Source organism: Microbacterium kunmingense (genome assembly GCF_023155745.1).
In the GTDB taxonomy this organism is placed as follows: Bacteria; Actinomycetota; Actinomycetes; order Actinomycetales; family Microbacteriaceae; genus Microbacterium; species Microbacterium kunmingense.
In genome coordinates, this window is the sequence record NZ_JAKNUS010000007.1 from 56971 (window position 1) to 113853 (window position 56883).

The 56883-nt window shown below is 70.5% G+C and carries 52 protein-coding genes, 1 tRNA gene and 2 pseudogenes (2 of these 55 cut by a window edge); 29 read left to right on the forward strand and 26 right to left on the reverse strand.

What is annotated here, in order from left to right; translation table 11 throughout:
- On the forward strand, positions 1-1155 hold the 3' portion of the coding sequence (locus MA875_RS11420) for an APC family permease (protein WP_248242413.1). The gene continues 933 nt to the left of window position 1, outside the view; the window shows 1155 of its 2088 coding nt (coding positions 934-2088); its start codon lies off the left edge, out of view; its stop codon occupies positions 1153-1155.
- 442 nt (positions 1156-1597) lie between these two features.
- Here the strand turns inward: MA875_RS11420 and MA875_RS11425 are convergent, their stop codons facing one another.
- Positions 1598-3010 carry an FAD-binding oxidoreductase gene (locus tag MA875_RS11425; protein ID WP_248242414.1) on the reverse strand — a complete coding sequence of 471 codons (1413 nt, stop codon included), beginning with the start codon at positions 3008-3010 and terminating at the stop codon, positions 1598-1600.
- Positions 3011-3158: 148 nt separating this feature from the next.
- On the opposite strand from MA875_RS11425, the gene MA875_RS11430 reads away from it, so the two are divergent.
- Positions 3159-4292, forward strand: a complete 1134-nt coding sequence (locus tag MA875_RS11430; RefSeq protein ID WP_248242415.1) for a helix-turn-helix transcriptional regulator — start codon at positions 3159-3161, stop codon at positions 4290-4292.
- Positions 4293-4320: 28 nt separating this feature from the next.
- Here the strand turns inward: MA875_RS11430 and MA875_RS11435 are convergent, their stop codons facing one another.
- The 7 genes from MA875_RS11435 to MA875_RS11465 form a co-directional block, all read right to left on the reverse strand.
- Positions 4321-5223: a TerC family protein gene (locus MA875_RS11435; protein ID WP_248242416.1), complete on the reverse strand. Its 903-nt coding sequence runs from the start codon at positions 5221-5223 to the stop codon at positions 4321-4323.
- A gap of 65 nt (positions 5224-5288) precedes the next feature.
- Positions 5289-6269, reverse strand: a complete 981-nt coding sequence (locus MA875_RS11440) for an SRPBCC family protein (protein WP_248242417.1) — start codon at positions 6267-6269, stop codon at positions 5289-5291.
- A 1-nt stretch (position 6270) separates the two neighbouring features.
- Positions 6271-6645 carry an ArsR/SmtB family transcription factor gene (locus MA875_RS11445; protein WP_248242418.1) on the reverse strand — a complete coding sequence of 125 codons (375 nt, stop codon included), beginning with the start codon at positions 6643-6645 and terminating at the stop codon, positions 6271-6273.
- A gap of 153 nt (positions 6646-6798) precedes the next feature.
- Positions 6799-7533, reverse strand: coding sequence for a hypothetical protein (locus MA875_RS11450; RefSeq protein ID WP_248242419.1), 735 nt, complete (start codon positions 7531-7533; stop codon positions 6799-6801).
- 56 nt (positions 7534-7589) lie between these two features.
- Entirely contained in the window at positions 7590-8924 is a 1335-nt protein-coding gene (locus MA875_RS11455) for a sensor histidine kinase (protein WP_248242420.1), read from the reverse strand.
- The gene (locus MA875_RS11460) at positions 8887-9564 is read right to left on the reverse strand and encodes a response regulator transcription factor (RefSeq protein WP_248242421.1); all 678 of its coding nucleotides are present in this window, start codon (positions 9562-9564) and stop codon (positions 8887-8889) included. The genes MA875_RS11455 and MA875_RS11460 overlap by 38 nt, the downstream gene beginning before the upstream one ends.
- 76 nt (positions 9565-9640) lie before the next feature.
- Positions 9641-10555: a DUF808 domain-containing protein gene (locus MA875_RS11465; RefSeq protein ID WP_248242422.1), complete on the reverse strand. Its 915-nt coding sequence runs from the start codon at positions 10553-10555 to the stop codon at positions 9641-9643.
- Positions 10556-10679: 124 nt separating this feature from the next.
- Here MA875_RS11465 and MA875_RS11470 point away from each other — a divergent pair, with 124 nt between their 5' ends.
- The gene (locus MA875_RS11470) at positions 10680-11294 is read left to right on the forward strand and encodes an Atu4866 domain-containing protein (protein WP_248242423.1); all 615 of its coding nucleotides are present in this window, start codon (positions 10680-10682) and stop codon (positions 11292-11294) included.
- On the opposite strand, the gene MA875_RS11475 is transcribed toward MA875_RS11470, so the two are convergent.
- On the reverse strand, positions 11267-11647 hold the full coding sequence (locus MA875_RS11475; protein WP_248242424.1) for a VOC family protein: 381 nt from the start codon (positions 11645-11647) through the stop codon (positions 11267-11269). The genes MA875_RS11470 and MA875_RS11475 overlap by 28 nt on opposite strands.
- Positions 11648-11749: 102 nt before the next feature.
- On the opposite strand from MA875_RS11475, the gene purL reads away from it, so the two are divergent.
- Complete coding sequence (gene purL, locus MA875_RS11480; RefSeq protein WP_248242425.1) at positions 11750-14080, forward strand: phosphoribosylformylglycinamidine synthase subunit PurL; 2331 nt, start codon at positions 11750-11752, stop codon at positions 14078-14080.
- A gap of 71 nt (positions 14081-14151) precedes the next feature.
- Here the strand turns inward: purL and MA875_RS11485 are convergent, their stop codons facing one another.
- Positions 14152-14604, reverse strand: coding sequence for an SRPBCC family protein (locus MA875_RS11485; RefSeq protein ID WP_248242426.1), 453 nt, complete (start codon positions 14602-14604; stop codon positions 14152-14154).
- Between the two features lie 225 nt (positions 14605-14829).
- On the opposite strand from MA875_RS11485, the gene MA875_RS17560 reads away from it, so the two are divergent.
- From MA875_RS17560 to MA875_RS11510, 6 genes are all read left to right on the forward strand, one after another.
- A complete protein-coding gene (locus tag MA875_RS17560; RefSeq protein WP_282448959.1) occupies positions 14830-14964 on the forward strand; it encodes a hypothetical protein in 135 nt (44 codons plus the stop codon).
- Positions 14965-15176: 212 nt separating this feature from the next.
- A complete protein-coding gene (locus tag MA875_RS11490) occupies positions 15177-16142 on the forward strand; it encodes an HlyD family secretion protein (protein ID WP_248242427.1) in 966 nt (321 codons plus the stop codon).
- Between the two features lie 46 nt (positions 16143-16188).
- On the forward strand, positions 16189-16950 hold the full coding sequence (locus MA875_RS11495; RefSeq protein WP_248242428.1) for a hypothetical protein: 762 nt from the start codon (positions 16189-16191) through the stop codon (positions 16948-16950).
- Between the two features lie 311 nt (positions 16951-17261).
- Positions 17262-17630 (forward strand): GntR family transcriptional regulator, encoded by a 369-nt coding sequence (locus tag MA875_RS11500; RefSeq protein WP_248242429.1) that lies wholly within the window; start codon positions 17262-17264, stop codon positions 17628-17630.
- A 29-nt stretch (positions 17631-17659) separates the two neighbouring features.
- Positions 17660-18580: an ABC transporter ATP-binding protein gene (locus MA875_RS11505; protein ID WP_248242430.1), complete on the forward strand. Its 921-nt coding sequence runs from the start codon at positions 17660-17662 to the stop codon at positions 18578-18580.
- On the forward strand, positions 18577-19272 hold the full coding sequence (locus MA875_RS11510; RefSeq protein WP_248242431.1) for a hypothetical protein: 696 nt from the start codon (positions 18577-18579) through the stop codon (positions 19270-19272). Before MA875_RS11505 ends, MA875_RS11510 begins: the two co-directional genes overlap by 4 nt.
- 139 nt (positions 19273-19411) lie before the next feature.
- On the opposite strand, the gene MA875_RS11515 is transcribed toward MA875_RS11510, so the two are convergent.
- From MA875_RS11515 to MA875_RS11525, 3 genes are all read right to left on the reverse strand, one after another.
- Positions 19412-19657 carry a DUF3072 domain-containing protein gene (locus MA875_RS11515; protein ID WP_248242432.1) on the reverse strand — a complete coding sequence of 82 codons (246 nt, stop codon included), beginning with the start codon at positions 19655-19657 and terminating at the stop codon, positions 19412-19414.
- A 63-nt stretch (positions 19658-19720) separates the two neighbouring features.
- Positions 19721-20809 (reverse strand): ATP-binding protein, encoded by a 1089-nt coding sequence (locus MA875_RS11520; protein WP_248242433.1) that lies wholly within the window; start codon positions 20807-20809, stop codon positions 19721-19723.
- 1 nt (position 20810) lies between these two features.
- Positions 20811-21134 carry a chorismate mutase gene (locus MA875_RS11525; RefSeq protein WP_248242434.1) on the reverse strand — a complete coding sequence of 108 codons (324 nt, stop codon included), beginning with the start codon at positions 21132-21134 and terminating at the stop codon, positions 20811-20813.
- An 84-nt stretch (positions 21135-21218) separates the two neighbouring features.
- Between MA875_RS11525 and MA875_RS11530 the strand changes: the two genes are divergently transcribed.
- Complete coding sequence (locus MA875_RS11530; protein WP_248242435.1) at positions 21219-22367, forward strand: AI-2E family transporter; 1149 nt, start codon at positions 21219-21221, stop codon at positions 22365-22367.
- A 486-nt stretch (positions 22368-22853) separates the two neighbouring features.
- Here MA875_RS11530 and MA875_RS11535 read toward each other — a convergent pair whose 3' ends face one another.
- Both MA875_RS11535 and MA875_RS11540 read right to left on the reverse strand, forming a co-directional pair.
- Complete coding sequence (locus tag MA875_RS11535) at positions 22854-24122, reverse strand: lactonase family protein (RefSeq protein WP_248242436.1); 1269 nt, start codon at positions 24120-24122, stop codon at positions 22854-22856.
- On the reverse strand, positions 24122-25408 hold the full coding sequence (locus MA875_RS11540; protein WP_248242437.1) for an adenylosuccinate synthase: 1287 nt from the start codon (positions 25406-25408) through the stop codon (positions 24122-24124). Before MA875_RS11540 ends, MA875_RS11535 begins: the two co-directional genes overlap by 1 nt.
- A gap of 85 nt (positions 25409-25493) precedes the next feature.
- Here MA875_RS11540 and MA875_RS11545 point away from each other — a divergent pair, with 85 nt between their 5' ends.
- Positions 25494-26285, forward strand: coding sequence for a Pr6Pr family membrane protein (locus tag MA875_RS11545; protein ID WP_248242438.1), 792 nt, complete (start codon positions 25494-25496; stop codon positions 26283-26285).
- Here the strand turns inward: MA875_RS11545 and MA875_RS11550 are convergent.
- Positions 26204-27166: a DUF1254 domain-containing protein gene (locus MA875_RS11550; protein WP_248242439.1), complete on the reverse strand. Its 963-nt coding sequence runs from the start codon at positions 27164-27166 to the stop codon at positions 26204-26206. The genes MA875_RS11545 and MA875_RS11550 overlap by 82 nt on opposite strands.
- 61 nt (positions 27167-27227) lie before the next feature.
- Between MA875_RS11550 and argG the strand changes: the two genes are divergently transcribed.
- Positions 27228-28664, forward strand: coding sequence for an argininosuccinate synthase (gene argG, locus MA875_RS11555; RefSeq protein ID WP_248242440.1), 1437 nt, complete (start codon positions 27228-27230; stop codon positions 28662-28664).
- Between the two features lie 109 nt (positions 28665-28773).
- Entirely contained in the window at positions 28774-31401 is a 2628-nt protein-coding gene (locus MA875_RS11560) for a penicillin acylase family protein (RefSeq protein WP_248242441.1), read from the forward strand.
- A gap of 20 nt (positions 31402-31421) precedes the next feature.
- Here MA875_RS11560 and mnhG read toward each other — a convergent pair whose 3' ends face one another.
- The 7 genes from mnhG to MA875_RS11595 all read right to left on the reverse strand — a co-directional run bounded on the left by mnhG (position 31422) and on the right by MA875_RS11595 (position 38828).
- Entirely contained in the window at positions 31422-31778 is a 357-nt protein-coding gene (gene mnhG, locus MA875_RS11565; RefSeq protein WP_248242442.1) for a monovalent cation/H(+) antiporter subunit G, read from the reverse strand.
- Positions 31775-32047 carry an MrpF/PhaF family protein gene (locus MA875_RS11570; RefSeq protein WP_248242443.1) on the reverse strand — a complete coding sequence of 91 codons (273 nt, stop codon included), beginning with the start codon at positions 32045-32047 and terminating at the stop codon, positions 31775-31777. Before MA875_RS11570 ends, mnhG begins: the two co-directional genes overlap by 4 nt.
- The gene (locus MA875_RS11575) at positions 32044-32652 is read right to left on the reverse strand and encodes a Na+/H+ antiporter subunit E (protein WP_248242444.1); all 609 of its coding nucleotides are present in this window, start codon (positions 32650-32652) and stop codon (positions 32044-32046) included. Before MA875_RS11575 ends, MA875_RS11570 begins: the two co-directional genes overlap by 4 nt.
- Positions 32649-34205, reverse strand: a complete 1557-nt coding sequence (locus tag MA875_RS11580; protein ID WP_248242445.1) for a Na+/H+ antiporter subunit D — start codon at positions 34203-34205, stop codon at positions 32649-32651. The genes MA875_RS11575 and MA875_RS11580 overlap by 4 nt, the downstream gene beginning before the upstream one ends.
- Positions 34202-34771 carry a Na(+)/H(+) antiporter subunit C gene (locus MA875_RS11585; protein WP_248242446.1) on the reverse strand — a complete coding sequence of 190 codons (570 nt, stop codon included), beginning with the start codon at positions 34769-34771 and terminating at the stop codon, positions 34202-34204. The genes MA875_RS11580 and MA875_RS11585 overlap by 4 nt, the downstream gene beginning before the upstream one ends.
- Positions 34768-37701: a Na+/H+ antiporter subunit A gene (locus tag MA875_RS11590; RefSeq protein WP_248242447.1), complete on the reverse strand. Its 2934-nt coding sequence runs from the start codon at positions 37699-37701 to the stop codon at positions 34768-34770. Before MA875_RS11590 ends, MA875_RS11585 begins: the two co-directional genes overlap by 4 nt.
- Positions 37702-37766: 65 nt before the next feature.
- Positions 37767-38828 (reverse strand): LacI family DNA-binding transcriptional regulator, encoded by a 1062-nt coding sequence (locus MA875_RS11595; RefSeq protein WP_248242448.1) that lies wholly within the window; start codon positions 38826-38828, stop codon positions 37767-37769.
- Positions 38829-38884: 56 nt separating this feature from the next.
- On the opposite strand from MA875_RS11595, the gene MA875_RS11600 reads away from it, so the two are divergent.
- Genes MA875_RS11600 through MA875_RS11620 form a run of 5 tightly spaced genes read left to right on the forward strand, consistent with a single transcriptional unit; the run spans position 38885 to position 45087 of the window.
- Complete coding sequence (locus tag MA875_RS11600; protein WP_248242449.1) at positions 38885-40117, forward strand: MFS transporter; 1233 nt, start codon at positions 38885-38887, stop codon at positions 40115-40117.
- A 57-nt stretch (positions 40118-40174) separates the two neighbouring features.
- Positions 40175-40870 (forward strand): endonuclease NucS, encoded by a 696-nt coding sequence (gene nucS / locus MA875_RS11605; protein ID WP_248242450.1) that lies wholly within the window; start codon positions 40175-40177, stop codon positions 40868-40870.
- Between the two features lie 43 nt (positions 40871-40913).
- Positions 40914-41642 (forward strand): HAD hydrolase-like protein, encoded by a 729-nt coding sequence (locus tag MA875_RS11610; protein WP_248242451.1) that lies wholly within the window; start codon positions 40914-40916, stop codon positions 41640-41642.
- An 11-nt stretch (positions 41643-41653) separates the two neighbouring features.
- Positions 41654-42940, forward strand: a complete 1287-nt coding sequence (locus tag MA875_RS11615) for a hypothetical protein (protein WP_248242452.1) — start codon at positions 41654-41656, stop codon at positions 42938-42940.
- A 29-nt stretch (positions 42941-42969) separates the two neighbouring features.
- Entirely contained in the window at positions 42970-45087 is a 2118-nt protein-coding gene (locus MA875_RS11620) for a bifunctional lysylphosphatidylglycerol flippase/synthetase MprF (protein WP_248242453.1), read from the forward strand.
- Between the two features lie 174 nt (positions 45088-45261).
- Here the strand turns inward: MA875_RS11620 and MA875_RS11625 are convergent, their stop codons facing one another.
- Positions 45262-45468 (reverse strand): cold-shock protein, encoded by a 207-nt coding sequence (locus MA875_RS11625; RefSeq protein ID WP_179561133.1) that lies wholly within the window; start codon positions 45466-45468, stop codon positions 45262-45264.
- Positions 45469-45784: 316 nt separating this feature from the next.
- Here MA875_RS11625 and MA875_RS11630 point away from each other — a divergent pair, with 316 nt between their 5' ends.
- The 4 genes and pseudogenes from MA875_RS11630 (at position 45785) to MA875_RS11645 (ending at position 48012) form a co-directional block, all read left to right on the forward strand.
- Positions 45785-46453, forward strand: coding sequence for a GntR family transcriptional regulator (locus MA875_RS11630; RefSeq protein WP_248242454.1), 669 nt, complete (start codon positions 45785-45787; stop codon positions 46451-46453).
- 9 nt (positions 46454-46462) lie between these two features.
- Positions 46463-46954, forward strand: a complete 492-nt coding sequence (locus tag MA875_RS11635; protein ID WP_248242455.1) for a GNAT family N-acetyltransferase — start codon at positions 46463-46465, stop codon at positions 46952-46954.
- Between the two features lie 111 nt (positions 46955-47065).
- A pseudogene (locus tag MA875_RS11640) lies at positions 47066-47283 on the forward strand (ABC transporter ATP-binding protein); the annotation flags it as partial.
- A pseudogene (locus tag MA875_RS11645) lies at positions 47269-48012 on the forward strand (ABC transporter permease). The pseudogenes MA875_RS11640 and MA875_RS11645, both read left to right, overlap by 15 nt.
- Before the next feature lie 58 nt (positions 48013-48070).
- Here MA875_RS11645 and fdhA read toward each other — a convergent pair.
- Together fdhA and MA875_RS11655 are read right to left on the reverse strand one after the other, a co-directional pair.
- The gene (gene fdhA, locus MA875_RS11650; protein ID WP_248242456.1) at positions 48071-49291 is read right to left on the reverse strand and encodes a formaldehyde dehydrogenase, glutathione-independent; all 1221 of its coding nucleotides are present in this window, start codon (positions 49289-49291) and stop codon (positions 48071-48073) included.
- Positions 49292-49479: 188 nt separating this feature from the next.
- Positions 49480-49563 (reverse strand) — tRNA-Leu (locus MA875_RS11655).
- Between the two features lie 492 nt (positions 49564-50055).
- On the opposite strand from MA875_RS11655, the gene MA875_RS11660 reads away from it, so the two are divergent.
- The 6 genes in view from MA875_RS11660 to MA875_RS11685 are tightly spaced (at most 18 nt apart) and all read left to right on the forward strand, a layout consistent with a single transcriptional unit that may run on beyond the window.
- The gene (locus MA875_RS11660; protein WP_248242457.1) at positions 50056-50796 is read left to right on the forward strand and encodes an FHA domain-containing protein; all 741 of its coding nucleotides are present in this window, start codon (positions 50056-50058) and stop codon (positions 50794-50796) included.
- Positions 50793-51353, forward strand: a complete 561-nt coding sequence (locus MA875_RS11665) for an FHA domain-containing protein FhaB/FipA (RefSeq protein WP_248242458.1) — start codon at positions 50793-50795, stop codon at positions 51351-51353. The genes MA875_RS11660 and MA875_RS11665 overlap by 4 nt, the downstream gene beginning before the upstream one ends.
- A gap of 18 nt (positions 51354-51371) precedes the next feature.
- Complete coding sequence (locus MA875_RS11670) at positions 51372-52610, forward strand: PP2C family protein-serine/threonine phosphatase (protein WP_248242459.1); 1239 nt, start codon at positions 51372-51374, stop codon at positions 52608-52610.
- On the forward strand, positions 52607-54013 hold the full coding sequence (locus tag MA875_RS11675) for an FtsW/RodA/SpoVE family cell cycle protein (protein WP_248242460.1): 1407 nt from the start codon (positions 52607-52609) through the stop codon (positions 54011-54013). Before MA875_RS11670 ends, MA875_RS11675 begins: the two co-directional genes overlap by 4 nt.
- Positions 54010-55467: a peptidoglycan D,D-transpeptidase FtsI family protein gene (locus MA875_RS11680; protein WP_248242461.1), complete on the forward strand. Its 1458-nt coding sequence runs from the start codon at positions 54010-54012 to the stop codon at positions 55465-55467. Before MA875_RS11675 ends, MA875_RS11680 begins: the two co-directional genes overlap by 4 nt.
- Positions 55464-56883, forward strand: the 5' portion of a protein-coding gene (locus MA875_RS11685; RefSeq protein ID WP_248242462.1) for a serine/threonine-protein kinase. Its footprint extends 347 nt past the window's final position; only the first 1420 of its 1767 coding nucleotides appear in the window; it begins with the start codon at positions 55464-55466; the stop codon falls past the right edge of the window. Before MA875_RS11680 ends, MA875_RS11685 begins: the two co-directional genes overlap by 4 nt.

Sequence of the window (56883 nt, forward strand, 5' to 3'; positions counted from 1 at the left end):
CTCATGGCGCAGATCGCCGCCGCCACGTTCGGGATGGGCTCCATCCCGTTCTTCATCGTGCAGGCCGCGACCGCGTGCGTGCTGCTCCTCGCCGCCAACACCGCGTTCAACGGCTTCCCGCTCCTCGGATCGGTGCTCGCCCGCGACGGCTACGCGCCGAAGGCGCTGAACACCCGCGGCGACCGGCTGGTCTTCTCCAACGGCATGATCATCCTGGGCCTCGCTGCCATCGTGGTGCTCGTCGTCTACCAGGCGAACTTGACCACCCTCATCCAGCTGTACATCATCGGCGTGTTCGTGTCGTTCTCGCTCGGCCAGATCGGCATGGTGCGGCACTGGCGTCGAGAGCTTCGGCAGACGAGCCGCGTCGAAGCGCGGCGCGACCCGCGCGCCGCCGCCGAGCGCCGCGCGGCCCTGACGGGCCTGGCGATCAACTCCACCGGCGCCGCGATGACCGTCGCCGTGCTCGTCATCGTCACCGCGACGAAGTTCATCTACGGGGCGTGGCTGGTCTTCCTCGCGATCCCGGTCCTTGCGATCCTCATGATCGGCGTGAACCGCTACTACCGAGACGTCGAGCACGAGATCCGCATCGACGAGCCGGTGCAGTACGGCTCATCGGGCGACATCGCCCTCATCCTCGTCAGCCGCCTGCAGAAGCCGGTCGCCAAGGCCGTCGACTACGCCCTCGCCGCCAAGCACGACAAGACGATCGCCCTGCACGTGGCGGTCGCCGGCGACGACGCCGAGGCCCTGCAGCAGGAATGGCAGGACCAGCGGATGCCGGTGCCGCTCGTCATCCTCGAGTCGCCCTATCGCTACTACGCCGGGCCCGTCGCGGAGTTCATCCGGCAGTACCGCGAGAAGCACGGGTCGGCCGTCGTCACGGTCTACCTGCCGCAGTACATCGTGGGGCACTGGTGGGAGACGCTGCTCCACAACCGCCGCGCGCGGCGCATCGCCCAGCAGCTCATGCTCATCCACGGCGTGACGATCACCCTCGTGCCGTGGCTGCTGGACTCCTCCGAGCTCATCTACGGGCGCCGCTCGCGTCCGCTCCCCGGTCAGGACCGCGCGGGCCGGCCGTTCGAACCCGACCTCGAGGCGCCCCCGATCGCCGAGCGCTCGAGCCTGGAGGCCCGGCCCGACGAGTGACGCCGCGCCGCGGCATCCGCTCTTCTCTCTCATCGCGCCCTCTACTGACTCGAGGACGATCGGCCGAGACGCGGACGTTTCGCGGCGAAACCTACGCGCCCGGACCGATCGTCCTCCCCTGGGGAGGGTGGAGTGACCCGCGAGGAGGGCATCGCGGGCCTAGAGATCCCGTGAGGATGCCGCATGGACACCACGATCGCCGCCCCCACCCTGATCACGAGCGCCGTGGCGCTGTCCACGATCTGCAACCCGATCGGCACGCTGCCGGTGGTCCTGTAGGTCACCGCCGGCCGCACCCCCGCCCAGCAGCGCCGGATCGGACTGCTCGTCGGGCTCGCAGTGATCGTCATCGTCGCCGTCTCGCTCATCGCCGGCACCTGGGCGCTGCAGATCTTCGGCATCCACATCACCGCACGCGTCCTGACCGCCGCGGCGCACCAGGTCAGTGCACCGGCTGGGCCGCCGAGAACACCGCGCCGGGATCGAACCGGCGCTTGAGCTCACTGAGCCGACCGGCGGCCTTGCCGTAACCGAGCCGGCGGTCCGCCCCGCCGCCGTCCACGAACGTCAGGGCCAAGACGTCGATGTGCCACGGCTCGAAGTGTGCCACCGCTGCACGAACGGACGCGTCCGCGCCGGCCGCGGCCTCGGGGACCGGAACCATCGTGACCGCGTGGCAGACGAACTGCCCCCGCAGAGCCGACACCGCGCCACCGGCGGCGGCCGGGCGCGCGACAGCTCCGCCGATGTGGCGGAGCTCCGTCATGAAGAGTGCGCGGTCGGATCCGGCGCGAAGGAACGCCTCCACCGCGGCATCCGGAAGCTCGTCCAGCACTGCATGCGCCGTGACCGCGGGAGTCGGCTGCGGCGGGTCCATGTGCACAGCGACCAAGCCCGCGGCGGGAATGCGGGCAAACGTGTCGATCTCCGGCGCGAGCTCCCGCAGCGGGGCGAGAGCCGCCATTGCCGTCTCATCCGTCTCGAGCACCGCGCCGTCGATGACGACGACCGACCGACCGGAGAGGAAGGGCGGCAGCTCGGGCAGCGGCGGGAGATTCAAGATGCGAAGGGTCGTCGTCGCGCTCTCGGGAGCGGTCGCGGTCCACGCCGCCCAGGCGCGAGCGACCTCGGGGGCGTGCGCGGCATCCCACAGCAGCATTCCGGCGTAGACATCCGCGTAAGGAAGCAGGTCGATCTCGAGCGAGACGACGACCCCGAACGCGCCCGAGCCCCCGCGAACCGCCCAGAACAGGTCAGCGTTCTCTTCAGCACTGGCGCGGACGAGGACACCGTCGGCCGTGACGATCTGAACGGCGCGGACGAAGTTCACGGCCAGACCGTGCGTCCGCGCGTAGAACGACAGACCGCCGCTCAAGCTGTACCCGGCAACGCTCACATCTCCGGCGCTTCCGTGGGGAGCGGTCAGCCCGTGCGGCGCCGTCGCCTCGAGCACGTCGTTCCAGTGCGACCCGCCGAGGACGCGCGCGGTGCGCGAGACGGGGTCGACCGTGACACCGCGCAGGCGCGCCAGGCTGACGACGACGGTGTCGGCGAGACCGGTGTCGGCGAGAGCGGCGGCGGCATGTCCGGTGGACTGCGGCGCGACCCGGAGTCCCGCCGCCGTGGCCGCGCGCACGATCTCCACGACGTCTTCGGCGGTCGGGGGACGCGCGACCGCGACCGGCCGCTGGTCGACGGCGAGGTTCCACGGCATGCGGGCGAGATCCCACTCGGCATCGCCGGGGAGCACGATCAGATCTTCGAGGGCGGACCGCAGGCGCGGGCCCCGCGGGTCTGCATCCGGACGGGCGGCGGCAGTCGTGGTGTCGGACAGGGTCATGATGAGCTCCAGCATTCTGATGTCGATCGGGCAGGCACCAGAGAGGCGCCGCCGGAGAGTCTGACGGTGTTCGGATTCGTGCACCATCCCAGGGGAGAGGGGTCTTGGGGCATCCCAGATACCTGGGATGGTGCATCCGCTTCGGCAGGAGCACACTGTTCGCATGGCCACCGCACTGGCGCTGGGGCGCGCGCGGAGCGACATCGACGTGATGTCGCGCGCCGGCCTCCCCTTGCACCGGTTCATGGACGAAGCCGCGGCTGCACTGGGCGTGGTCGTCCCGTTCGTCGCCGCCTGCGTGTCGACGCTCGACCCCGCGACCGCGATGGTCTCGAGTGCGCGCAAGCTCGGAGCACTCGACGGTCGGAACGAGCAGGACGTCTCGTGGTCTCAGCTCGAGTACGGCGGGGAGGAGCCGACAGCGATCCGCGGGATGCTGCAGGCCGGCCGGACCGCGGTGGGCATGCAGCGCGAGACCAGAGGTGATCTGGATCGGTCCGCCCGTATGGCCGAGCTTCTCGTGCCCTACTTCGACTTCCACGACGAGGCGCGCGTCGTCTTCGCCGACCGCAGCGGGGGATGGGGACACGTGTCACTCTTCCGCGGGAGCGACGACGACGGGTTCGCAGCGGACGAGCTGGCGTTCCTCGCCGCGGTCGCGCCCTCATTCACCCGCGGCATCCGCACCGGGCTTCTCGCGCAGATCGCTCTGACGCAACCCGTCCGCGAGACCGGCCCCGCCGTGGTCATCGTGGACGTGCAGAACCGCATCATCCAGTCCACGCCCGCGGCGGAGCAGCACCTGGCGCAGATGTCGGTGCTGCCGGGCATGGGCGACCCGCTCGTCTACGTCTACGCGCTCGTCGACGCCGCGCGTCGACTCGCTCGAGGCGAGACCGACCGTGTCCCCCGCGTGCGGGCGCGCGCGGCGGACGGGCTCTGGCTGGTGCTGCACGCCGCGCCGCTCGGCGGGCTCGGGGATCGCGGCGGCGACGTCGTGGTCACGATCGAGGAAGCGAGGCCGCAGGAGGTGATGGATCTCGTCGCGGCCGCCTTCGGCCTCACCGCGAGGGAGCGCGATGTCGTCTCCATCGTGCTGCGGGGCGCCGACACGAAGGAGATCGCTGCGTCGATGCACGTCTCGCCGTACACGGTGCAGGACCACCTGAAATCGATCTTCGACAAGGCGGGGGTCACCAGCCGTCGCGAACTCGTCGCCCGGGTCTACTTCGACCAGTACCTCTCCCGTGCCGGGTCCGAACTCGCCCCCTCCGGGTGGTACGCGGCCACGCCCTGACGGTTCTGCACGGACGCCTGGACGAGAGTCAGCCCAGACCCGCTCGTTCCGTGTCGGCCGGGCCCTCCCCGGCGACCGGCTTGCGCGACAGGCCGACGGCGCCGGCGGACGGGTCCTTCGCGCGCGAGAGCGCCGCGGCGACGGCGACCGACTCGTCGACGTCGCGGTAGCGGGGGCGCAGCTGCACCGGGTGCTCGGGCTTCTTCTCGCGCTTCGCGCGCCGCGCGGCGTAGGTGAGGTTCAGCGCCTCGACGAAGATCGCGAACGCCATCGGTCCGTAGATGAAGGCCTTGTCGATGTAGAACCCGAAGCCCTCGGCGATGAGGAACACGCCGATGAGGAGGAGGAACGACAGCGCCAGCATCTTCACCGTGGGGTGCTTGTTGACGAACTCGAAGATGAACCGGGCGGCGAAGAGCATGATGGCGAACGAGAGCACCACCACGGTGATGATGACGACGAGGTTCGTCGTCATGCCGACGGCGGTGATGACCGAGTCGAGCGAGAAGACGATGTCGAGAAGGAGGATCTGACCGATCACCGATCCGAACGAGATCGCCTTCGATCCGCCCGCCCCGTGCTGCTCCTCCGCACCCTCGAGCTTGTGATGGATCTCGGTGACCGCCTTGTAGACCAGGAACAGTCCGCCGAGGATGAGGATGACGTCCTTCCACGAGAACCCGAGGTCGCCGATGGCGAAGACCTCCTCGGTCAGGGTGATGAGCCATCCGGCGAAGAAGACCAGGATCACGCGCATCGCCATCGCGAGCGTGAGCCCGAGGTTCCGGGCCTTCGCCTGCTGCTCTTTGGGGAGCTTGGAGGCGAGGATCGAGATGAAGATGACGTTGTCGACGCCGAGGACGATCTCAAGCACGAACAGTGTGATGAAGACCGCGATCAGGTCGGGCGTGAAAGCGAAGCTGAAGTCCACGGTCACATCGTAGGGGGGTGACCGGACCGGTCACCCCCCGTGATCTCGCGACCCGCCGCCGGTCGTCAGACCGTCGCGAGCACGCCCTCGAGCCGCGCGTAGCTGGCTTCCATGCCGTCGACCATTCCCGTGCCGAGGATCATGTCGCGGGTCTCGGCGTCGGGGTACTCGATGACGAGGGTCAAGAGCGTCATCCCGTCCTCCTCGTAGAACGAGAGGTCGTTGATCGTGCTGGGGCCGTCCGTCCCGATCATCCGCTCGGTCGTGACCGCGCGACGCGGCGGGTCGCTGAGGAGGAGTTCGCCTTCGAAGCCGAACTCCTCCCCTTCCACACCCGGGTCGGGCACCCAGACGTTTCGGTAGGTGTCGCCGACGGCCTCGGCCTGTTCGGCCACGGGCATGCTCCACCCGTCGGGTCCGAGCATCCACTTCTTCGTCAGCTCCGGGTCGTGGTGGGCCTTCCAGACCAGCTCGCGCGGACCGCGGATGACGCGGGTGATGCGCACGTGCTGGTCGCCGAGGATCTCCAGTTCGGTGCCGCGGCCCGCGGCGTATTCGCGAAGGTCGTGCAGCACCAGGTCGAGCTGGTTGATCGCGAGCGTCGACCCCTCGACGGCGCCGAAGGCGACGACCTGCTCGAGCGCTTCGGACGAGGCGAAGTAGGTGGTGTTGACCAGGCGCGACCCGGTCGCGGTCGCCTCGAAGGCGAAGACGACCCGCATCACCGGCATCCCCTCGAGCGGCGCACCCTCGTCGTTGGCGAAGGCGTCGAGCACCGTGAAGCCGCGGGGGGCGTCGATGGAGAGGAACTCCCACGAACCCCACGACTCCTCGCCCTTCGGGCTGGTCATGACGTAGCGAGCACGGCCCCCGGGCGTGAAGTCGAACTGCGGGAAGCGCGCCGGCCAGCCGGGAGGTCCCCAGAAGCGCTCGAGCTGCTGCGGATCGGTGAAGGCACTCCAGAGGCGGTCGACGGATGCGTCGAACTCGGCCTCGAGCGTCATGGTGAGCGCTTCGGGATCGGTGGTGACATCGGTGACGGGCATGTCATTCTCCTTCGTTGGATGCTGCGGATGTCGGTGTCTGCGGATCTTCGGCGAGCAGCTGGTCGAGGCGCGAGATGCGCGAGCGCCACAGCGCCTCGTAGGCGGCGAGCAACGCGCGGGCGCGGGCGATCATGGTCGGGTCGGCCCGGACCAGACGCTCCCGGCCCTCGGCGCGCTTGACGATGAGGCCGGCCGCTTCGAGCACCGCGACGTGCTTCTGCACCGCGGCGAACGACATGTCGTATTCGCGGGCCAGACCTGAGACGGAATGCTCGCCCTCGATCGCGCGGCGCAGGATGTCGCGACGCGTCGCTGCGGCGAGCGCGTGGAACACGCGGTCGATCTCGTCATCGGTCAACTCCGTTTGTACAACCATTTGGTTGTACGTTAGACGTGCGAGTGCGGCCTGTCAAGGGTCGCCCGCCCGGGGCGGACCACGACGTTTCCGGGGAGCGAGATCTTCCGTCGGTGCGACGCCGAACGGCCCGGGCTTCCGCCCGGGCCGTTCGGTAAGGCGACGTCGCGTTCGTCAGTCGTCGACGTCGGCCGTGAGCACGGCGAAGTCGGCGTCGAGGTTCAGATCGATGAAGCGGGCGTCGTCGGTGAGGACGGTCACGTCGTAGGGAGAGGTGGCGTCGTCATCCACCTCCAGGTCGGTGATCCGTCCCTCGGTCTCGCCGAGCGCCGCTGCGACGAGGGCGTCGACGGTCGCGGGGTCGAGAACGCCCTGCGGCGCCTTGTCGTCGTCGTCCGCCGTGTCGGTCGAGATGACCGTCGCCTGACCGTCCGGGCTCACGCGCACCTCGGTCTCGTCGCCGGCGCTGGTGCGGAACTCGACATCCCAGCTGCCGTCACGCTCGGCGTCGATGGCGACCGGGTCGCCATCGGCGACCTCGGCAGCAGCCGCGATGAGGTCGCTGAGCTCCGCCGCGGAGTCGGTGCCCATGTCGGGGGCGGCCGTTCCGGCCGATCCACCGGTGCGGTCATCGTCGCTCGTCGTCGCGCCGACGACGGCCCGGTCGTCGTCGTCATCCTCGAACGCGTCGGCGATCGCCGCACCGGCGGCGACGCCCCCTCCGGCGAGGAGGAGCCCGCCCAGAACGGCCCCCCCGGCGATCAGCAGCGTGCGCGTGCGCGGGCGCTTCCGGTCGGGGGCGGTCGCGGAGGCGGGCGCGGAGGCGGCGGAGTCGGCGGGGAGGGCGGGCTCGGTGGGGACGGCAGTGCCGGCGGCGGGGATCTGGGGGTCACGGGTCGATTCGCTCATGCCCTCAGCGTGCCCGTCGGGTGCTGAAGCGAGGCTGAAGGATTCTGAATCGCTCTTCAGGATGCCGCGGGCAGGGTCACGGTGAAGCGGGCGCCACCCCAGCGCGACTCACCGAGCGTCACGTCGCCGCGCGACGACGTCGCGATGCCGCGGACGATCGCAAGGCCCAGGCCCGCCCCGCCGTCGTCGCGGGCGCGCGCCTCGTCGAGACGCACGAACCGTTCGAAGACGCGGTCGCGATCGGCGACGGGAACCCCGTCACCGTCGTCCTCGACCGTCAGGGTGGCGTGAGAACCGCGCTGCTCGACCGAGATCGCGATCCGGCCGCGCGCGTGCCGGGCCGCGTTGTCGGCGAGATTGCGCACGAGCTGCGCCAGGAGCTGAGGGTCACCCTGCACCCGCGCGGCACCCACACCCGCGGCATCCACCTCATGTCCCGCCGCTCGCAACCGCACCGCCTCCGCCAGAGCGAGGTCGTCGAGATCGACCGGTTGCCCGGAGGAGGCGGGAGCCTCGTCGAGCCGCGCGAGCAGCAGCAGTGCATCGACGAGACCCTGCAGCCGCAGCCCCTCGTCGCGCACCACCTCGGCAAGCTCCGCCATCGACATCGCCTGGGGGTGGGTCTGCGCGAGCTCGGCGTGCTGGCGGATCGTCGACAGCGGCGACCGGAGCTCGTGAGAGGCGTCGGAGATGAAACGGCGCTGCGCCTGCGCCGACGCGTCGAGCCGGTCGAGCATGCCGTTCATCGTCACCGCCAGCGCGGCGATCTCGTCGCCGGAATCCGGGACGGGCACGCGCTGCTCGAGACGGTCGGCCGTGATGCCGGCCACCTGCGCCTGTATCCGCGCGACCGGGCGAAGGGCCCGGGCCACCACGAACCACGTCGTCGCCGCCACCAATCCGACGATCAGCGGCACCGCGATCCCCAGCAGCAGCCCGACCGTGCCGAGCGTCTCGGTGTCGTCGTCGATCGGCACGCCGACCACCAGCACGAGATCGTCGTCGAGATCCTCCGAGACGAACAGCACCGGGTCGTCGTCGATCGGCGCCACCCGGGGGTCGTCGGAGAGAGGCAGGATCTCCCCCTCGGCTTCCTCACTGGCGGCCACCACCCGTCCGTCGGCAGCGACGATCTGGACGATTTCGTCGTCCAGGCCCGTCACGGTGCCGTAGCCCTCCGACTCGATCCGGTCGGCGAGCTCTTCGGCCCGGGTGGTGGCGGCGCGCTCCGACGCGGCCGAGACGCTCGTGCGAAGCACCTGGAAGAACGCCACCGCCCCCACGATGAGTACGACGGCCACGACCACCGTTGCGGCCAGGGTGGTCCGGGCGCGCACCGAGCGCCAGGCCGGCCTAGCCACCGTCCGCCGCCAGTCGGTAGCCGGCGCCACGGACGGTTTCGATGGTCTCGCGGCCGAACGGCCGGTCGAGTTTGCGCCGCAGGTGCCCGACGTACACCTCGACGATGTTCGGGTCGCCGTCGAAATCGTCGTCCCAGACGCCTGCGATGAGGTCGCGCTTGGACACCACCTGGCCGCGGCGGCGGATCAGGTACTCCAGCACCGAGAACTCCCGCGCGGTGAGCTCGACGGCGGTCTCACCCCGCCAGACCCGGCGCGCGCCCGAGTCGACCCGGAGATCTCCCGCCTCCCACACCACGGGCCGTTCCACCCCACCCCGGCGGATCAGTGCGCGAAGCCGCGCCACCAGCACGGCGAACGAGAAGGGCTTGGTCACGAAGTCATCCGCGCCGGTGTCGAAGGCCTCCACCTGGTCCCACTCGCCGTCTTTCGCGGTCAGCATGAGCACGGGAGTCCAGTTCTCCTCGGCGCGCAGCGCTTCGCACACCTTCCAACCGCTCATCCCGGGCATCATCAGGTCGAGCACGATCGCGTCGTAGCGGGCATTCCGCGCACGCCACAGACCGTCGACCCCGTTGTGCGCGACATCGACGGCGAAGCCCTCGGCCTCCAAGCCGCGGCGCACGCCGTCGGCGAGCCGCACCTCGTCATCGACTACCAGAATTCGCATCTCGAACAGTCTCGCGGGATGTCCTGAAGCGCGGCTGAAGCGGGCCGGAGCGGGGGATCACAGAGTCGGCGGCGGATCACTCCGACGACGACGCGGCCCCGTGGTGTGCGCGCTCTCGTCGCGACGACGGAAGGAGGCGGCGGACACCCATCACCACACCGACGATGATCAGCCCGGCGACAAGACCGAAGACGGCCGAGACGGCGGTGTCGACGATCCAGACGACGACGGGGCCGGCGGCCTCGACGAGATGCGTGATCGCGTGCAGGAGGTCGTAGGGCCCGTGCCAGAACGTCTCAGCCAGGTTGGTGATGACGAGGTGACCGCCGACCCAGAGCATCGCGACCGTGCCGATGACGCTGATCACACGGAACACCGCCGGCATGGATGCGACGACGCGGGCTCCTGCGCGGCGCACGCTGCGTGACGGACTCTTCATGAGCCGGAGGCCGATGTCGTCGATCTTCACCAGCAGGGCGACCGCCCCGTATACCAGCGCGGTCATGCCGAGCCCGATGACCGCGAGCGCGGCGAGCGTCATTCCCAGCCCGAAGCCCGGATCAAGGCTCGTGAGGGCGATGAGCATGATCTCGGTGCTGAGGATCAGGTCGGTGCGGATCGCGCCGAACACGAGCTTCTTCTCATCCCGCGGCTCGTCGTCCTCGGTCTCGTGGTGCGCGCCGAACCACTCCATCACCTTCTCGGCACCCTCGTAGCAGAGGAAGCCGCCGCCGATGATCAACAGGAACGGCAGCACCCACGGCGCGAAAGCGGTGAGCAGCAGCGCGATCGGGATGATGATGACGAACTTGTTGACGAGGCTTCCGAGCGCGATCTTCCACACGACGGGAAGTTCACGTGCCGGGGTGATGCCCTGGACGTACTGAGGCGTCACCGCCGCATCGTCGATGACGACGCCCGCGGTCTTCGCGCTCGCCTTCAGCGCGGCGGTGAGGATGTCATCGACGACGGCGAGCAGGCCTACCGACATGTGCGCTTCTCCTCACGGCGTCGGCGATCGGAACACGACAGCTCCGCAACGCCAGGCCACCACGCTAGTCGCTCGCGCCCCGTAGCATCCCGCATATGGCAGATGGACGCAGGGAGTGGTAGCGATGGTCGGTCTCACCGTCTGCGGTGGCACCGTCCACCGGACACCCGTCGACACCGCCGTCGGCGACCTGTCCGTTCAAGGCTCGACGGTCGTCTCCGACGCGGACCGCGCGACTGCGCCGACGGTCATCGACGCCCGCGGCTCGTCCGTGGTGCCGCTCTTCGTCGACACCGTCTTCGCCGCGCCGGAACCACCCGCCGCGGACGCGTTCGACCTCATCCCGGGGAACCCTGCGACCTTCGCCGTCATCGACGGGCGCGTGGGGCCGGACGAGATCCGGAACATGCTCGTCGTCCGCCCCGAGCGACTCCGCGCCGTCGTCGTCGACGGTTCGGTGATCGTCCGGGACGGTCGGGCGGTTCGGCCGGAGGGCGCTGGGGTCAGCGCCACCGATCCGCGCCTCGCGGCGTGGACCGACCCGCGCCGCGACATGACGCAGTTCTTGACCGCGGATGGTCGGTACAGCGAGACGCGGAGCGGCCGACGAAACGCCTGGACGGGCCGGTTCTGGATCGACGGAGCGAGGATCACCTATCTCGACGACACGGGATTCTGGGCGTTCGGGCAGTTCCACGGCCGCCAGCTGCATCACGCGGGGTTCGTGCTGGAGCCCTGATCACCGCCGTCGATGACGCAGAACCGGACGCCCTCGGGGTCTTCCATGATCACGAAGTCGGCGTCTGCCGGCATCCGGTCCCACGGCACGATCCTCGCGCCGAGCGCCGTGAGCCGCGACACCTCGGCCTTCTGATTCTCGGCGTAGAGATCGAGGTGGATCTTCGGCGGCAGCGCGCGAGGCGCCGGCACCGCATCGAGGGACACATTCGGACCCGGGCCGCGGCGCGGTCGCAGCAGCGCGAAGTCGACATCCCGCGGTTCTCGCACCTCGTAGTCGAGGGCCCGTGTCCAGAACGCGATCTGCGCGTCGAGGTCGTCGACACGGATGACGATGGAACCGATGGTGAGCATGCGGCGAACGCTACGCCACCCGGCGTCTTCTCGCGAGGGATGTCGGGCGCGCAACTAGACTGATCGCGTCCGGCGCCCCGCGATTCTCAGGAGTTCAGCCGCGTGACCACTCCCTCCGCCTCCTTGGCCGATACCGTTTCGAACGCCCTCGCGACCCCGGAGAAGGAGCAGCCGTACGCCGCGCTGGGCCTGAAGCCCGACGAGTACGAGCGCATCCGCGAGATCCTCGGCCGCCGTCCGACGAGCGGCGAGCTGGCGATGTACTCCGTCATGTGGAGCGAGCACTGCTCCTACAAGTCGTCGAAGATCTACCTCCGCCAGTTCGGGCAGAAGGTCTCCGACGAGATGAAGAAGCGCCTCATGGTCGGGATGGGCCAGAACGCCGGCGTCGTCGACATCGGTGAGGGCTGGGCGGTCACCTTCAAGGTCGAGTCGCACAATCACCCGAGCTACATCGAGCCGTTCCAGGGCGCCGCGACCGGCGTCGGCGGGATCGTCCGCGACATCATCTCCATGGGTGCGCGGCCCGTCGCCGTCATGGACCAGCTGCGGTTCGGCGCGATCGACGACCCCGACACCGCGCGGGTCGTCCATGGCGTCGTCAGCGGCATCTCCTTCTACGCCAACTGCTTGGGCCTGCCGAACATCGGCGGCGAGACGGTCTTCGACCGCGTCTACCAGGGGAACCCGCTCGTCAACGCGCTCGCGGTCGGCGTCCTCCGTCACGAGGACCTGAAGCTCGCCAACGCCAGCGGCGCCGGCAACAAGGTCGTGCTGTTCGGCGCTCGCACCGGCGGAGACGGCATCGGCGGAGCATCCATCCTCGCCTCCGACTCGTTCGATGCCACCGGACCCACCAAGCGCCCCGCGGTGCAGGTCGGCGACCCCTTCGCCGAGAAGGTCCTCATCGAGTGCTGCCTCGAGCTCTACCGCGACGAGCTCGTCGAGGCGATCCAAGACCTCGGCGCCGCCGGCATCTCGTGCGCCACGAGCGAGCTCGCCGCCAACGGCGGGTCGGGCATGCGCGTCGACCTGGAGAAGGTGCTGCTGCGCGACCCCACGCTCACGCCCGAGGAGATCCTCATGAGTGAGAGCCAGGAGCGGATGATGGCGATCGTCGCCCCTGAGAAACTCGACGCCTTCCTCGCGGTGACCACGAAGTGGGACGTAGAGACGAGCGTCCTCGGCGAGGTCACCGGCGACGGTCGCCTGCAGATCTTCTGGCACGGCGAGGAGATCGTCAACGTCGATCCGTCCACGGTCGCCGTCGACGGGCCGGTCTACGAGCGCCCCGTCGCCTACCCGACGTGGATCGATGCGCTGCGGGATGACTCGGCCGCGGCCCTCCCCCGGCAGAACGACCCGGCGAGCCTGCGCGAGCAGTTCCTCGCCCTCGTCGGCAGCCCGAACCTCGCCGACCCGTCGTGGGTGACCAACCAGTACGACTACTACGTGATGGGCAACACCGCGCTGTCGTTCCCCGACGACGCCGGCATGATCCGCGTCGACGAGCACTCCGGCCTCGGCTTCGCCATCGCCACCGACTGCAACGGCCGGTACTGCCAGCTCGACCCCTACGAGGGCGCCAAGCTCGCCCTCGCCGAGGCGTACCGCAACGTCGCCGTCACCGGCGCCGAGCCGACCGCGGTGACCGACTGCCTGAACTTCGGCAGCCCCGAGAATCCCGAGGTCATGTGGCAGTTCTCCCGCGCGGTCGAGGGGCTCGCGGACGGATGTCTCGAGCTCGGCGTCCCGGTCACGGGCGGCAACGTCTCGTTCTACAACCAGACCGGCGATCAGCCGATCCACCCCACCCCCGTGGTGGGTGTGCTCGGCATCATCGACGACGTCGCCCGCCGCATCCCCTCGGGGTGGCAGGACGCCGGCGAGAACATCTACCTCCTGGGCGTGACGTCGACCGAGCTGAGCGGGTCGGCCTGGGCCGAGACCGTGCACAACCACCTCGGCGGGCGCCCACCGGCGGTCGACCTCGCGCAGGAGAAGCGCCTCGCCGAGCTGCTGCACGCGGCCTCGCAGCAGGGACTCGTCTCGGGCGCCCACGACCTCTCCACGGGCGGACTCGCGCAGGCCCTCGCCGACTCGGTGCTGCGGTTCGGCATCGGAGCCCGCGTGTGGCTGACGGAGATCATGGAGCGAGACGGCGTCGACGCGGCATCCGCTCTGTTCTCCGAATCGACCGGACGAGTGCTGGTGTCGGTGCCCCGCGAGGACGACGTGAAGTTCCGCGGTCTGTGTGAGGGGCGCGGCTACCCGGTGCTGCGCATCGGCGTGACCGACGCCCCCGCCGACGGCGACGCCGAGCTGCAGGTGCAGGGGCTCTTCTCGGTGCCGTTGCCCGAGCTCGGGATGATCTCGCGCGCGACGCTCCCCGACGCCTTCGGCCCGACGATCAGCGAGCCCGCCGCGCGCTGACGACCCGCGAACGTCGAAGAGCCGGGAGCATCACGCCCCCGGCTCTTCCGGCCCCCGCCTGCAGACCTGTGTCAGGCCTGCACGTCACCGCGCCACGCGCCGGTTTCGGCGCCGCGCGACTCGATGAACGTCTTGAAGTTCTTCAGGTCCTTCTTCACCGAGCGGTCGTCGATGCCCAGGGCATCCCCGACGTGCTCGACGAAGCCCTGCGGCTCCCAGTCCAGCTGCACCGTGACGCGGGTCTCGGTGTCGCTGAGCTTGTGGAAGGTCACCACACCGGCGTGGTCCTCGCCCCCGGTGCTGCGCCATGCGACGCGCTCATCGGGGTGCTGCTCGGTGATCTCGGCGTCGAACTCGCGCTCGACAGTGCCGATCTTCACGCGCCAGTGGTTGTGGGTGTCATCCAGCTGGGTGATCGACTGGACGAAGCTGAGGAACTCGGGGAAGGTCTCGAACTGGGTCCACTGGTTGTAGGCCATGGAGACCGGGACATCGACATCGACGGTTTCGATGATGCGCGCCATGTCGCACTCCTTTCGTCGACAGCGCCGGGTTCGGCGCCGTCGCTGGGAAATCTATCGAGCGCGGATCGATGGGCCTCTGGCGTTGACGCCCGCCGGTCGGTCGGCTAATGTCCCGCGCTGCGCCCGGGCGGGGACGGGTGCTGCGGGCGGGGACGGATGCGGCGGGCGGGGGCGGATGCCGCGGGGCGCTCCCTAGACTGGAGAAGACCCCCGGACGGAGAGCCGATGAGCGACGACGACGATTTCGCCCTGTACAGCGACGCGCGCCAGCGCCGGATCAAGGCGGTGGCCTGGGTCGTCATCCTCTCGCTCATCCTCGTCGGCGGCGGGGCGACCGTGCTGTCTCTGCTCTTCGGCTGACGCGCGGCGCGCGGGCGCCCGGCCTCCCCGCCCGCGCTCGCCCGCCCACGGGAGGAGATCAGCGCACCGGAGGATGGGGAAGGCCTTTCCGCACCTCCCGTACGTCGATGACCTCCCCAGCGCCTCGAGCTGAGGCTCCGCAGCGCCCGCAACGCGCGCCGCGCGCGCAGAACTCGTGGCCCGCGTCCAGCCACCGTGGTTAGCATGGCCAGGTGGACCCGTTCACGGCCATCGCCGAGTTCTGGTGGATCGGGGCGTCGGCAGCCGGCGCCGGAACCATCGGATGGTTCGGGCTGCGCCATCAGCGCGCTAAGGGCTCGCGGCGTCTCGCCCTCCACGCCGCGCGGCACGAGCTGCGCGAAGCGCGCGACGCCGTCACCGCCTCGCGGGTCGAGGTGAGGGTCGCGCGTGCGGAGCTGGCCCGCGCTCAGGCCGATCGCGCGGCCGACCGGGTCCCGGCATCCGAGGTGTTCCTCGCCCGGCAGCGGCTGCAGCAGGCTCAGCGAGAGGTGCGCGCCGCGCACGCCGAGATCCGGCTGCGACGGATTCAGGTGTCGGCGGCGCGGGCGACGATCCCGCGCGCCAAGGCCGACCCCGACTCCCTGCCGCTCGCCCGGCTGATGGCCGCGCACACGGCGATCGACACCCGCTGGCTGGAGTACGAGACCGACCCCGCCAAGCGCATCGCCTTCCCGGCGATGAGCGACGTGCGCCAGCCGTCCACGGCGGCCTACCTCGCCGCTCGCGCCGAGGCCGGACGCCTTCGCCCGCCGACGCCGGTCACGCGCATGACGCCGGTCGAGTTCGCGCAGTATCGCGCTGCGGTCGAGAATCTCGGCAAGCTCTTCGAGCGCGCCGAGCGCGAAGCATGGCGAGCGGCGGGTGCGGGCTCCGGGCCGTCGCGACAGGACGACCCGCACTGGGTCGACCTCGCCCAGTCGGTCGCTCAGACCGTGATCGCGCGCGGAACCGAGGCGATCGCGCGGGTCGCGGAGTCGAATGCCCGCAATCGCGAACGCGCCGGCGGACGAGCGGATGCCACGGGCGCCGCGCCCAAGGCAGACCCGGCGCCTCCGCAGGGGGCCGCGACCGGTCCGCGCGAGGATCGCCCGACACGTCCTCCGGCCGCCCCGGTGTGGCCGGTCCCCTCGCGCGGAGCGCGGCGACCGCAGGACTGACAGCGGCGCGGCGATCCGCGAGGCGACGATCGAGTGGGGATGACGGGTGGACTGGTCGAACATCTGGATGTTCTGGTGGCTGATCTTCCCGATCGGCGCCGCCATCGGCGGTGCGATCAAGTCGTTCGACCGGGCATCGGAGCGTCGTCACCGGCGGCGCCTGGAGATGATGCGCGCCAAGGCCGAGCTGCGCTCGGGTGCCGTGCCCGCGGTCGCGGCGCCGCCGGCAAGCTCGGGTGATGCTGACAGGAGCGGCGGCTCCGCGGCATCCATCCCTCCCGACCCCACGCTGACGCAGCTCTTCGCGATCCACGACGACGTGACCGCCCGCTGGCTGGAGTACGAGCTGGATGTCGCCAAGCTCATCGCTTTCCCCGCCATGAGCGACGGGCGCCAGCCGCTCACCGCTGCGTTCCTGCGCGCGAAGCGCGTCGCTGACCGGCTGCGCCCGCCGACCGCTTCGGCGCGCCTCAGCGTCGAGCAGCTGAAGGAGTATCGCGACGCGGTCACCGACTACGAGGTCGCGTTCGACCTGGCCGAGCGCGACGCGCGGCGGGTGAAGGACGCGAACTTCAGCGCCGAGGAGCGCAAGCGCCTCGACACCGCGCAACAGCTGCTCACCGTGGCCGTCGACGAGGCGGCGACCCCCGCGGAGCGGCAGCTCGCCTACCGTCGGGTGCGCGAGGAGCTCGACGGGCTGCTGCTGCTGTCCGACGACGCGATCGAGGTCCTCGAGAAGAAGGTGGCGCACGAGCTTCCGGCGCGCCCCTCGACCGCGCCGCCCGCGGCTCCCTCTCCGCCCGCCTGAGCGCCCCTTCGGCAGCACTTCCCCGCTGCCCCGTCCCCGCGTTCCTGCTCCCCCGTCGCAATACGCCCCTGCCGCCCCAGCATCGGGGCGGAACGTGACGGGGGAAGCGACCTAGGCACGGCCGCCTTCCTGCTCCCCCGTCGCAATACGCCCCTGCCGCCGCAGCATCGGGGCCAAACGTGACGGGAGAAGCGACCTAGGGCGAGCCGCTTTCCGCTCCCGCGTCGCGCTTTGTCCCGACGTGGGGTTGACACGACCCCACCCGTGTTGCATGGTTGGTTAGTCAACTAATGAACCGGTGAGGAGCTGACGTGGTCGAAGAAGGCAGAGCGCTCTTCCTCCAGATCGCCGAGAGCGTGGAGGACGCGATCATCGACGGCAGCCTCACCGAGGAGAGCCAGGCGCCGTCGACGAACGAGCTCGCCGCCTTCCACCGCATCAACCCCGCCACCGCCGCCAAAGGAGTGAACATGCTCGTCGACAAGGGTGTGCTGTACAAGCGCCGCGGAATCGGCATGTTCGTCGCCCCGGGCGCCCGCGAGCGCCTGCTCGACGAGCGCCGCACCGCCTTCGCCGACCGCTACGTCGAACCGCTGCTGGCCGAAGCACGCAAGCTCGGCCTCGGCCCCGCCGATCTGACGGCCTTGATCAACGACCGCGCCGCGGTCACCGAACCCTGAGTCCCCCGATCTTTCGAAAGGACACCACGATGACGCACGTGATCGAGGTGGAGCACCTGACCAAGCGCTACCGCGACACCGTCGCGGTCGACGACGTCAGCTTCTCCATCGAGAAGGACACCATCTACGGCCTCCTCGGCCGAAACGGTGCGGGCAAGACGACGGTGATGTCGATCCTCACCGCCCAGAACTTCGCCACGAGCGGCACCGTGCGGGTGTTCGGCCAGCACCCGTACGAGAATGCGCGGGTGCTCGAGCGCATGTGCTTCGTGCGGGAGAGCCAGAAGTACCCGGATGACGCGACTCCGCGTCACGCGCTGCGGATGGCCCGGCTCTTCTTCCCCCACTGGGACCAGGAGCTCGCCGATCAGCTGGTCGACGACTTCCAGCTGCCCCTGAAGGGCCGCACCATCAAGAAGCTCTCGCGCGGGCAGCTCTCGGCGGTCGGCGTCATCATCGGGCTGGCCTCCCGCGCCGAGATCACCTTCTTCGACGAGCCCTACCTCGGTCTCGACGCGGTCGCCCGCCAGATCTTCTACGACCGCCTGCTCAGCGACTACGCCGAGCACCCGCGGACGATCATCCTCTCCAGCCACCTGATCGACGAGGTGTCGAACCTCCTCGGCCGGGTCCTGGTCATCGACCGGGGGCGCATCGTCATGGACGAGGAGACCGACGAGATCCGCGACCGCGCCGCCAACATCGTCGGCGACGCCGCGGCGGTGGAGGCCTTCACCGCCGGCCGCGAGATCATCCACCGGCAGAGCCTCGGTCGCACCACATCGGTCACGGTGCTGGGGCGACTCACCTCGGACGACCGCGCACGCATGGCGGCGGCGGGGCTGGATGTCGCTCCCGTCTCGCTGCAGCAGCTGATCGTCCGCACCACCCAGCACGCCGCCGAGCAGGGCGGCGTGTCCAGCTCGCTCGAGGAAGGAGCACTCCGATGAATCGCACACTGCGTGTCGTCAGGATGCAGCTGATCAACCGTCAGACCTACGTCTGGGTGCCGCTCCTCGTGCTCGGCGGCGCCTTCATCCTGTCCGTCGCGATCTGGTGGATCCTCGCCGGGTCGGGCGTGACCGGGAACTTCTACGGCGGCGGCGCGCAGGCACCGCTGTGGTACCTCGCCGTCGTGGGCGTGCAGGCCCTGACCCTGACGTTCCCGTTCTCACAGGCCATGAGCGTCACCCGCCGCGAGTTCTTCTTCGGCACGTATCTCATCGCCGCGCTCAGCGCCGCGAGCCTGGCGGTGGTGTTCGTCATCGGCGGGTGGATCGAGACGCTCACCGGCGGGTGGGGGCTGAACGGCTACTTCTTCTACTCCGCCGAGATCTGGCAGGGCGGGCCCCACGGTGCCGCGTTCATCTTCTTCGCCATCGCGATGCTGATGTTCACCCTCGGGTTCACCGGGGCCACCGTCTACAAGCGGTTCGGCCCCACGGTCTTCACCGTGAGCCTCATCGGCCTGGGGGTCGTCCTCGTCGCGGCGATGTTCGTCGTCGGACGTCTGAACGCCTGGGGTCAGGTGTTCAGCTGGATCGGCGAGCAGGGTCCACTGGGGATGGCCGCCTGGGGCCTCATCGCAGCCGCCGCCCTCGCCGCGGCCGCGTTCGCCACGCTCCGCCGCGCCACACCCTGAACCGCCGCCGCGCGGCATCCACCCCCTGCTCCCCCATCTTGATCTGCCCGCCTGCTCCCCCGTCACGATCTGCCCGCCTGCTCACCCGAGCAGGGGCAGAACGTGACGGGGGAAGCTCGGGATGTGCGCGCGCGGCGCGTCACTCCGCGGAGCGGCCCGTCTTCTCCTGCAGCCGTTCGATGTGCTCGGACGCCTCGGCCTTGGTGAGATCGGCCGACAGCTCCTCGCCCGCCTCGCGGGCCAGGGTGTCGAGGTAGCTGCGCTGCGGAGCGGTCATCGGCTCGTCGCCGGTGACCCAGTCGGACGGGTCCTTCTCGGCGGGGTTGCCGGTGTCGCGGGAGGTGGTCGCGCCGAGTGTCTCGGCGCCGGAGGTGTTATCGGACATGCGTTCGAGAGTACGCGGAGCTCGCGCCATCCCTCCCGCCCTTGACATCGGGAGCGCCCGGTGTCAGCGAAGCGGAACCGCCACGTCGCTTCCCCCCTCGACCGTCCACCGGTCACCCATCTGCACGAGCCCGGCGGTCTCGACGAAACCACCGGCGAAGAGCGCCTGGCCCTGCGCGAACAGCGGAGAACGCTCCACCAGCGCGGCGGGCGCGTACCCGAACACCTCGCCCAGCTCGACCAGGTCGCGGGGCGAGCTCATGCGCATGAGCGCGAGGTTGTCGCACTGCGAGAGGGCATTGGGGTGCACCTTCGAGGGGCGCTGCGTGGACAGCAGCAGCCACAGCCCGTACTTCCGGCCCTCCGCCGCGATCTGCACGATGCGCTCGGTGAGCTCCCGCTCCACCGGGGTCACCGGGTTCGGCTGCACGAGGTTGTGCGCCTCGTCGATCACGATCAGCCGGCCGACCCGGTCGGCTCGGCGCTCCCACAGGTGGTCGAGCACGGCGAGCGCGGCCGCGAGCATCTCCGCCCGGGTCGGGAAGCCGCCGAGGTCGAGCACCGTCGCGTCGGGCTGCTCGCCGATGTCGTCGGTGACGCTCCGGCCCCGCCACGCCCAGAGCCCCCACGCACCGAGGCCGAGGTTCTCCAGCCGGGTCGCAAGCCGGTGGCGCGCCGGATCGTCGCCCGATCGGAGGTAGGTCACCAGGCTCCCGCGACGGATGACATCGAGCTCGGCCTCGAGCTTCACGAGGGCGTTGAAGTCCTCCGCATCCCGGATCGGATCGAGGTCGAGCAGCGCCGCCCGCGAGCGCCACGGCATGTCGAGGAAGCGCGCCTGCAGGGCGTCGGGCCGGTCGCGGCCCGGGCGGAACACGCGGATGTCGCGCTCCTCCCAGGCGGCGCGCACCGCGTCATCCGCCGTCTCCCGCACCGTGCCGAGGCCCACGAAATCGGAATTGGGATCGAGGATGACCAGGGGCAGGCGCGTGTGCAGGATGACGCGCTCGAGCAGAACACCCAGGGCGTAGGTCTTGCCCGACCCGCTCTGCCCGCACCAGAAGGTGTGCCGGTTGAGCTTGCGGGCGAGCACCTGCGCGGGGGTGGGTTCGGCAGCTTCGAGCAGCGTCCCGATGGCGAGGCGGTCGGTCATCTCAGCGGCTTTCGCTCACGACGTCCGTGGCACCGGTGGCGCCCGCGGCGGTGTGGTGGCGGATCACCTCGGCGACGACGAAATTGAACCACTTCTCGGCGAACTCGGGATCGAGATCGGCCTCCTGGGCCAGGCGTTTCAGCCGGGCGATCTGCTGCTCCTCGCGCCCGGGGTCGGAGGCCGGCATGCCGTGCGCGGCCTTGAGCTCGCCGACCTGCTGGGTGCAGCGGAAGCGTTCGGCCAGAAGGAAGACCAGCGCCGCGTCGACGTTGTCGATGCTCGCACGCAAGCGCCGCAGAGTGGCCGTGGGATCCTCAGTCGTCATGGCAGTCCTTCCCCGATCCACGACCATACCGCGCGGCCCCGAGTGCCGCCGAGGGCGCGGGCACTGCGCCCCTAGAGTGTGACCATGAGCGACGCCACCCCGGCCACCCCGCCGCCTGCGGACGACGCACCCGCCGGCGGGACCGACGCCCCCGTCGAGACGACGTACGTACCGCGCCGCGCCCTCTTCGCCAGCGTGAACAACCCGTTCGCGATCGGCTTCTTCCTCACCCTGGGCGGACTCGTCGCGCTCGGGCTCGGGGTCGCCGTCATCAACCTCTCCACGGTGCTGATCTACATCGCATTCGCGCTCTTCGCCGCGCTCGGGCTCGATCCGATCGTGCGCTTCCTCGAGCGTCGCGGGCTCGGCCGCGGCTGGGCGATCCTCATCGTGTTCGCGGGGTTCGCGATCATCCTGGTCGGGGTCGTCTCGCTCGTCGTGCCGACCCTGGTGCGGCAGATCTCGCAGTTCTTCAGCGACCTGCCTTCGACCATCAACGCCTTCCAGAACTCCGACGTCTACGCCTGGCTGCAGAACACTTTCGGCGACCAGATCGGCAACCTGCTCAGCGAGTTCGAGACCTTCATCACCAACCCCGCGAACATCGCCGCGATCGGCGGCGGCGTGCTGCAGGTCGGCGCCACGATCGCGACGACCATCTCGGGCCTTCTCATCGTGCTGGTGCTGAGCCTGTACTTCCTCGCGTCGCTCGACACGATGAAGGTGGCGTTCACCCGGCTGAGCCCCGCGCGCTACCGCACCAAGGTGCGGTCGATGACCGATGAGATCACCGACTCCATCGGCGGCTACCTCATGGGCATGGTGGTGCTGGCGTTCTTCAACTCGCTGGTGGCGTTCTTCCTCCACCTCTTCCTCGGCCTGCCCTTCCCCGCGCTGATGGCCGTCGCCGCATTCACCATCACGCTCATCCCGCTCGTGGGTCCGGTGCTGTACTGGATCTTCGCCAGCATCCTGGCACTGTTCACGAGCCCCCTGACGGCGCTGATCTTCGCCGTGGCGTACCTCGTCTACATCCAGATCGAGGCGTACGTGCTGACCCCCCGCGTGATGAGCCGCGCGATCGCGGTGCCGGGGGCCCTCGTCGTCATCGGCGCGCTCGTCGGCGGCACGCTGCTCGGACTCCTCGGGGCGCTCGTCGCGATCCCCGTGACCGCGTCGATCCTGTTGATCATCAAGCAGGTCGTGATCCCGCGGCAGGACGCGAAGGTCTAGGGCGCGGGGGGGCCGCGCTGGGGCCGCGGGCGCGGGGGCTTCGCCGAAACCCACCTCCCCCGTCGAGACCCAAAGGCGTCACGGTCGCTCTCGACAGCCGAGGTCGGTCTCGACCGGATAGTGCGGTCGCCAGGGCTCGGGCCCGCCCCCGCGCGCCGCGACCCGTCAGAGAACGTCAGCTCCGCGGCATCCGGACCGCACTTTTCGACGGGTCGCGGGCATGGACCGGCGGCAGGGACCACCCTGGGCCGAGCACGGCGCCCGGCCGCGGTCCGAGCGGCGGGGCACGACGGGCGACATGCCGGGAGGGATGCCGCGGGGGCGGCGTGTCGGCGTGAATCCCCGCCGTTGCGCACCGGCGGACGGGCGACACGCGGGGAGGGATGCCGCGGGGGCGGCGTGTCGGCGTGGATCCCCGCCGTTGCGTACCGGCGGCGCGGCGACACGGCCCGGCGACACCGCCCGCCGCCCCCGAGCCGCCCGCCCTCAGACGAAGGGCGTGAGACAGGTGGGCGACGGCGCGGGTGCGCGGAAGCGCACCCGCCCGGGGACGCCCGCCCGGATGTCGAGGGTCATCGACACCACGTCGTCGGAGCGCTCCCCGGCGACGAGCAGCGTGTCGCGCACCACGCGGTGATGCCGAGGCCACGCGACGCCCGCCTCGACGAGCGCCACGGGCGTGAGCGCATCGCCGGCACCGCGCACCGCGACGACGGCGATCGTGTCGCTGCCGCGCACCCCGGCATACAGGAACGCGCCGTCGCGCGACGGCGCCAGCTCGGCGGCGCTGTCTCCGGAGAGCGTCCCGGCTCCGAGCGGCGTGCCCGACACCACCCGCCAGCGCCCCGTCGCATCGGGGGCGAGCGCGAAGACCTCGCAGCTGTACTCCGTCACCACGTACAGGTGACCGCTCGGGTGCCACACCATGTGACGCGGGCCGCTGCCGAAGGGCAGCGCGACGTCGTGCAGCGGCCGTAGCCTGCCGTCGACGAGGCGCCAGAAGCGCACGAGATCGAACCCCAGATCGGATGTCGCGACGACACCGTCCGCGAGGAACACCGTCTGATGGGCCCGCGACACCCGCTCCTCGACCGGCGGCGTGCCCGCGGAGCTCGCACCCTCGACACCGGCACCACCGAAACCACCGGCCCCGGCACCGCCACCCCCGCCGAACAGCTCGACCCCGTCGAAGCCGTCCAATCCGCGTCCGCCGAACAGTCCCCCATCGCCGCGCCCGCCCAGGCCGAGAGCCGCCAGGTCGATGCCGACCTCGGCGGCGGCCGCCTCGACATCCGACGCGTCGCTCAAGCCCGCACCCGCGCCCGCCGCCGGCCCCACCGGGTCGACCGCGGCGGGCGCGAACGACGGTCGACCGATCCGGCCGTCGCCGGCGAGCGCGTAGCGCACCACCCGCCCGTCACCCCAGCACGTGGCGACGAGGGTCGAGCCGTCGGGCGAGACCGCCGCGTGGCACACCGCCTCGCCCGCCTCGACGGGGTCGCCGAGCGGCGCGAAACGCGCCTCCCCGACCCGGCGGTACGCCTGCACGGCTCCCGCGGCCTCGAGGGTCGCGTACGCGACATCCGTCCGCTCGTTCCAGGTGACCCAGGACGGCGAGCTCGCCGCCACCGCCTCGCCGACGAACGCCAGCGGCCCCCCGGCCGAGGGCGAATCGACGTCGCCCGCGACGAGCACGCCGATGCCGCCGGCGATCCCGCCGCTGTCGGCGGAGTATCCGCCGACGAGAAGACGCATCAGTCCACCAGGTCGTGGCGCACGATGACCGCATCGCGGGCCGCGCCCACGCCGATCACCGAGATGCGGGTACCGCTCATCTCCTCCAGCGCCAGCACGTAGTCCTGCGCAGCGAGGGGGAGGTCCTCGAACGTGCGCGCGCCCGAGATGTCGTCCTTCCAGCCGGGGAACATCTCGTAGATCGGCCGGGCGTGGTGGAAGTCGGTCTGGTTGACCGGCACCTCCTCGAACCGCTCGCCGTCGACGTCGTAGGCCACGCAGACGGGGATCTCGTCGAGGCCCGTGAGGATGTCGAGCTTGGTCAGCACGAGGTCGGTGATGCCGTTGATGCGCGTGGCGTACCGGGTGATGGGCGCGTCGTACCAGCCGACGCGGCGCGGGCGGCCGGTCGTGGTGCCGAACTCGAAGCCGCGCGAGCGCAGGAAGTCGCCGTGCTCGTCGAACAGCTCTGTCGGGAAGGGTCCCGACCCCACGCGCGTCGTGTAGGCCTTGACGATCCCGACGATCCGGTCCAGGCGCCGGGGCCCGACGCCCGACCCGGTCGCGGCACCGCCGGCGGTCGCCGACGACGACGTGACGAAGGGATAAGTGCCGTGATCGACGTCGAGCATGGTCGCCTGGCCGCCCTCGAAGACGACGACCTCGTTCCGGTCGAGGGCCTCGTCGAGTAGCAGCGACGTGTCGGCGACCATCGGCCGCAGGCGCTCGGCGTAGGAGAGCAGGTCGTCGACGACCTCCTCGACGGCGATCGCGCGGCGGTTGTAGACCTTCAGCAGCAGGTGGTTCTTCTGATCGAGCGCCCCCTCGACCTTCTGCCGCAGGATGTTCTCGTCGAAGAGGTCCTGCACGCGGATGCCGACGCGGTTGATCTTGTCGGCGTACGCGGGGCCGATCCCCCGGCCCGTGGTGCCGATCTGGCGCTTGCCGAGGAAGCGCTCGGTGACCTTGTCGAGCGTGCGGTGGTACTGCGTGATGACGTGCGCGTTGGCGCTGATCCGCAGCCGCGAGGTGTCGAGCCCGCGCGCCTGGAGGGCCTTCAGCTCGGCGAAGAGCACCTCGAGGTCGATCACGACGCCGTTGCCGATGACGGCGTTGACGCCCGGCGACAGGATGCCCGAGGGCAGCAGGTGCAGCGCGTACTTCTCGTCGCCGATGACGACGGTGTGTCCGGCGTTGTTGCCGCCGTTGAACTTCACGACCCAGTCGGTGCGCTCGCCCAGGAGGTCGGTGGCCTTGCCCTTGCCCTCGTCACCCCACTGAACGCCGACGATCACAATGCCTGGCATGGCCCACTCCCCCGTTGTCGGACGGTTACACCCGATCCTATCGGGCGAGCCCCCCACGCCCCCGGACCGCCGCTAGAGTCGGCCAATGCTGGCATCCTCTCGCTGGGCCGCTGTCTGGAACATCCTGCGCCTTGTCGCGGCCCTCGCGATCGTCGTCGCGGTCATCGGACAGGCCGTGCGCACCATCGGCATCGGCATCGACGCCGGGCAGCACCTGCCGACCGTGGTGACGAACTTCTTCAGCTTCTTCACCATCCTCTCCAACTGCGCCGCTGCCGCGGTGCTTGTGTGGGCCGGCGGGCGGGGGCTGGGTGGGCGGAGAAGAACAGCGGATGCCGCGCCCGCGGCCGATCCGGCTGCCCTCGCCGTAGCCCTGGCGAGCGTGACGACCTACATGGTGATCACCGGGGTGGTCTACAACACGCTGCTGCGCAACGTCCCCCTCCCGCAGGGGGTGACCGTGCCCTGGTCGAACGAGATCCTCCACGTGATCGCGCCGCTCTTCCTGCTGCTGGATGTGTTCCTCGGCCCGGGGCGCCGTGCGCTGCCGTGGCGCAGCATCCTCATCATCCTGATCTTCCCCATCCTGTGGGTCGTCTACACCCTGGTGCGCGGACCGCTCATCACCAACCCGGCGTCGGAGCAGCCCTTCTGGTACCCGTACCCGTTCCTGAACCCGAACAATCCCGACCTGATCTTCCCCGGGTACGCGGGCGTGGCCTTCTGGGTCGTGGTGATCGCCGTCGGCATCATCGTCACCGCCGCCACCGTCGTCGGCGTCGGACGCCGACGGGGTCAGGGCTCGTCGGGTGAGTCCTCGGGGACGAGGTCGGGCACCGTCCAGCGTCCGTCGAGGATCTCCTCGCGCGGCCGGTAGAGCCGCACCAGGAAGTTCCAGCCCTCGGGCACGGGGATGTCGTTGGCACCCTCCACGCCGCCGGGCGGGACGAAGCGCACCGTGATCGCGCCGTCCTCGTCCCGCACCCCGGTGACGCTGTTGACGCTGTACCGGCCCTCGGGGTTGACCTCGAAGTAGCCCCGCGCGTTGTAGACCGAGACCGACCAGAACCCGTCGACGGGAACGTCGGCCATCCGGAGCCGATAGGTGCCGGCCGGCACCTTCGGCTCGACGCCCATGTACGACGCCTCCGACAGCGGCAAACCGCCCCATCCGGCGGCGGCGCCGATGAGGTGGCGCACCGGATCGACCTCGTCGGGGCCGCCGAAGGTGCGATCGAACTGCTGCAACCCGCGCGCAAGCGCGAGCAGGGCGTCGCGGGTGGCGTTCAGCGAGGCCGCATCCCAATCGCCCGGTTCGAAGGGCGTCGCCGAGCCCGCCTCGACCGTCAGCCCGTCCTGCAGCGCGGCGACCTCGGCGATGTCGGCGGGATCGGTCGGGTCGACCAGCGTCCGCGCGGCGACGAGCACGTAGTCGGCGTCCGGTGCGAGATCCGCGACGTCGTGATCGCCCGGCTCGTGCAGCACGGCCCGGACGTAGTGATCGCGATCGAGCACCATGACCGACAGATAGCGGCCGGCGGCGTCGGGGATCGTCAGCCGGGCCCCCTCCGAGAGGTCGACGATCGCGAAGCTGTAGAGGGTGTCGCGGTTCAGCCGGATGACGGTCTGATGCTCGACATCGGCGGGCTCGCGGTTGTGACGGAAGAGATTGACCCCGCCGGCATCCCGCTGGATGTCGGCGAACATCCGATCGGTCTCGGCTCTCACGAAGGTGTCGACATCGACATACATCGTCATGACCCCACTTTCGCCCAGCGCGGGAAATGGCGCAAACACCCCGCTCACTAGACTGGTGGCCATGTCGAAGGTCCTTCAGTCCCTGCCCGTCGGCGAGCGCGTCGGCATCGCCTTCTCGGGGGGTCTGGACACCTCCGTCGCCGTCGCGTGGATGCGCGACAAGGGCGCCGTGCCGTGCACCTACACCGGTGACCTCGGCCAGTACGACGAGGACGACATCGCCTCGATCCCCGACCGCGCGCTGCAGTACGGCGCGGAGATCTCGCGCCTGGTGGACTGCAAGACCGCCCTCGTCGAGGAGGGCTTCGTCGCCCTGGCGTGCGGGGCGTTTCACATCCGCTCGGGCGGTCGCACCTACTTCAACACCACGCCCCTCGGGCGCGCCGTGACCGGCACGCTGCTCGTGCGGGCGATGAAGGAGGACGGCGTCGACATCTGGGGCGACGGCTCGACCTACAAGGGCAACGACATCGAGCGGTTCTACCGGTACGGCCTGCTCGCCAATCCCGCGCTGCGCATCTACAAGCCGTGGCTCGACGCCGACTTCGTCACCGAGCTCGGCGGTCGCACCGAGATGAGCGAGTGGCTGATCGCGCACGGTTTCCCCTACCGCGACAGCGCCGAGAAGGCCTATTCGACCGACGCGAACATCTGGGGCGCCACCCACGAGGCCAAGACCCTCGAGCACCTCGACGTCTCGCTCGAGACGGTGCAGCCCATCATGGGCGTGCGGTTCTGGGATGACAGCGTCGCGATCGCCCCCGAGGACGTCAGCATCACCTTCGACGCCGGGCGTCCGGTCGCGATCAACGGCGAGCAGTTCGGCGACCCCGTCGAGCTCGTCCGTGTCGCCAACGCCATCGGCGGGCGCCACGGCCTGGGCATGAGCGACCAGATCGAGAACCGCATCATCGAGGCCAAGTCGCGGGGCATCTACGAGGCACCCGGGATGGCGCTGCTGTTCATCGCCTACGAGCGCCTCGTCAACGGCATTCTCAACGAGGACACCCTCGCCACCTACCACGAGCAGGGTCGACGCCTCGGGCGTCTGATGTACGAGGGGCGCTGGCTCGAGCCGCAGTCGCTGATGCTGCGCGAGTCGATCCAGAAGTGGGTCGGATCCTCGATCTCGGGCACGGTGACCCTGCGCCTGCGGCGCGGGGAGGACTACACGATCCTCGACACGGTCGCCTCGGGCCTGTCGTACGCGCCCGAGAAGCTCTCGATGGAGCGGGTTGGAGACGCCGCGTTCGGCCCCACCGACCGCATCGGCCAGCTGACGATGCGCAACCTCGACATCGCCGACTCGCGCGCCCGCCTGGAGCTGTTCGCCGGACTCGGCCTCATCGGCGGCGCCACCGGCGAGCTCGTCGGGAAGCTCGAGCAGGGTGGCGCCGACGAGATCACCGAGCCGGCCGAGCCCGACGAACGGGGCCGGCTGGCCGAAGCGACCGACGCCGCGTCGGAGGCGGCGGCGTTCGACCTCGGCACCGACTGACCCCCCGCGCCGCGCGACGGCCCACGGGTTACGATTCTCCGGTGCCGCCCGAACGGCACCGAGACCCACGCCGGCTGGCACCGGGTCTCGCGACCGGAGGTCCTCTTCAATGACGAAGCCCGCAGACGTGATCGACGACGTCGAGCTGTTCGACGAGCCCGCGCCGCCCGCCAGGCGGTCCCTCGGCCGGCGCATCGCGATCATCGCCTACGCCGTCTTCGTCGGCCTCGTCGTGCTCGCGCTCATCGCGGCCGGCGTCGTCGTCTACTCGATCCAGCGGTCCTTCCCCCAGCTCGACGGTGAGAAGACCCTCACCGGCCTCACCGCCGAGGTGAGCGTGCAGCGCGATGCCCTCGGGGTTCCGACCATCACCGCCGAGACCTCTCGCGACCTCTTCTACGCGCAGGGATACGTCCACGCCCAGGACCGGTTCTGGGAGATGGACTTCCGCCGTCACGTCACGAGCGGCCGGCTGTCGGAGCTGTTCGGCGAATCCCAGCTGCAGACCGACATCTTCCTCCGGACGCTCGGATGGCGCGAGGTCGCCGCCGAGGAGGTCGCCTCGCTCGACCCGACCGTCCGCGCGTACTACGAGGCCTACGCCGACGGGGTGAACGCCTACCTCGCCGATCACCAGGGACCGGATGCCTCGTTCGAGTACGCCGTGCTCGGCCTGCAGAACGCCGACTACGAGATCGAGCCGTGGACGCCGGAAGACTCCGTCGCCTGGCTGAAGGCGATGGCCTGGGACCTCCGCTCCAACATTGGCGATGAGACCGATCGCGCCGTCGCCGCGGCATCCTTCACGCCCGAGCAGCTCGCCGACCTCTACCCGACCTACCCCTTCGACCGGAACCCCGTGATCGTCCCGGTGCTCGAGGAGGCCGGCACCCCGCTGCCGGCGAGCGCTCCCGGCACCAGCCGAGACGCCCCCGGTGCCGAGGCCGCCGTGGACTGGGCCGAGGTCGGCGACGTCGTCGAGGCGGTCAGCGCCCTCGTCGGTCCGATCGGCGAGGGTATCGGCTCGAACTCCTGGGTGGTGTCGGGATCGCTCACCGACACCGGGATGCCGCTCCTCGCCAACGACCCCCACCTCGGCGCGTCGCTGCCGAGCGTGTGGCACCAGGTGCAGCTGAAGTGCGCGCGGATCCAGCAGGACTGCCCCTTCGACGTGGCCGGGTTCGGGTTCTCCGGCATGCCGGGTGTCATCATCGGTCACAACGCCGACATCGCCTGGGGCTTCACGAACCTCACCACCGACGTCACCGACCTGTATCTGGAGAGGGTGCAGGATGACGCGTACTGGCGTGACGGGCAGCTGCTGCCCCTCACCACACGGCAGGAGACCATCGAGGTCGCCGGGGGCGACGACGTCGAGATCATCGTGCGCGCGACCGAGAACGGCCCCCTCATCAGCGAGGCGAGCGGGGAGTACGCCGGAATCGCCGACGAACCGTTCGTCGGGACCGAGAGCACACCCGTCGCGCCGAGCGACGCCCCCGACGGGGAGTACGCCGTCAGCCTCCGGTGGACGGCCCTCGAGCCCGGCACGACGGCGACCGCCATCTTCGCCCTCAACCAGGCGACCGATTTCGACTCGTTCCGCACCGCCGCGTCACTCTTCGACGTGCCCGCGCAGAACCTCGTCTACGCCGACACGGCGGGCAACATCGGGTACCAGACGCCGGGCAAGCTGCCGATCCGCGGTGCCGGCGACGGGTCGCTGCCGCAGCCGGGGTGGGACTCCGCCTACGCCTGGCAGGGCTACATCCCCTTCGAGGAGCTGCCGGTCTCGCTGAACCCGTCGTCGGGCTACATCGTCACCGCCAACAACGCCATCGTGGGCGAGGAGTACCCGTACCAGCTCACCCGCGACTGGGACTACGGGTGGCGCGCAGCGCGGATCGTGGAGATGCTCGAGCGGCGGATCGCGGCAGGACCCCTGACCGCGACCGACATGCGCGACATCCAGGCCGACAACACCCTGTGGATCGGACCGCGCCTGATCGCCGCGTACGCGGGCGTCCGCACCGGCGACGAGGAGACCGACGCCGCCCTCGACCTCCTCGGCGGCTGGGACGCCCAGAACCACGCCGGGTCGGCCGCGGCCGCCTACGCCAACGTGCTGTGGGACGAACTCGTGCAGAACATCTTCGTGCGCGAGCGTGAGACCCCCGCCCCGACGGGCAATCAGGCGCGCATGTTCCTCGTCGTCGACACGCTCCTCGCCGACCCGTCGTCGCCCTGGTGGCAGAACGCGGGGCTCGACGTCTCGTCGCAGTCCGAGATGCTCGAGCGCACCGCGACGGACGCCTACGAAAGGCTCGTGGCCCTCCAGGGCGACAACCCGGCGATGTGGGACTGGGGCGACCTCCACGCCCTCGACCTGAAGAACGACACCTTCGGAACCTCGGGCATCGCACCGATCGAGATGCTGTTCAACCGCGGCCCCTACCCCGTCGGCGGCGGGTCGTCGGTGGCGAACGCGACCGGGTGGGTGCTCGGGCAGGGCTTCGAGACCGTGACCGTCCCCTCGATGCGCATGGTGGTCGACCTCGGCGATCTCGACCGGTCGGGCTGGCACCATCTCACCGGCGCGAGCGGCCACGCCTTCCACCCGAACTACGTCGACCAGACTCCCGCCTGGCAGCGTGCGGAGCTCCTCCCCTGGGCCTTCACGCCCGAGGCGGTCGCGGAGACGACGACCCACACGCTGCGGCTCGTTCCCTCCGACTGAGAAGCCCGGAGGCCGACGGGTCAGCCGCCTGCGGCGGGCGGCGTCTGCTTCTGCTCGGCGAGTTCGTCGACGAGCAGATCGCGGTCGTCGATCGTGCCGTTGCGGTGCGCCTGACGGGCGATCATATGGGCCGAGAGCGGGGCGGTCGCCATCTGCAGCAGCATCACCGGCACAAGGAAGGCCACGACCGGCCACGACTCCAACGCCAGGGCGATGGCGATGCAGATGAGGAGAAGGCCCAGGATCTGCGGCTTCGTCGCCGCGTGCAGGCGCGAGGCGACATCGTTGAACCGCACCAGGCCGATGGCGGCGGTGAGGCAGAGCAGACTCCCCGCGAGGATCAGCACGAGGGCGACGAGGTCGAGAGCATCGGTCATCGCTCCGCGGTGTCCTTCCGTGCGACGAACCGGGCGATCGAGATCGACCCGAACACCCCGACCGCCGCAATCACGAGGAGAACGGGAAGGGTGCGCGTGTGCTGGTTGATGGCCATCTCCGCGCCCAGCACGCACAGCACCTCGGTGAGGAGGACATCGGATGCCACGGCGCGGTCGAGGATCGAAGGACCCACCACGATGCGCCAGAGCGTCAGCAGTGCCGCGATGACGAAGACCACGAAGATGGTGATGAGGAGCGCGGTACTCATGTCGGTGTTCCTCCCTGCCGGGGGGTGTCGATCGTCGCCTCGCGGATGACATCGAGCTGAGCTCGTGATCCGACGGCGCGCACGATCCGCGCCTCCCAGCCGAGCACGGTGTTGCGCTGCAGGTCGATGTCATCGTCGTCGTCGACGCCGATCACGTGGAGGTAGAGCACCCGGCGATCCCGATCGGCCTCGACCACGAGCGACCCGGGAATGAGCGACGAGGTCACCGCGGTGTGGGTCATGATCAGGTCGTCGTCGGTGCGCAGATGCACGGCGATGATGGCCGTCCCGGGGGGCTTTCCCGGGCGGACGGTCTGCCACGCGACCAGGAGCGAACCGCGCACGAGCGCCACGAGGAAGGTCACGACGAAAACAAGGCCGTACCAGAGGTTGAGGCGGCCCGACAGGGCGACGGGCGGCAGCCGGAACACGCGCGTCACGACGACCGCGGCGACGAGACCGGTCAGGAACGCCAGCACCGTGAACTGGCCCCACAGCAGCATCCACAGCGCGATCAGCCACAGGAAGAACGGCAGCTGACGCCAGGTCACACCCAGCACGCCCCGGGTCACGGGCGCAGGCGCAGGCGCGCGATCGCCGCTCATGAGTCCGCCTCCTCCTCGAGCTGCACGAGCTGGATCGGCTCGAGAAGGGCCGCGCCGATGCGTTCGCACACCTCGTAGAGCGGTCCGGCGAAGACGGTCAGGGCGACGGTGATCGCCACCATCCCCGTCGTCGCCGCGGTCATGATGCGGGGGATCGCGCGCCGCTCGGTCTGGATGCCCGCGGCCGGCGCCTGCCCGAGGTACGAGATGCGGGCTTCGGTCTCAGTGGAGTCCTCATCCTCGCGCCAGAACGAGAGGTTCCATGCGCGCATCAGCGCATAGAGGGTGAGGAGGCTCGTCACGATTCCGCCGACGATCAGCACCAGCATGATCGGCGTGCCCACCTCGGCAGCGGCGTCGAAGAGGGCGAACTTGCCGATGAAGCCCGAGAACGGCGGGAGCCCTCCGAGGTTCACGGCCGGGATGAAGTAGAGCACCGCGATGACAGGCGCCGCCCGCATCAGCCCCTTCACGCGCAGGATCGAGGTGCTGCCGGCGCGGCGTTCGATGAGCCCCACCGCGAGGAACAGGGTCGTCTGCACGACGATGTGGTGGACGGTGTAGTAGATCGTCGCGCCGATCGCCGCCGGCGTCGCGATCGCGAGCCCGAAAATCATGTAGCCGATGTGGCTGACGAGGGTGAACGAGAGGATGCGCTTGAGCTCCGCCTGCGCGATCGCGCCGAGCACGCCGACGATCATCGTCGCGAGCGCGACGCACATCAGCAGGAAGTTCAGGTCGTTGTCGTTGAACAGCTGGGTCTCGGTGCGGATGAGAGCGTAGACGCCGACCTTCGTCAGCAGGCCCGCGAACACCGCCGTGACCGGTGCGGGCGCGGTCGGGTACGAGTCGGGGAGCCAGAACGACAGCGGGAAGACGGCGGCCTTGATGCTGAAGGCGACCAGGAGCAGCAGGTGGAGCACCGTCTGGGTGTCCTGCGGCAGCTCCATCATCCGCTCGGAGATCTGCGCCATGTTGACGGTGCCGAGTGCACCGTAGATCGCCGCGATCGCCGCCAGGAACAGGATCGACGACACCAGGGAGACGACGATGTAGACGACGCCGGTGCGGATGCGGTTCTCGGTGCTGCCCAGGGTGATCAGCACGTAGGAGGCGACGAGCAGGATCTCGAAGCCGACGTAGAGGTTGAACAGGTCGCCGGCGATGAACGCGGTGAAGATCCCCGCCGCCAGCAGCAGGTACGACGGGTGGAAGATCGACACCGGCGTCTCATCGTCGTTGTCGGCCGCGCCCTGGCCCACCGAGAAGAGCAGAACGGCCAGCAGCACGATGCTCGAGACGACGATGAGGAGCGCCGAGAGCCGGTCGACGTAGAGCACGATGCCGAAGGGGATCGGCCAGTCGCCGACGGAGACGGCGAGGGCGTCGCCGCCCTGGTCGACGACGACCAGGAGGATCGCGGCGATGACGGTGACGGTGGTGAGCGTGACGATCGAGATCGCGACCTGGGTGCGCCGGTGCCGGCCGGCGACGAGCGCCAGCGCGGCGCCCAGGAGCGGCAGGGTCGCCAGAAGCGGGACGAGGGCGATCATCCGTCATCCCCCCGCTCGGTGGTGTCCGCTCGTCGCGAGCGGCGCGACGACGGCTCGGGAAGGTTCACCGGGGCGTCATCCTGCACACCCGAGATGTCGCGGCTGCCGAGCACCGTGATCGGCGCGGTGTCGAGGCCGACGAAGTCGGTGGTGGCGTCGTCATCGGTGTCTTCGATCTCGGTCTCGTCGTCGATCATGTCCTCGTCGGCGGCGCCGCGGTCGCGCACCGCCAGGTCGGCCTCGTCGTCGGCGACGGTGTCGGCCTGGCCGAGCTGCCACGACCGGTAGATGAGGGCCAGCAGGAACGCCGACACCGCGAAGGTGATCACGATCGCCGTGAGGGTCAGCGCCATGGGGAGCGGATCGGACATGTCCTCGGGGTCGCCGGATCCGTAGAACGGGGCGATGCCGGGCCGACCGACGACGACCAGCAGAAACAGGTTCGCGGCGTTGCCGAGGAGGAGGAACCCGATGAGCACCCGGGTGAGGCTGCGCTCGAGCATCGCGTAGACGCCGCAGGCGAACAGGACGCCCATGATGAGGATGAGGGTGAGGGAGACGCTCATGACACGCTCACCCCACTGGCCTTGCTGCGCTGCATCTGCCGGTCGACCTCGGCTCCCAGCGAGCGGAGCACGTCGAGCACGAGACCGACGACGACCAGGTAGACGCCGACGTCGAACAGCGTGGAGGTGACGAACTCGACGTGACCGAGCACCGGCAGCTCCGCCTCGAACCAGGTGCTGGTCAGCGGCGGCGCCCCGAAGAGGAGCGGCACGATCGCGCACCCGACCGCGATCGACATGCCGACCCCGAGGAGTCGCCCGGCGTCGGTCGGCGCGGCGACGCCCAGCTCGTACCGCCCGCCCGCGACGTAGCGCATCACCAGGGCCATACCGGCGACGAGGCCGCCGGCGAAGCCGCCGCCGGGAAGGTTGTGGCCGGCGAAGAGCAGGTAGAGCGAGACGATGATGATCGAGTGGAAGAGGATCCGGACGATCACCTCGAGGAGGATGGAGCGGTTCTCGGGCCGGACCTGCTGCCCGCCCACGAGCCACGCCATCCGCTGGCGTCCGCTCTCCGCGTTCCGCGGCTTCACGCCTGAGGGCGTCTCGACGAGCAGACGGCGATCGCGCCCGCCCACGCGGGGCAGGGCGTTGGTGGCGGTGAGGTTGTCTTTGCGGTCGGTGACGAAGACGAGGGATGCCACGCCCGTGGCCGCGAGGATGAGGACGGCGAGCTCCCCCATGGTGTCCCACCCGCGGATGTCGACAAGGGCGACGTTGACGACGTTGCGTCCCTGCCCGAGCTCGTAGGCCAGGTCGGGCCACGCGACCGACACGGGGTCCTGCAGCCGCGCGCCGGTCGCGATGACGGCGACCGCCATCATCGTCACGCCGACCGCCGCGGCCACGAGCGCCCGCGGGATCGCCGCGACCGAGGCGTTGTGCTCGCCCATGCGCGACGGGATGCGCCGGAGCACGAGGGCGAAGGCGATGAGGGTGACCGTCTCGATGAGGATCTGGGTGAGGGCCAGGTCGGGCGCGCCGCTGATGGCGAAGAGCGCGGCCATCCCGAGGCCGGTGACCGAGACCAGCACGACGCCCGTGTACCGCTTCCTGGCGCGGACGGCGATGAGGCCGGCGACGATCATCACCGGCGCGATCGCGAGCTGCGCCGGGTTCTGGAAGAGGTCCACATCCGAGCGCCAATCGGGGCCGCCCACGATGAGCGCGGTCGCCTCGGCCACCACGAAGACGATGAAGATCGTGCCGATGTAGACCGGGAGCGAGCCGCGCTGGGTGAAGGTGGTGGTCGCCACCGACAGCCGGGCGATGCCGCGGAGCACGGAGTTGTAGACGTCGAACGCCTCGAACGGCAGGACGCGCCTCGAGACATCCCGCGTGGCCGTCGCCCAGAAGATCGCCGCGCCGAGCGCGATCGTGCCGAGCGAGATGAACAGCGCCGGCTCCAGCCCATGCCACAGCGCGAGGTAGTACGGCTCGGGCTCGGCGACGCCGGGGGTTGCGAGCGGGGCTTCGTCGGCATACGTGGCGAGTGCGGGGTCGACGATCGGTGCGGCGAGCCCCGCGACGAGGGTGAGCGCGGAGAGGATGACCGGGGCGGCGAGGAATCCCGCCGGGGCGCCGGGCCACTCGGTGCGCGCGGGCGGGGTGCCGTCGGGACCGGTGCGCTTGGTCCAGAACGCGCCCCAGATGAACCGGATGCCGTAGGCCATCGTGAGCGCCGAGCCCGCCGCGACCCCGAGGATGCCGACGATCCCCCACACCGCGCCGCCCTCGGCCTCGTGGAGGAGGGCGGTGAGGGCGGTCTCCTTGGCGACGAACCCGATGGTGGGCGGCAGACCCGCCATCGACGCGACGGCGACGATCGACAGCGTCGCGAGCACCGGCGCCTGGCGACCGAGGCCCGACAGTTCGTCGATGTTGCGGGTGGCGAGCTGGCGGTCGATGATGCCGACGACGAGGAAGAGGGCCGACTTGAACAGCGCGTGGCTGAGCAGGAGGGCGAGGCCGGCGAGCGCGGTGTCGCGGACCCCGTAGCCGAGCACGACGGTGAGGAAGCCGAGCTGGCTCACCGTACCGAAGGCGAGGAGGCGCTTGAGGTCGGTCTCGCGGAGGGCCTGGAATCCGCCGAGCAGCATCGTGAAGACGCCGAGCGAGACGACGATGGGACGCCAACCGGGCTCGTTCGCCTCGAACGGAGCGAAGAGCGCGATGAGGTAGATGCCGGCCTTGACCATCGCCGCGGCGTGCAGATACGCGCTCACCGGCGTCGGCGCGGTCATGGCGCCGGGGAGCCAGAAGTGGAACGGGAAGACGGCCGACTTGCTCAGCGCACCGGCGAGCAGCAGCACGAGGGCGGCGACCACGACCGGTCCCTCGGGGCGGGCGGCGAGGATCTCCGAGATGCTCGAGGTGCCGGTGTCGACGACGAGCAGCACGACGCCGATCAGCATCACCAGGCCGCCCAGGGTCGTCACCAGCAGGGCCTGGAGGGCCGAGCGGCGGCTCGCGCCGCGGCGGTGGTAGTACCCGATGAGCAGGTACGACAGGACGCTGGTGACCTCCCAGAACATGACCAGCACGACGAGGTCGTCGGTGAGGACGAGACCGTACATCGCCCCGGCGAAGGCCAGCAGCACGGCGGCGAACTGCCCGAGACCCTCTGCGTTGTCACGGAAGTACCAGCGGCAGTAGAGCAGGACGAGGGCGCCGACCCCCGTCACGACGAGCGCGAGGATCCACGACAGCGTGGTCATCCGCATCGACAACTCGATGCCGAGGGGCGGGATCCAGTCGTATGACTCGAACGGAATGTCTCCGGCGAGCACCCCGGGGCCGAGGACGACCGTGTAGGCGAAGGCGGCCGCCGACACCGCGGCGGCGAAGAAGAACGCGCGCGCGCCGAGGCGATGGATGAGCCAGGGAAGCACCAGGGACGCCGCCGCGAACACTCCGAGGAAGACCAACATGCGGCCTCCTCAGGGTCGTCGGTCGGCCGGGCAGCACGACTCAGGCGATCGGGGTCGGGTCCATTCTATCGGGCGGCCGGCGGCGGGCCGGACGTGTTCCCCTCTCGGAAGGCGCAGGTGAAGTGCATCGAGACCGGGCTCGCGCCCTCCAGCATGCTTGCCACGGCGAGACCGGCGGCGCGCCCCTTGTCGGCAGCCGGCTGGACGAGCGTGGTCAGCGAGTAGGGCGCCAGGCCGTCGACGACGATGCCGTCGAATCCGGTCACGCTGAGGTCGTCGGGCACCCGCAGACCCGCCTCCTCGGCCGCGCGGATGACCCCGACCGCGAGCAGATCGCTCTGCGCGATCACCGCCGTCGGCCGGTCCGGGCCCGCCAGCAGGACGCGTCCGGCCGCGAGCCCCTCGTCGATGAAGCTCCCTGCGGCGGCGTAGGCGGGGGCGTGCGGGTAGACATCGCGGGCGCCGGCGAGCCGGTCGCGGGTCACGTCGACGGTCACCTCGGCGTCGGGGCCGAAGAACCCCCGCGGGCGGTCGGCGTTCACGGGGAGGGTGAGGATCACCACGTTCTCGTGGCCGAGAGAGCGCAGGTGCCGCGCCGCATGGCGCTGAGCCTCGCGGTTGTCGAGTCCGATGCGGGGGATGTCGCCTCCGGCATCCCCTTCGATGACCACCACCGGGATGCCGCGGGCGCGCACGGTATCGAGGGATCGCCGCATCAGCGGGCTGCACCCGATGAGGACAGCGGCATCGATGGGCGCGGTGGTGAGCGCCGGCCCGGTCTCGGCCGTCTCGTCGTCGCGGAGGAGCAGCAGCCCCGCCCCGAGGCCCGCGACGCCCTCGGTGAGGCCGTCCATCATGAGCGTCTTCACCGGGTCGAGGAAGGCGGTGCCGAGGTGCTCCTCGAAGACGACGCCGACGATGCCCGAGCGACCGCGCCGCAGCGACGCCGCCCGCGGATCGGGTCCGGTGTAGCCGAGAGCGGCCGCCGCCTCGAGCACCCGCGCCCGCGTGGCATCCGACACCGGCGTCTTGCCGCTGAAGACGACCGACGCCGTCGACGCCGACACCCCCGCCTCTCGGGCGACGTCGGCGATGGTGGCGCGTCGCCGTTCGTCGGTGCGTCTCATCCCCCCACCCTAACCGCGTCGTTTTGCGGATCGAAACGATTCGGTAGTCTTCTCGGGTGGAACTCGTCCTGACCCGTCCTCAGCTGGTGCGCTGGCGCACCGCCGTCTTCGCGATCTTCCTGGCGAGCGGCCTGAGCATCGCCACGTGGGCCTCGCGGGTGCCGGCGATCAAGAGCGCGCTGGGCGTGGACAACGTCGAGATCGGCTTCCTCCTGCTCGGCGCGGGCGTGGCCTCGATCCTCGGGCTCTCCCTCGCCTCGGCCGTGCTCGCACGGTTCGGCGCCAAGCGCGGCATGCTCGGCGCGATGATCACCTTCGCCGTCGGAGTCGCGATCGTCGGCGTCGGCACCGACGCCGTGCCCTCGTACGCGATCGTGCTGCTCGGCCTCTGCCTCTTCGGCTTCGGCAACGGCGCGGTCGACGTGATGATGAACGTCGACGGCGCAGCCATCGAGAAGGAATCGAACAAGACGATCCTCCCCCTCTTCCACGCCTTCTTCAGCTTCGGCACCGTCATCGGCGCGGGTGTCGGCGCCCTCGCCGCCGCGGCGGGCATCAACGTGCTCGCCCATACCGTGACGATGGCCGTCGTGGTGCTCGCGATCGCCCTGGCGACCTACCCGGCCGTGCCGGCGCGTGACATCGCCGAAGACACCGGGCCGGGGGAGAAGGCCGGCTGGCGCGAGCACCTCCACACGAACCTGTCGGCGTGGCGCGAGCCGCGCACCTACGCGCTCGGCGTGATCATGCTCGGCATGGCCTTCGCCGAGGGCGGCGCCAACGACTGGCTGGCGCTCGGCGTCGTGGAGGGCCACGGCGCGACCGAAGCCGTCGGGGCGGCGGGGCTCACCGTCTTCTCGGTCAGCATGACCGTCGTGCGCGTGCTCGGCGGACCGCTCGTCGACCGGTTCGGTCGCGTCAACACGCTGCGCATCCTCGCGGTCACCGCCGCGGTGGGCCTGCTGCTGTTCATCCTCGCGCCGAACCTGCCCCTCGTCTTCGTCGGCGCGGCACTCTGGGGCGCGGGCGCCTCGCTCGGCTTCCCGCTCGGCATGTCGGCCGCGGCCGACGATCCCGCCCGCGCGGCCGCCCGGGTGAGCGCCGCGGCGACCATCGGCTACGTGGCGTTCCTCTGCGGGCCGCCGATCCTCGGATTCATCAGCGAGCAGATCGGGCTCTTGAACACGCTGTTCATCCTGGTCGCCCTCATCGTGGCATCCGGAATCGCCTCACCCGCCGCCCGGCCCATCGCCGGCTCGACCGTCGGCGCCGGGCACCCGCACCACTGACCCGCCCGCACCACTGACCCGCCCGCGCCACCGGCCCGCGGCGACTACGCTCGACGGGTGCGCCTGGTCATCGCTCGCTGCTCCGTCGACTACACGGGCCGCCTCACCGCTCACCTGCCCCTCGCGACGCGCCTGCTCGTCCACAAGGGCGACGGGAGTCTCCTCGTGCACTCCGACGGCGGCTCGTACAAGCCGCTGAACTGGATGAGTCCGCCGTGCACCCTGACGGTGCAGGCACCGGATGAGGATGCCGCGGCGGCGGGCGTCATCGAGCAGTGGCGCGTGACGCACGCCAAGACCGGCGACGCGCTGCTCGTGCACCTGTACGAGGTGCTGCACGACTCGTCGCACGACCTCGGGATCGATCCCGGCCTGCAGAAGGACGGCGTCGAGGCCGACCTGCAGCGCCTCCTCGCCGAGCAGGTCGCGCTCGTGGGGGAGGGGGTCTCGCTCGTACGTCGGGAGTTCCCGACCGCGATCGGACCGGTCGACCTGCTGCTGCGCGACCCGGAGGGCGGCACCATCGCGATCGAGGTCAAGCGCCGCGGCGACATCGACGGCGTCGAGCAGCTCACCCGCTACCTCGAGCTGCTCAACCGCGATCCGCACCTCGCACCGGTGACGGGCGTCTTCGCCGCCCAGGAGATCAAGCCGCAGGCGCGCGTGCTCGCCGCCGACCGCGGCATCCGCTGCCTCACCCTCGACTACGAGGAGATGAAGGGCGTCGACTCGGGTCACCTGCGCCTCTTCTGACCGGCGGTCTTCGCGCGCCCCGCGGACTTGTAGCGTGGAGGTCATGTCGACGCGCTCACCCTGGACCTGCATCCTGTGGGATGTCGACGGCACCATCATCGACGCGTCGGTCGGCATCCTCCGCCGCCTCACCATCACCCTCGAGCACTTCGGCAAGCCCGCACCCACGCGCGAGGAACTCGCCCACTGGATCGGCCCGCCGATGTACGAGTCGTTCCAGGTGAACGTGGGGATGACGCCGGCCGAGGCCACCGAGGCCGTGGCCTTCTACCGCACGCTCGGGAAGCAGGACGGCTACACCACCGACGCGCGGCTCTTCCCCGGCATCGCCGAGATCATCCACGACGTCCACGCCGCGGGCATCCCGCAGGCGACCGCCAGCTCCAAACCCGAGGTGCAGGTCGTCGCCCTCATGGACCACTTCGACCTCTCACCGCTCTTCACCGCCATCGCCGGGGCGACCCCCGACGAGAAGACGCTCAGCGCCAAGTCCGACATCGTCGCCGAGGCGCTCCGCCGCCTGGAGGCTGCCGGGGTCGACACCGACCGGCCCGTGCTCGTGGGCGATCGCCACCACGACATCGAGGGCGGAGCCGAGCACGAGGTGCCCGTCATCTTCGTGACCTGGGGCTTCAGCTGGCCCCACGAGGCCGAGGGTGCCCAGGCTGTCGTCTCGGATGCGGCGCAGCTGCGCCGGCTCCTCCTCGTCTCCGACGACGACGCGGCCGCAAGCGACTCCGCCGCGAACGACCCCGCCGGCAGCGACGGCTGAGCGAGAGCGCCATGACCGAGCAGGCAGACGACCTCCTCCGCTGGGTGATCCCTGCCGCCGTCGTGTTCGGCGTCACCGCGCTCGTCGTCGTCGCGGGCCTCATCGCGCTCCGGCGCTCGCGCCGATCGCCCAAGGCGCGTGCGGCCGCCGAGGCGGCGCGGAACGAGGCCGGTCGGGCCCTCGTGCGCCTGGACGACGCCGTCGACGATCTCGACGTCGAGGTGAGCCTTTCGGGGGCGCTGTACGGCGGCGACGCTCCGATGACCCTCCGCCGCGCCCGGATGACCGCGCAGCACGTGCGCGACGACGGATTCGAGCAGTACCGACGCCTCGCCGAGCGACTCGAGGCCGGCGAGGAGGCGGCGCGGGTGCGCCGCACGGCCGAGACGATCACGCGCCGCGTCGAGACGGCCCTGCGCACCGTCGCGGACGCCCGCGCCGCCCATGCCGCGTGGGTCACCTCGCATGTCTCGGCGGGCGATCAGGTCCGCTCGGCGCAGGCACGACTGGCCGAGGTGCGCGCCGCGATGGGCGATCCCGAGGCGCTCATCTCGCAGCTCGCCCGCTTCGATGAGCGCGAATTCCAGGATGCCGCGACCGCGGCCCGCGCCGCCGTCACCGAGGCCGACGAGGCCGAGGAGCGCCTCGCCGAGGCGTCGCGGTCGGCGGCCGACCCGAGCCGAAACGCCCTGGCCGACCTCGCCGCGGGTGAACGGGCCCTCCGCCGCGCCGAGGCCGACGCCCGGACGCTCGAGGAGACCTATCGCCTCATCACCCAGGCGTCGCAGGCCCTGCCCGACGAGTTCGCGTCGGCGCGCGGGGCGCTGCGTGCGGCGACGGCGATCCGGGCGAAGCTCGAGCCCGCCGACGCCGAGCGTCTCGGGGGCGAGATCCGCGCCGTCGCGGCATCCCTCGACGCCCTCGAAGCCGGCGCCGCCCGGCGCCCGACCCACACGATCGGCGAGATCGCGCGGCTGCGCGACCGGCTCGACGCGGCGCTCGGCGACGCGCGCACCGCGCAGCAGCGCCTGAGGGGTGCGCGCACGGCGCTCCCCGGCACCCTCGCGGCGGCGCGCAACGGCGTCGCCCTGGCCGAGGCGGCGATGACGGGAGTGCGCGCCGGCGCCGATGCCCGCGCACGTCTCATCTCGGCGCAGCGCGACCTCGCGGCGGCGCGTCAGGCGCAGGATCCCGTCGAGGCACTCGACGCCGCCCGGCGCGCGCTCCGGCATGCCGAAGACGCGCAGGCGCTCGCGCAGTACGCCGCGAACACGGGTGCGGCCGGCGATCCCGAGTGAGGTCGCGCCCCCTCGCTAGGGTGAGTGCCATGGCGGGGGCGGGCGACGGGGCAGGCGGCACCACGACGGAGGATGCCGCGGGCGCGGCGCCGCGCGCGTCGCATCCGGTCTTCCGGGTCATCGGGCGCATTCCCGCCACCCTGAGCTTCGTCGCCCTCATCCTCGCGGCGGGGGTGATCTGGCAGGGGCTGTGGCGACCGTTCGAAGACGCCGACCTCTACGACACGGTCGCGTACGGTCTCCCCGCCCTGCTCGAGGGCCGATGGTGGACACCGGTCACCGGCACCTTCTTCGTCAACCAGCCGTGGGTCTACCTCTTCACGATCGCCGGATTCTGGGGCATGGCGTACCTGGAATATCACCGCGGCACGCGTGTCGCCTTCGCGTACTTCTGGATCGGGCAGCTCTTCGCCGTGTGCGCGACGGCGCTGCTGCTGTGGTTCGCGGCGCTGCTGCCCTGGGAATGGGCGCAGACCGAGGCGGCCGCGCTCGATGTGGGCGCCTCGGGCGGCACCATGGCGTGCATCGCGGCCGCGGTGGGTCTGTTCCCCCCGCCCTGGCGGGTGCGCGGGTGGCTCGTGCTGCTCGGCTTCGTCTTCGTCGCGCTGCTGTTCTGGGGAGCCCTCCCCGACCTCGAGCATGCCGTGGCGGTCGTGCTCATCCTCTTCGTCGACCGATCGCTGCGGGTGCAGCGCATCACGGTCCGCGAGCAGCGACTTCTCGCCTTCGTGTCGATCGTCGTGCTCGGCGTCATCCAGATCGCCCTCATCATCGTCCCGACCAACGGGCCGTTCGGGCCCACCGAGCCGGTCTCGGGCGGGTTCTTCGACGTCGCGCTCGACACGATCGTCATCGCCGTGATCGCCAACGGGCTGCGGCTCGGTCGGCGGTGGGCGTGGGTGCTCGGCCTGATCCTCGGCGCGCTGAACGTGCTCGTGGGCGTGCTGATCGTCGTCGCGATCGTCCTCAGCAGCGAAGCGCAGGTCGAGGTCGTGATCGACGGCGAGACCGAGATCGGTCTGGTGTCGGCGGCGCTGTGGCTGATGCTCCTGATCTACCTGGTCTGGGTGCGCGCGGCCTTCCGCGCGAAGCCGCGACGGGGTCTCGGCGCCACGCCCGCACCGACCGTCGCCGAGGTGAAGGACATCATCCGCGCCGACGGCGGCGGCACGCTGTCGTGGATGGCGACGTGGGAGGGCATGGCCTACGCGCGCACCACCGCGGGCGTCGTGCCGTATCAGCGGCACCTCGGCACGGCGATCGCGCTCGGAGACCCGCTCGGGCCGGAGGAGAAGCGCGCGACCTCGGTGCGTGAGTTCGCCGATGCGGCCGAGCGCGCGGGCCTCATCCCGTGCTTCTTCAGCGCCGGGGAGGCGACCCGCGCGGCGGTTCCCGAGGGATGGCGGAGCCTCGTCGTCGCCGACGACACGATCGTCGACCTCCCCGGCCTGCAGTTCACCGGCAAGGCCTGGGGCGCCGTGCGCTCGTCGCTGAACCGCGCCGAGCGTGAGGGCATGACCTTCCGCATGACACGGCTCGGCGACGAACCCTGGGGTGTGCAGGCGCAGCTGCGCGCGATCTCGGAGATGTGGGTCGGCGACAAGGGTCTTCCCGAGATGCGCTTCACCCTCGGGACGCTCATCGAGGCCGCAGACCCCGAGGTGCGCCTCGCGCTGGCCCTCTCGCCCGCGGGCGACGTGGACGGCTTCCTCTCCTGGCTGCCCGTCTATGGTGCGGGTGGGAAGGTGCGGGGGTGGACCCTCGACCTCATGCGGCGTCGGGAAGGCGGCTTCGGTCCGGTGATGGAGTTCCTCATCGGATCATCCGCGCGCCACTTCGCCGATGAGGGCGCGGCCGTGCTGTCGCTGTCGGGTGCGCCGCTGGCCCACGAGAATCCGGCCGATGCCGGTGTCATCGCCGACCTCACCGACCGCCTCGCCCAGATGCTCGAGCCCGTCTACGGCTTCCGCTCCCTGCACCGCTTCAAGCAGAAGTTCAACCCGCGCTACGAGACGATGTACCTGCTGTACCGCGACGAGGGCGACCTGTCGCGGATCGCCGCCGGGCTCACCCGCGCCTTCCTCCCCGACGCGACGTTCCGGCAGTTCGCCGGCGCCGGACTGGAGCTGGTGCGCGGAAAGGACTGACCCCGCGCGTCCGCGTCGCGCCGCCCTGCCGGCGCCCCGCCGCGCGTCCGTCCACGTCAGCCGGCGAGAGTGCATCTGCGCGCCGAGAATTCGGGGATACCCCGCATCCTCGGCGCCCCGATGCACTCTCGCGGGAAACGCGGCGCGGGAGAGGGCGCGGGTCAGCGCGGAGCGTCAGACGGGACGGATGTTCTCGGCCTGGAGCCCCTTCGGGCCCTGGGCCACGTCGAACTCGACGCGCTGGTTCTCCTCGAGGGAGCGGTAGCCGCTCGCCTGGATCGCCGAGTAGTGCGCGAACACGTCGGCGCTCCCGTCATCCGGTGCGATGAATCCGAAGCCCTTTTCGGAGTTGAACCACTTGACCGTGCCCTGGGTGCTCATCTACTGCCTTCGCTCCGCCCGCGAGCCCAGCGCCCACGCGGCGTGATCCACGCTAACGAAGGGCGCCGCATCGCCGGGAGATGGTGACCCAAACGTTGCGAAAGAAGACGGCCAGGGATGCCGCGGGCCCACCGCACACGCCGGTCCATCGTCCGCCCGGGCCGAGCAGAGAGCTCGAGGCCCGGGCGTCGACGGATCCCCCCGGATGTGTCGCGGGCGCCGTCACAGGGACGGCGCGTGGTCGCGACAACTCACACTGTACTGATATATCAGTGTTGGTGCGAGTCATGTGTCAGTTGAATACACTTGTGGCGCCATGGCCGACACCGACTTCGTTCCACTGACGCCCCGCGAGGGAGCGGCGCTCGGCGACGACGTCTACGCGGTGCTGGGAGAGGCGATCCTGCGCGGCACCCTGCGACCGGGCGACCGGCTTCGCGACGTCGAACTGGCAAGCCGCCTCGGCGTCTCCCGCACCCCCGTGCGCGAGGCCCTGCAGCGCCTGGAGCGCCTCGGCCTCATCGAGGTCGCTGCGAACAAGTACACCCGGGTGAGCGAACCCCATCCCGACGCCTACGCGCACACGACGGAGTTCATGACCTACGTCGCCGGTGACGCCGCGATCCTCGGGCTGTCACGGGCGACCGAGGAGGAGCACGCCGACCTCGTCGACGCCGTCGACGCCCTGATCGACTGCTCCGAGCGCGACGACGGCCTGGGGATCCTCGGCGGCACGACCGCGTTCTACCAGCTGCTCATCCGCGCGACGGCCAACCGCGTGTTCATCACCATCATGCGCGAGGCGGGCCTCGCCCTGCAGCGGAACCTGCAGGGATGGACCCAGCCCGAGGAGGACGTCGAGCTGCGGACCACCCGGTACCGGCGCCTGCGGGAAGCGGTCGTCGCGCGCGACGGGCATGCGGCCGAGCGCATCCTCATGGAGCTCAATCACCTTCCCTCGCCCTGCGGGGACGACCCTCGCTAGGTTGGCCTCGTGGGCCACATCGAACTGCGAGACCTCGACGACGACGATCTCGACGCCGTCTTCGAGATGATGCGCGACCCCGTGGCGGTGGAGCTCGCCGCCTTCACCGCCGACGATCCGGATGACCGCGCCGCATTCGATCGCTGGATCACCCGCATTCGCGAGAACGACGACGTCACCTATCGCATCGTCACCGAGGACGGCGCATTCGCCGGCGCGGTAGGGTCGTTCACCGTCGACGGCGACCGCGAGGTGACCTACTGGATCGCCCGCCACGCGTGGGGGAGAGGCGTGGCGACGCAGGCGCTGCGCCTCCTGGTCTCGCGCGAGCCGGTGCGACCCCTGTTCGCGCGCGTCGCGGTCCACAACGCCGCCTCCCGTGCCGTCCTCACCCGGTGCGGTTTCACCGAGGTCTCCCGCACCACCTCGTTCGCGCCGGGCGTCGGGCGCGATGTCGAAGAAGCGGTGTACACCCTGCTGCCGGTCCTCGACGGGAGCTGAGGCCGCGCCGCGGCATCCCTCCTCCCTTCGCCGCCCGCCCGCACGCCCCCGCCCGCGCCCCAGCCCATGCCGGTGCGCCCCGGGGCCCTCCCGCGCACATTTGGAGCGGAACTGGACCCCCAGGCGCGCATCGAGGTGTGGGAGGCCGTGCGCGAAGTCGCCCGCGGGGCACGACCATTCTGCTGACCACGCAGTACCTCGACGAGGCCGAGCAGCTGGCGGACCGCATCGTGATCATGCACGAGGGACGCATCATCGCCGAGGGCACGCTCGACGACCTCAAGCGACGGTTCCCGCCCGCCCGGGTCGAGTACATCGAGAAGCAGCCGCTCACCGGACGGTCGCTGCGCCACATCCTCCGCAGTCCCGACACCATCGTCACCACCGCCGTGATGCCGATCGGCTTCCTGCTCCTGTTCGTCTTCGTCTTCGGCGGGGCGATCCAGACGGGAGGGGAGTCGTACGTGAGCTACCTGCTGCCCGGCATCCGGCTCATCACGGTGGCCTCGGGGGTCGCGTACACCGCGTACCGGCTCTTCCCGCGACCTGCAGGGCGGGATCTCCGAGCGCTTCCAGTCGATGCGGGTCGCTCGGTCGTCGGTGCTGTGGGCGCATGTCCTCACGTCCGTCGTGGCGAACGCGGTCTCGCTGAGCGTCGTCGTCGCCGTCGCGTTCGTCATCGGGTTCCGGAGCCCTGCGGGCGCCGGGGCATGGCTCGCCGTCGGCGGCATCCTGCTCCTGTCCACGCTCGCGCTCACCTGGCTCGCCGTCATCGCCAGGCTCACGGCGAAGACCGTCGACGGCGCCAGCGCGTTCTCGTACCCGCTGACTTCCTGCCGTTCCTGAGCTCGGCCTTCGTTCCGACCGAGACGATGGCCGGGCCGGTGAGGTGGTTCGCGGAGTATCAGCCGGTCACGTCGATCGTCAACGCGATGCGGGCGCTGCTGGCGGGCGAGGCGCCGGGCGCCGACCTCTGGATCGCCCTCGCCTGGTGCGCCGGGATCCTCGTGGCGGCCTACCTCGGTGCGGCGGTGGCGTACCGGCGCCGGTTCCGCTGAGACGACACGCGACGTCGTGCTCGCGGGGCGAACGTGCACCCCGCGAGCACGGGCGTCGTCACGCGGTCTTGATGTACCCGTTCGGGTTCAGGACGTACTTGCGCGCGGCGCCCTGATCGAACTCCTCGTAGCCGCGCGGGGCGTCATCGAGCGAGATCGGCGTCGCGTTCACCGCCTTGGCGATCTGCACCTTGTCGTGGAGGATCGCCATCATCAGCTGGCGGTTGTACTTCATCACCGGGCACTGGCCCGTCGTGAACGACAGCGACTTCGCCCATCCCAGACCCAGGCGCAGTGACAGCGAGCCGACCTTCGCAGCCTCGTCGATGCCGCCCGGGTCACCGGTGACGTAGAGCCCCGGGATGCCGAGGGCACCGCCGGCGGCGGTGAGGTCCATCAGCGAGTTCAGCACCGTCGCCGGTGCCTCACGGCCGGAGTCCGAGCCGTGCCCGCGGGCCTCGAACCCGACAGCGTCGACCGCGCAGTCGACCTCGGGCACACCGAGGATCTGCTCGATCTGATCCTTCGGGTCGCCCTGGGAGACGTCGACGGTCTCCGCGCCGAATGAGCGTGCCTGGGCGAGGCGCTCCTCGTTCAGGTCGCCGACGATGACGACCGCCGCGCCCAGGAGCTGAGCACCCACGGCAGCGGCGAGCCCGACGGGACCCGCGCCGGCGATGTAGACCGTCGAGCCCGGACCGACTCCGGCGGTGTAGGCGCCGTGGAAGCCGGTCGGGAAGATGTCGGACAGCATCGTCAGGTCGAGGATCTTCTCGAGGGCCTGATCGCGGTCGGGGAACTTCAGCAGGTTCCAGTCGGCGTAGGGCACCAGCACGAACTCCGCCTGGCCGCCCACCCAGCCGCCCATGTCGACGTAGCCGTAGGCGCTGCCGGGCCGGTCGGGGTTGACGTTGAGGCAGATCCCGGTCTTGCCCTCCTTGCAGTTGCGGCACCGGCCGCAGGCGATGTTGAAGGGGACCGAGACGATGTCGCCCACCTTGATGAACTCGACGTCGGGCCCCACCTCGACGACCTCGCCGGTGATCTCGTGTCCGAGCACGAGGCCCTCCGGCGCTGTCGTGCGACCCCGGACCATGTGCTGGTCGGAACCGCAGATGTTCGTCGACACCGTCTTGAGGATCGCGCCGTGCGGCACCTTCCGCCCGACGTTCGCCGGGTTCACGCCCGGCCCGTCCTTGAGTTCGAACTCCGGGTAGGCGGTGTCGATCACCTCGACCACCCCGGGGCCCTTGTACGCGACAGCTCTGTTCGTTGACATCATCGTCCTCTCGTCGTGCGCGACACGAAGGGTGCATCGCACCCTCCTGGGTCGAGCATGACCGGCGCGTGGGTGAGGCACCATGCCTTGACAGGAAGAGGTTTTCCGAGAAGACGAGCGACCGCACCGCCTGGGAAAGACGAAGCCCCCGCCCGGAAAATCCCCGGTCGGGGGCTTGATCGTCGCTGTGCGCGAGGGGGGAGTTGAACCCCCACGCCCTTTCGGGCACTGGCACCTGAAGCCAGCGCGTCTGCCTATTCCGCCACTCGCGCGAGCCGAGGGTCACTGACCCGCGAAACTCAACTTCCCGAGGATATCACGCCGCTCAGCCCGCCTTCGGCCGGCCCGTGGCATCCGCCCTCGCTCTCCCCGGCGCGTTCCGGGGCTCTGTCGCGGGCGAGTTCAGCCGCGACCCGTCGATGAATGCTGCCCAGGATGCCGTGAACCCGCCCTTTTCGACGGCTCGCGGCCCAGCGCGGGAAGCCCGGCTCTCCGCGACCAGCCGCGACGCGCGAACGGACCGCGACCCGTCGATAAACGCTGCCCGGGATGCCGCGAACCCGCATCCATCGACGGGTCGCGGCCCACCGCGGGGAAGCCAGGCCGTCCGCACGCGGCCCAGGCAGGGGGCCGTGCGCCCGGCCAGCCAAAGCCCACCCGCCGCGATCGCGGACGCGCGCGACGCGTGTCGCAGGCGGTGTGGATCGCCTGTCCAGGCTGGACAACTAACATGTACCGACTGGATCGCCTGCCTGAGGAGCCCCGTGGGACTACTAGACAGCTTCGAGAAGGGACTCGAACGCGCCGTCAACAGCGCCTTCGCCAAGACCTTCCGTAGCGGGATCCAGCCTGTCGAGATCGCGTCCGCGCTCCGCAGCGAACTGGACAAGAAGGCCGCCGTCGTCAGCCGCGACCGCATCCTCACCCCGCACACCTTCACCGTGCGTCTCGCCCCGAGCGACGACGAGCGCATGCGCGCGATCGGCCCCGCCCTGGGCGAGGAGCTCCAGTCGCTCGTCGAGAAGCATGCCCGTGCACAGGGCTACAGCTTCGCCGGCCCCGTGACCATCACGCTCGAGCGCGACGACCAGCTCTCGACCGGGACGCTCCGGGTGGACAGCTCCAGCGCCGAGGGCGCGGTCTCGTGGCGCGGCGTGATCGACGTCGAGGGCAAGCGGCACCCGCTGCTGAAGGGCCGCACCGTCATCGGTCGCGGGAGCGACGCCGACGTCACCATCTCGGATGCCGGGACGAGCCGCAAGCACGTCGAGGTGCTGTGGGACGGCGAGCGCGCGATGGTCCGCGACCTGGGGTCGACCAACGGCACCCTCCTGAACGGCAGCCGGGTGAGCGAAGCCCCGCTCTCGCCGGATTCCACCATCACGATCGGACGAACCGATATCGTCTTCCGCGTGGTGGCGCAGGCGGTACCTCCGCGGCCGTCCCGGCCGGCTCCCGACGCGACGCGCGCCTTCGATATCCGCGAACAGGGGCCGCTGCCGTGAGTGAACTGACCCTCCTGCTCCTGCGCATCGGCTTTCTGGTGCTGCTGTGGTTCTTCGTCTTCGCGGTCGTCTATTCGCTGCGCGCCGACCTGTTCGGCATGAAGGCGCGGAAGATGCCCGAGCCCGCCGCCGCGGCAGCCGCCCCCGCGGCCCCCGCCGTGACGAAGTCGCCCGCGTCGCCGTCGGCGCTCACCGAGCCGGTCGCACGAGCCCGCCCGGCCGCCGCCGCCGCCGCGCCCCAGAAGGGCGGACCGGCGACCCCGTCCACCGTCTCGCGCATCGTCATCACGAGCGGCCCGAAGGCCGGGCTCGAGCTGCCGCTCGGCAGCGAACCGCTCACGATCGGTCGGTCCAGCGAATCCGGCCTGGTCATCCGCGACGACTACACCTCCAGCCACCACGCCCGCATCATGCTGTGGGGAAATCAGTGGATGCTGCAGGACCTCGATTCCACCAACGGCACCTGGCACGACGGCGCCCGCGTGTCGGCGCCGGTCGCCATCACGGTCGGTGCGCCCATCCGCGTGGGGGCCACCACCTTCGAGCTCCGGAAGTAGCGGACGGACCCCTTCTCCATGGTCTTCCAGGGCTCGAGCGCCGCGATCTCGCACACCGGCAAGGTGCGCTCCAACAACCAGGACTCCGGGTACGCCGGGTCGAACCTCTTCGTCGTCGCCGACGGCATGGGCGGCCACGCGGGCGGGGATGTCGCCTCGAGCCTGGCCATCGAGCGCCTGCGCGACCTCGACGATTCGTTCTCGTCGACCTCCGAGGCCGAGCGGGCGCTCCGCGACGCCATCGCCGAGACCGCACAGCACCTCATCGACACCGTCGGCGTCAAGCCCGAGCTCGCGGGCATGGGAACCACGGTCAGCGCGCTGCTGATGGTCGACGACTACGCCGTCATCGCCCACATCGGCGACTCGCGGATCTATCTGTACCGCGATGGTGCGCTGACGCAGATCACCACCGACCACACCTTCGTCCAGCGGCTGGTCGACTCCGGGCGCATCACCCCCGAGGAGGCGCGGTACCACCCGCGGCGCTCGGTGCTGATGCGGGTGCTCGGCGACATGGATCCCGATCCCGAGGTCGACACGTTCATCATGCCGACCCAGCCCGGCGACCGGTGGCTGCTGTGCTCGGACGGACTGTCGGGCGTGGTCGACGATCCCCACACCGCCAAGGCCCTGGGGCTCGGCCTCGCCCCCGGCCGCACCGCCGACGCGCTGCTGAAGCAGGCCCTCGACGGCGGTGCCCCCGACAACGTCACCATCGTCCTGGTCGACGTCGGCGGGCAGCATCCGGTCTTCTTCGGCACCCCCACCATCGTCGGCTCCGCCTCCAACCCCATCGGCGTGGAGGTGCCGGCCGCGCGCCCCGGCCGCAGCAGCTGGCTGCACCCCAACCGCGGAGCGGCGAACGAGCCCACCCACTTCGAACCCGACGCCGAGTTCCTCGAGGAGCTCATCGAAGAAGACCGTCGTCGCGCCCGCCGTCGCCGGATCGCGTGGTTCGCGGGGCTCATCCTCGTGATCGCGGCGCTGGCGACCACGCTGATCCTGGCCTACCAGTGGACTCAGACCCGCTACTTCGTGGGCGCCGACGACGACACCGTCGTCATCTACCGCGGTGTCCAGCAGGACATCGGTCCGCTGTCGCTGTCGACCCCGTTCGAGGACACCGGCATCGACCTGTCCGACCTTCCCCCGTTCTCGCGCACCACGGTCGAAAGGACGATCTCGGCGCAGTCGCTCGAGGACGCCCGCACGATCGCCGATCGACTGCGCATCGCCGCGGAGGCGAACTCATGACCGCTGCCCCTCCCGGCGTCACCCGACCCGACGCCGCCTCGACCGACACCGCGGTGATCCGCGCGCTCAAGCGCATTCGCGTGCCGCAGACCCAGCGCAACCGCGAGCTGTTCCTGCTCCTCTTCGCCTGCGCGCTCACCTGGGCCGCCGTCGCCCTGGTGCAGCTGGGCGCGATCGGCGCGATCGAGCCGACGTTCCTCTACTACTGCGGCGGGCTCACCGTGCTCGTGCTGGCGCTGCACATCGTGCTGCGCTTCCGCGCCCGCGACGCCGACCCGTTCGTCGTGCCGATCGCGACGATCCTCACCGGCCTCGGCATCGCGATGATCTACCGCATCGACATCGCCATCCGCCAGGAGGGGTGGGATGCCGCCTCGACCCGCCAGATGGCGTGGGCGGCGATCGCCGTGATCGCCGCGGTGGTCGTGGTGATCTTCCTCCGCAACTACCGGGTGCTCTTCCGCTACACCTACGTCTCCGGCTTCGCCGGCATCGCGCTGCTGCTGCTGCCGATCGTGCCGGGTCTCGGCACCGACGCGAACGCCGACGTCTGGGTCTCGCTCGGCTTCGTGTCGTTCCAGCCGGGTGAGCTCGCCAAGATCGCGCTGGCGATCTTCTTCGCCGGCTATCTCGTCCGCACCCGCGAGAGTCTGACCTCGACCGGCACCCGGTTCCTCGGCATGACCTGGCCCCGTGCCCGCGAGCTCGGACCTCTGCTCGTGATCTGGCTCGTCTCGCTCGGCATCATCGTCATGCAGCGCGACCTCGGCACCGGCACGCTCATCTTCGGCATGTTCGTCGCGATGCTCTACGTCGCCACCGGCAAGACCAGCTGGGTGCTCATCGGCGTGACCCTCGCCGCCTCCGGGGCCTTCCTCGCCTCGCGCGTGCTGCCCTACGTCGGTGGGCGCTTCGCCAACTGGCTGAACGCCTTCGACCCCGAGATCATCGAGCGCTCCGGCGGCAGCTACCAGCTCGTGCAGGGCATCTTCGGGCTCGCTCACGGCGGACTGATCGGCACCGGTCTCGGCCAGGGCCGACCGTACATCACGCCGCTGTCGCAGAGCGACTACATCCTCCCGAGCCTCGGCGAAGAGCTCGGCCTCGTCGGCGTCTTCGCGATCCTGTGCCTGTACATGGTCTTCGTCAGCCGCGGCATCCGCATCGGGCTGGCGGGACAGGATGACTTCGGCAAGCTCCTGGCCACGGGCTTGGCGTTCACGATCGCGCTGCAGGTGTTCATCATGGTGGGCGGCGTCACCCGCCTCATCCCGCTGACCGGTCTGACGACCCCCTTCCTCGCGGCGGGCGGGTCGTCGCTCGTGGCGAACTGGATCATCGTGGCCCTGCTCCTGCGCATCTCCGCCGCCGTCCGCTCCCGCCCCCGGGTGGTGATCGGATGACGAAGGAACTGCGCCGACTCAGCATCATCGTGCTGCTGATGTTCCTCGCCCTCTTCGGGTCGACGAGCATCATCCAGGTCATCCAGGCGGAGACCCTCGCCGCGAATTCAGCCAACACACGCTCGCTCTACGACTCGTACGAGGTGCAGCGCGGCTCGATCGTGGCGAGCGGCATCGAGATCGCGTCATCCGTCCCCTCCGACGACGTCTACAGCTGGCAGCGGGTATATCAGAACGGCGACATGTGGGCGCCGGTCACCGGGTACATCAATCCCGCCCTGGGATCGTCCACCGGGATCGAGCAGGCGATGAACGGCGAACTCAGCGGCACCTCGAACTCGCAGTTCCTCTCCCGGATCGAGCGGATCTTCACCGGACAGCCGCCCCGGGGGTCGAACGTCGAATTGAGTCTGGATGCCACGGTGCAGCAGGCCGCCTACGACGCCCTCGGCGACCTGCAGGGCGCCGTCATCGCGATCGAGCCCGACACCGGGCGGGTGCTCGCGCTCGTGACGAGCCCCAGCTACGACACGAACTCGCTGGCGATCCACGATCCCGAGCAGGTCAACGCCACCTACGAGCAGCTGCTGGCCGACCCCGCCGACCCGCTCATCAACCGGGCAATCGGCGGCGACCTGAACCCGCCAGGGTCGACCTTCAAGCTCGTGGTGGCCTCGGCCGCGCTCGCGTCGGGCGACTACACCCCCGAGTCGGAGCTCCCCAATCCCGCGGTGTATCAGCTGCCGCAGTCGAGCAACGTCGTCTTCAACGCCAGCCGCGGTGCCTGCGGTCCGGGCGACACCGTGACCCTCGCCGAGGCGCTGCGCCTGAGCTGCAACATCCCGTTCGCCGAACTCGCCGTCGAACTCGGTGACACCGCGATCCGCGAAGAGGCCGAGAAGTACGGCTTCAACCGCAGCTTCGACATCCCGCTCACGTCGACCGCCTCGCCCTACCCCCGTGCACTCGACGACCCGCAGACCGCCCTCACCGGCTTCGGCCAGGGTCAGGTCGATGCAACGCCGCTGCAGATCGCGATGGTCTCGGCCGGCATCGCCAACGGCGGCGTCGTGATGAATCCCCGCATGGTCGACCAGGTCATCGGTCCCGACCTCTCGGTACAGCAGACGTTCGAGAACACCGAGTTCGGCCGCGCGCTGGACGAGGACCTGGCCGAGGAGATGGTCACGATGATGGTCGCCAATGTCCAGGACGGCGCGGCGAGCGGTGCAAGAATAGACGGGGTCGACGTGGCCGGGAAGACCGGCACGGCGGAGAACGGATCAGACGAGCCGTACACGCTCTGGTTCACCGGTTTCGCACCCGCCGACGACCCCCAGGTCGCCGTCGCGGTGGTCATCGAAGACGGTGGCGGACAGGGCCAGTCCGGCAGCGGGAACACAATCGCGGCGCCCATCGCGAAGACGGTCATGGAGGCGGTGTTGGGAAGATGAGACCGACGCAGGGAGTGACCTTCGGAGGACGCTACGAGCTGGACTCGCGCATCGCCATCGGCGGCATGGGCGAGGTCTGGGAGGCGACCGACCACGTCATCGGGCGCACCGTCGCCATCAAGATCCTCAAGGACGAGTACATGGGGGACCCCGGGTTCCTCGAGCGCTTCCGCGCCGAGGCCCGGCACGCCGCCCTCGTGAACCACGAGGGGATCGCCAGCGTCTTCGACTACGGCGAGGAGGCCGGCTCGGCGTTCCTCGTCATGGAGCTCGTCCCGGGCGAGGCGCTCTCGACGATCCTCGAGCGCGACGGCGCCCTGTCGACCGACAAGACGCTCGACATCGTCGCTCAGACCGCGGCCGCACTGCAGGCCGCCCACGCGGCGGGCCTGGTCCACCGCGACATCAAGCCCGGAAACCTCCTCATCACGCCCGACGGTCGTGTGAAGATCACCGACTTCGGCATCGCCCGCATCGCCGACCAGGTGCCGCTGACCGCGACCGGTCAGGTCATGGGCACCGTGCAGTACCTCTCGCCCGAGCAGGCATCGGGCCACCCGGCTTCGCCGGCGACCGACATCTACTCGCTCGGCATCGTCGCGTACGAGTCGCTCGCCGGCAAGCGTCCCTTCACCGGGGAGTCGCAGGTCGCGATCGCGATGGCCCAGATCAACGAGCAGCCGCCGCCGCTGCCGCCGACCGTCGCGCAGCCGGTGCAGAACCTCGTCATGGCGATGATCGCCAAGAAGCCCGAGGACCGCCCCGCCTCCGCCGCGGCGGTCGCGCGTGCGGCATCCGCCCTCCGCCGGGGCGACCTCGCGGCGGCAGCCGCCGCGGTTCCCGCCATCGCGGGCGCGGCCGCGCTCGCTGACGACGCCACGCAGCTGCTCGCCCCCGCCGGGGCGACCGCCACGGCGACGCAGATCCTCTCCGCACCACTGCCCGACTACGCCGAGCCGCAGGAGCCCGAGAAGAAGAAGCGCAGCCGCTGGACCTGGCCGCTCATCGCCCTCATCGTCATCCTGCTGCTGGTGCTCGGCGGGACGCTGTGGGCCCTGTTCGCCAACCAGGGCGGCGCGTCTCCCGACCCGTCCGGGTCGACGACGACCTCGCGCCCGTCTCCCTCGCAGACGACCCCGTCGGCGACGCCCACGCAGGACCGCATCGACCTCGACGCGCTGGGCCTCACCGGCGTCGACTGCGACACCGCTCGGGCCGCGGCCCGCGACGCCGGTGTCCTCACCGTGAACTGCCAGCAGGGCAACGCAGCGCCGACGGCCGACGAGGTCTCGCTGGTCTACGACTACGAGCCGCAGGGCTCCGTCACCCCCGACCAGGTGCTGACGCTGTCGTTCTACGGGCCGCAGACCGAGCTGCCCCAGCCGACCGCGCCGACCCTGAGCTCGGGCACCGTCG

Bases quoted from the DNA above. Each gene is read 5' to 3' on its own strand.
- MA875_RS11425 (WP_248242414.1), bottom strand. From the start codon at position 3,010: ATGCTGGAGCTCATCATGACCCTGTCCGACACCACGACTGCCGCCGCC.
- MA875_RS11430 (WP_248242415.1), top strand. From the start codon at position 3,159: ATGGCCACCGCACTGGCGCTGGGGCGCGCGCGGAGCGACATCGACGTG.
- MA875_RS11440 (WP_248242417.1), bottom strand. From the start codon at position 6,269: ATGCCCGTCACCGATGTCACCACCGATCCCGAAGCGCTCACCATGACG.
- MA875_RS11445 (WP_248242418.1), bottom strand. From the start codon at position 6,645: ATGGTTGTACAAACGGAGTTGACCGATGACGAGATCGACCGCGTGTTC.
- MA875_RS11450 (WP_248242419.1), bottom strand. From the start codon at position 7,533: ATGAGCGAATCGACCCGTGACCCCCAGATCCCCGCCGCCGGCACTGCC.
- MA875_RS11460 (WP_248242421.1), bottom strand. From the start codon at position 9,564: ATGCGAATTCTGGTAGTCGATGACGAGGTGCGGCTCGCCGACGGCGTG.
- MA875_RS11465 (WP_248242422.1), bottom strand. From the start codon at position 10,555: ATGTCGGTAGGCCTGCTCGCCGTCGTCGATGACATCCTCACCGCCGCG.
- MA875_RS11470 (WP_248242423.1), top strand. From the start codon at position 10,680: ATGGTCGGTCTCACCGTCTGCGGTGGCACCGTCCACCGGACACCCGTC.
- MA875_RS11475 (WP_248242424.1), bottom strand. From the start codon at position 11,647: ATGCTCACCATCGGTTCCATCGTCATCCGTGTCGACGACCTCGACGCG.
- MA875_RS11485 (WP_248242426.1), bottom strand. From the start codon at position 14,604: ATGGCGCGCATCATCGAAACCGTCGATGTCGATGTCCCGGTCTCCATG.
- MA875_RS17560 (WP_282448959.1), top strand. From the start codon at position 14,830: ATGAGCGACGACGACGATTTCGCCCTGTACAGCGACGCGCGCCAGCGC.
- MA875_RS11505 (WP_248242430.1), top strand. From the start codon at position 17,660: ATGACGCACGTGATCGAGGTGGAGCACCTGACCAAGCGCTACCGCGAC.
- MA875_RS11510 (WP_248242431.1), top strand. From the start codon at position 18,577: ATGAATCGCACACTGCGTGTCGTCAGGATGCAGCTGATCAACCGTCAG.
- MA875_RS11515 (WP_248242432.1), bottom strand. From the start codon at position 19,657: ATGTCCGATAACACCTCCGGCGCCGAGACACTCGGCGCGACCACCTCC.
- MA875_RS11520 (WP_248242433.1), bottom strand. From the start codon at position 20,809: ATGACCGACCGCCTCGCCATCGGGACGCTGCTCGAAGCTGCCGAACCC.
- MA875_RS11525 (WP_248242434.1), bottom strand. From the start codon at position 21,134: ATGACGACTGAGGATCCCACGGCCACTCTGCGGCGCTTGCGTGCGAGC.
- MA875_RS11530 (WP_248242435.1), top strand. From the start codon at position 21,219: ATGAGCGACGCCACCCCGGCCACCCCGCCGCCTGCGGACGACGCACCC.
- MA875_RS11535 (WP_248242436.1), bottom strand. From the start codon at position 24,122: ATGCGTCTTCTCGTCGGCGGATACTCCGCCGACAGCGGCGGGATCGCC.
- MA875_RS11540 (WP_248242437.1), bottom strand. From the start codon at position 25,408: ATGCCAGGCATTGTGATCGTCGGCGTTCAGTGGGGTGACGAGGGCAAG.
- MA875_RS11545 (WP_248242438.1), top strand. From the start codon at position 25,494: ATGCTGGCATCCTCTCGCTGGGCCGCTGTCTGGAACATCCTGCGCCTT.
- MA875_RS11550 (WP_248242439.1), bottom strand. From the start codon at position 27,166: ATGACGATGTATGTCGATGTCGACACCTTCGTGAGAGCCGAGACCGAT.
- argG (WP_248242440.1), top strand. From the start codon at position 27,228: ATGTCGAAGGTCCTTCAGTCCCTGCCCGTCGGCGAGCGCGTCGGCATC.
- MA875_RS11560 (WP_248242441.1), top strand. From the start codon at position 28,774: ATGACGAAGCCCGCAGACGTGATCGACGACGTCGAGCTGTTCGACGAG.
- mnhG (WP_248242442.1), bottom strand. From the start codon at position 31,778: ATGACCGATGCTCTCGACCTCGTCGCCCTCGTGCTGATCCTCGCGGGG.
- MA875_RS11570 (WP_248242443.1), bottom strand. From the start codon at position 32,047: ATGAGTACCGCGCTCCTCATCACCATCTTCGTGGTCTTCGTCATCGCG.
- MA875_RS11575 (WP_248242444.1), bottom strand. From the start codon at position 32,652: ATGAGCGGCGATCGCGCGCCTGCGCCTGCGCCCGTGACCCGGGGCGTG.
- MA875_RS11580 (WP_248242445.1), bottom strand. From the start codon at position 34,205: ATGATCGCCCTCGTCCCGCTTCTGGCGACCCTGCCGCTCCTGGGCGCC.
- MA875_RS11585 (WP_248242446.1), bottom strand. From the start codon at position 34,771: ATGAGCGTCTCCCTCACCCTCATCCTCATCATGGGCGTCCTGTTCGCC.
- MA875_RS11590 (WP_248242447.1), bottom strand. From the start codon at position 37,701: ATGTTGGTCTTCCTCGGAGTGTTCGCGGCGGCGTCCCTGGTGCTTCCC.
- MA875_RS11595 (WP_248242448.1), bottom strand. From the start codon at position 38,828: ATGAGACGCACCGACGAACGGCGACGCGCCACCATCGCCGACGTCGCC.
- MA875_RS11610 (WP_248242451.1), top strand. From the start codon at position 40,914: ATGTCGACGCGCTCACCCTGGACCTGCATCCTGTGGGATGTCGACGGC.
- MA875_RS11615 (WP_248242452.1), top strand. From the start codon at position 41,654: ATGACCGAGCAGGCAGACGACCTCCTCCGCTGGGTGATCCCTGCCGCC.
- MA875_RS11620 (WP_248242453.1), top strand. From the start codon at position 42,970: ATGGCGGGGGCGGGCGACGGGGCAGGCGGCACCACGACGGAGGATGCC.
- MA875_RS11625 (WP_179561133.1), bottom strand. From the start codon at position 45,468: ATGAGCACCCAGGGCACGGTCAAGTGGTTCAACTCCGAAAAGGGCTTC.
- MA875_RS11630 (WP_248242454.1), top strand. From the start codon at position 45,785: ATGGCCGACACCGACTTCGTTCCACTGACGCCCCGCGAGGGAGCGGCG.
- fdhA (WP_248242456.1), bottom strand. From the start codon at position 49,291: ATGTCAACGAACAGAGCTGTCGCGTACAAGGGCCCCGGGGTGGTCGAG.
- MA875_RS11670 (WP_248242459.1), top strand. From the start codon at position 51,372: ATGGTCTTCCAGGGCTCGAGCGCCGCGATCTCGCACACCGGCAAGGTG.
- MA875_RS11675 (WP_248242460.1), top strand. From the start codon at position 52,607: ATGACCGCTGCCCCTCCCGGCGTCACCCGACCCGACGCCGCCTCGACC.
- MA875_RS11680 (WP_248242461.1), top strand. From the start codon at position 54,010: ATGACGAAGGAACTGCGCCGACTCAGCATCATCGTGCTGCTGATGTTC.